At 62.5% G+C, this 55880-nt stretch carries 59 protein-coding genes, 4 tRNA genes and 1 rRNA gene (1 of these 64 running past the window's edge); 60 read left to right on the top strand and 4 right to left on the bottom strand.

Annotated features, from left to right (window positions below):
- Positions 1–13: 13 nt before the first annotated feature.
- The 50 genes from rrf to dsbD all read left to right on the top strand — a co-directional run bounded on the left by rrf (position 14) and on the right by dsbD (position 40244).
- Positions 14–126, top strand: a 5S ribosomal RNA gene (rrf, locus tag C5O79_RS28455).
- A 2121-nt stretch (positions 127–2247) separates the two neighbouring features.
- Positions 2248–2333, top strand: a tRNA-Tyr gene (locus C5O79_RS28460).
- A gap of 44 nt (positions 2334–2377) precedes the next feature.
- A tRNA-Gly gene (locus C5O79_RS28465) sits at positions 2378–2451 on the top strand.
- Between the two features lie 24 nt (positions 2452–2475).
- Positions 2476–2550, top strand: a tRNA-Thr gene (locus C5O79_RS28470).
- Between the two features lie 66 nt (positions 2551–2616).
- Positions 2617–3807, top strand: coding sequence for an elongation factor Tu (gene tuf, locus C5O79_RS28475; RefSeq protein ID WP_011350666.1), 1191 nt, complete (start codon positions 2617–2619; stop codon positions 3805–3807).
- A 59-nt stretch (positions 3808–3866) separates the two neighbouring features.
- Positions 3867–3942: transfer RNA gene (locus C5O79_RS28480), tRNA-Trp, on the top strand.
- A 42-nt stretch (positions 3943–3984) separates the two neighbouring features.
- Positions 3985–4365 (top strand): preprotein translocase subunit SecE, encoded by a 381-nt coding sequence (secE, locus tag C5O79_RS28485; RefSeq protein WP_006477202.1) that lies wholly within the window; start codon positions 3985–3987, stop codon positions 4363–4365.
- Between the two features lies 1 nt (position 4366).
- The gene (gene nusG, locus C5O79_RS28490) at positions 4367–4924 is read left to right on the top strand and encodes a transcription termination/antitermination protein NusG (RefSeq protein ID WP_006400672.1); all 558 of its coding nucleotides are present in this window, start codon (positions 4367–4369) and stop codon (positions 4922–4924) included.
- A gap of 142 nt (positions 4925–5066) precedes the next feature.
- Complete coding sequence (gene rplK, locus C5O79_RS28495) at positions 5067–5498, top strand: 50S ribosomal protein L11 (protein ID WP_006477201.1); 432 nt, start codon at positions 5067–5069, stop codon at positions 5496–5498.
- Positions 5499–6197: a 50S ribosomal protein L1 gene (rplA, locus tag C5O79_RS28500; protein WP_006482906.1), complete on the top strand. Its 699-nt coding sequence runs from the start codon at positions 5499–5501 to the stop codon at positions 6195–6197.
- 308 nt (positions 6198–6505) lie between these two features.
- Entirely contained in the window at positions 6506–7003 is a 498-nt protein-coding gene (rplJ, locus tag C5O79_RS28505) for a 50S ribosomal protein L10 (protein ID WP_021161756.1), read from the top strand.
- A gap of 63 nt (positions 7004–7066) precedes the next feature.
- Positions 7067–7441 (top strand): 50S ribosomal protein L7/L12, encoded by a 375-nt coding sequence (gene rplL / locus C5O79_RS28510; RefSeq protein ID WP_021161757.1) that lies wholly within the window; start codon positions 7067–7069, stop codon positions 7439–7441.
- A 377-nt stretch (positions 7442–7818) separates the two neighbouring features.
- On the top strand, positions 7819–11925 hold the full coding sequence (gene rpoB, locus C5O79_RS28515) for a DNA-directed RNA polymerase subunit beta (protein ID WP_039339224.1): 4107 nt from the start codon (positions 7819–7821) through the stop codon (positions 11923–11925).
- Positions 11926–11946: 21 nt separating this feature from the next.
- A complete protein-coding gene (gene rpoC, locus C5O79_RS28520; protein WP_046544763.1) occupies positions 11947–16191 on the top strand; it encodes a DNA-directed RNA polymerase subunit beta' in 4245 nt (1414 codons plus the stop codon).
- 198 nt (positions 16192–16389) lie between these two features.
- A complete protein-coding gene (gene recQ / locus C5O79_RS28525) occupies positions 16390–18237 on the top strand; it encodes a DNA helicase RecQ (protein ID WP_039339229.1) in 1848 nt (615 codons plus the stop codon).
- A gap of 227 nt (positions 18238–18464) precedes the next feature.
- Positions 18465–18845: a 30S ribosomal protein S12 gene (gene rpsL, locus C5O79_RS28535; RefSeq protein ID WP_006400662.1), complete on the top strand. Its 381-nt coding sequence runs from the start codon at positions 18465–18467 to the stop codon at positions 18843–18845.
- 172 nt (positions 18846–19017) lie between these two features.
- Positions 19018–19488 (top strand): 30S ribosomal protein S7, encoded by a 471-nt coding sequence (gene rpsG, locus C5O79_RS28540; RefSeq protein ID WP_006477195.1) that lies wholly within the window; start codon positions 19018–19020, stop codon positions 19486–19488.
- 123 nt (positions 19489–19611) lie between these two features.
- Positions 19612–21714, top strand: a complete 2103-nt coding sequence (fusA, locus tag C5O79_RS28545; RefSeq protein ID WP_039339232.1) for an elongation factor G — start codon at positions 19612–19614, stop codon at positions 21712–21714.
- 39 nt (positions 21715–21753) lie between these two features.
- The gene (gene tuf / locus C5O79_RS28550) at positions 21754–22944 is read left to right on the top strand and encodes an elongation factor Tu (RefSeq protein WP_011350666.1); all 1191 of its coding nucleotides are present in this window, start codon (positions 21754–21756) and stop codon (positions 22942–22944) included.
- A gap of 287 nt (positions 22945–23231) precedes the next feature.
- A complete protein-coding gene (gene rpsJ / locus C5O79_RS28555; protein WP_004199280.1) occupies positions 23232–23543 on the top strand; it encodes a 30S ribosomal protein S10 in 312 nt (103 codons plus the stop codon).
- Positions 23544–23720: 177 nt separating this feature from the next.
- The gene (gene rplC / locus C5O79_RS28560; RefSeq protein ID WP_006482922.1) at positions 23721–24371 is read left to right on the top strand and encodes a 50S ribosomal protein L3; all 651 of its coding nucleotides are present in this window, start codon (positions 23721–23723) and stop codon (positions 24369–24371) included.
- Positions 24371–24991: a 50S ribosomal protein L4 gene (gene rplD, locus C5O79_RS28565; RefSeq protein ID WP_011350675.1), complete on the top strand. Its 621-nt coding sequence runs from the start codon at positions 24371–24373 to the stop codon at positions 24989–24991. Before rplC ends, rplD begins: the two co-directional genes overlap by 1 nt.
- Positions 24988–25302, top strand: a complete 315-nt coding sequence (gene rplW / locus C5O79_RS28570; RefSeq protein ID WP_004199275.1) for a 50S ribosomal protein L23 — start codon at positions 24988–24990, stop codon at positions 25300–25302. Before rplD ends, rplW begins: the two co-directional genes overlap by 4 nt.
- Positions 25303–25304: 2 nt before the next feature.
- Entirely contained in the window at positions 25305–26132 is an 828-nt protein-coding gene (gene rplB, locus C5O79_RS28575; RefSeq protein WP_006482900.1) for a 50S ribosomal protein L2, read from the top strand.
- A 10-nt stretch (positions 26133–26142) separates the two neighbouring features.
- Positions 26143–26418: a 30S ribosomal protein S19 gene (gene rpsS, locus C5O79_RS28580; RefSeq protein WP_004199273.1), complete on the top strand. Its 276-nt coding sequence runs from the start codon at positions 26143–26145 to the stop codon at positions 26416–26418.
- 12 nt (positions 26419–26430) lie between these two features.
- On the top strand, positions 26431–26760 hold the full coding sequence (rplV, locus tag C5O79_RS28585) for a 50S ribosomal protein L22 (protein ID WP_004199272.1): 330 nt from the start codon (positions 26431–26433) through the stop codon (positions 26758–26760).
- Between the two features lie 11 nt (positions 26761–26771).
- Positions 26772–27572: a 30S ribosomal protein S3 gene (rpsC, locus tag C5O79_RS28590; protein ID WP_006482899.1), complete on the top strand. Its 801-nt coding sequence runs from the start codon at positions 26772–26774 to the stop codon at positions 27570–27572.
- Between the two features lie 2 nt (positions 27573–27574).
- Positions 27575–27991: a 50S ribosomal protein L16 gene (rplP, locus tag C5O79_RS28595; RefSeq protein ID WP_006482873.1), complete on the top strand. Its 417-nt coding sequence runs from the start codon at positions 27575–27577 to the stop codon at positions 27989–27991.
- Between the two features lie 9 nt (positions 27992–28000).
- The gene (gene rpmC, locus C5O79_RS28600; RefSeq protein ID WP_006400652.1) at positions 28001–28195 is read left to right on the top strand and encodes a 50S ribosomal protein L29; all 195 of its coding nucleotides are present in this window, start codon (positions 28001–28003) and stop codon (positions 28193–28195) included.
- Positions 28192–28464 carry a 30S ribosomal protein S17 gene (rpsQ, locus tag C5O79_RS28605; RefSeq protein WP_006477189.1) on the top strand — a complete coding sequence of 91 codons (273 nt, stop codon included), beginning with the start codon at positions 28192–28194 and terminating at the stop codon, positions 28462–28464. Before rpmC ends, rpsQ begins: the two co-directional genes overlap by 4 nt.
- Before the next feature lie 309 nt (positions 28465–28773).
- Entirely contained in the window at positions 28774–29142 is a 369-nt protein-coding gene (gene rplN / locus C5O79_RS28610; RefSeq protein WP_006482918.1) for a 50S ribosomal protein L14, read from the top strand.
- Between the two features lie 9 nt (positions 29143–29151).
- Entirely contained in the window at positions 29152–29460 is a 309-nt protein-coding gene (gene rplX / locus C5O79_RS28615; protein ID WP_006477187.1) for a 50S ribosomal protein L24, read from the top strand.
- A 16-nt stretch (positions 29461–29476) separates the two neighbouring features.
- Positions 29477–30016, top strand: a complete 540-nt coding sequence (gene rplE, locus C5O79_RS28620; RefSeq protein WP_006477186.1) for a 50S ribosomal protein L5 — start codon at positions 29477–29479, stop codon at positions 30014–30016.
- A 7-nt stretch (positions 30017–30023) separates the two neighbouring features.
- Positions 30024–30329 (top strand): 30S ribosomal protein S14, encoded by a 306-nt coding sequence (gene rpsN, locus C5O79_RS28625; RefSeq protein WP_011350676.1) that lies wholly within the window; start codon positions 30024–30026, stop codon positions 30327–30329.
- A 14-nt stretch (positions 30330–30343) separates the two neighbouring features.
- A complete protein-coding gene (gene rpsH, locus C5O79_RS28630) occupies positions 30344–30739 on the top strand; it encodes a 30S ribosomal protein S8 (RefSeq protein ID WP_011350677.1) in 396 nt (131 codons plus the stop codon).
- 18 nt (positions 30740–30757) lie between these two features.
- The gene (rplF, locus tag C5O79_RS28635) at positions 30758–31288 is read left to right on the top strand and encodes a 50S ribosomal protein L6 (RefSeq protein ID WP_006758786.1); all 531 of its coding nucleotides are present in this window, start codon (positions 30758–30760) and stop codon (positions 31286–31288) included.
- Positions 31289–31300: 12 nt separating this feature from the next.
- A complete protein-coding gene (gene rplR, locus C5O79_RS28640) occupies positions 31301–31666 on the top strand; it encodes a 50S ribosomal protein L18 (RefSeq protein WP_006477183.1) in 366 nt (121 codons plus the stop codon).
- A gap of 14 nt (positions 31667–31680) precedes the next feature.
- Entirely contained in the window at positions 31681–32199 is a 519-nt protein-coding gene (gene rpsE, locus C5O79_RS28645; RefSeq protein WP_006482895.1) for a 30S ribosomal protein S5, read from the top strand.
- Positions 32200–32214: 15 nt separating this feature from the next.
- Positions 32215–32397, top strand: coding sequence for a 50S ribosomal protein L30 (gene rpmD / locus C5O79_RS28650; RefSeq protein ID WP_006400644.1), 183 nt, complete (start codon positions 32215–32217; stop codon positions 32395–32397).
- 26 nt (positions 32398–32423) lie between these two features.
- On the top strand, positions 32424–32858 hold the full coding sequence (gene rplO, locus C5O79_RS28655; protein WP_006477180.1) for a 50S ribosomal protein L15: 435 nt from the start codon (positions 32424–32426) through the stop codon (positions 32856–32858).
- A 42-nt stretch (positions 32859–32900) separates the two neighbouring features.
- Positions 32901–34250: a preprotein translocase subunit SecY gene (gene secY / locus C5O79_RS28660; protein WP_006482915.1), complete on the top strand. Its 1350-nt coding sequence runs from the start codon at positions 32901–32903 to the stop codon at positions 34248–34250.
- A 7-nt stretch (positions 34251–34257) separates the two neighbouring features.
- Positions 34258–34476 (top strand): translation initiation factor IF-1, encoded by a 219-nt coding sequence (gene infA, locus C5O79_RS28665; RefSeq protein ID WP_004521905.1) that lies wholly within the window; start codon positions 34258–34260, stop codon positions 34474–34476.
- A gap of 20 nt (positions 34477–34496) precedes the next feature.
- The gene (gene rpmJ, locus C5O79_RS28670) at positions 34497–34613 is read left to right on the top strand and encodes a 50S ribosomal protein L36 (protein WP_004199844.1); all 117 of its coding nucleotides are present in this window, start codon (positions 34497–34499) and stop codon (positions 34611–34613) included.
- Positions 34614–34651: 38 nt separating this feature from the next.
- Positions 34652–35017: a 30S ribosomal protein S13 gene (rpsM, locus tag C5O79_RS28675; protein WP_006477178.1), complete on the top strand. Its 366-nt coding sequence runs from the start codon at positions 34652–34654 to the stop codon at positions 35015–35017.
- Between the two features lie 28 nt (positions 35018–35045).
- Entirely contained in the window at positions 35046–35447 is a 402-nt protein-coding gene (gene rpsK, locus C5O79_RS28680; protein WP_004197937.1) for a 30S ribosomal protein S11, read from the top strand.
- A 154-nt stretch (positions 35448–35601) separates the two neighbouring features.
- Positions 35602–36225 (top strand): 30S ribosomal protein S4, encoded by a 624-nt coding sequence (gene rpsD, locus C5O79_RS28685; protein WP_021161733.1) that lies wholly within the window; start codon positions 35602–35604, stop codon positions 36223–36225.
- Between the two features lie 124 nt (positions 36226–36349).
- Positions 36350–37327 carry a DNA-directed RNA polymerase subunit alpha gene (gene rpoA, locus C5O79_RS28690; RefSeq protein ID WP_006477176.1) on the top strand — a complete coding sequence of 326 codons (978 nt, stop codon included), beginning with the start codon at positions 36350–36352 and terminating at the stop codon, positions 37325–37327.
- 137 nt (positions 37328–37464) lie between these two features.
- A complete protein-coding gene (rplQ, locus tag C5O79_RS28695; protein ID WP_006477175.1) occupies positions 37465–37860 on the top strand; it encodes a 50S ribosomal protein L17 in 396 nt (131 codons plus the stop codon).
- A gap of 202 nt (positions 37861–38062) precedes the next feature.
- A complete protein-coding gene (gene cutA / locus C5O79_RS28700) occupies positions 38063–38389 on the top strand; it encodes a divalent-cation tolerance protein CutA (RefSeq protein ID WP_046544764.1) in 327 nt (108 codons plus the stop codon).
- The gene (gene dsbD / locus C5O79_RS28705) at positions 38382–40244 is read left to right on the top strand and encodes a protein-disulfide reductase DsbD (RefSeq protein ID WP_122473498.1); all 1863 of its coding nucleotides are present in this window, start codon (positions 38382–38384) and stop codon (positions 40242–40244) included. The genes cutA and dsbD overlap by 8 nt, the downstream gene beginning before the upstream one ends.
- A 154-nt stretch (positions 40245–40398) precedes the next feature.
- Here dsbD and hemB read toward each other — a convergent pair whose 3' ends face one another.
- Positions 40399–41397, bottom strand: a complete 999-nt coding sequence (gene hemB / locus C5O79_RS28710) for a porphobilinogen synthase (protein ID WP_122473499.1) — start codon at positions 41395–41397, stop codon at positions 40399–40401.
- 252 nt (positions 41398–41649) lie between these two features.
- On the bottom strand, positions 41650–42309 hold the full coding sequence (gene yihA / locus C5O79_RS28715) for a ribosome biogenesis GTP-binding protein YihA/YsxC (protein WP_039366777.1): 660 nt from the start codon (positions 42307–42309) through the stop codon (positions 41650–41652).
- 214 nt (positions 42310–42523) lie between these two features.
- Here yihA and C5O79_RS28720 point away from each other — a divergent pair, with 214 nt between their 5' ends.
- The 5 genes from C5O79_RS28720 (at position 42524) to msrQ (ending at position 48654) form a co-directional block, all read left to right on the top strand.
- Positions 42524–43177, top strand: a complete 654-nt coding sequence (locus C5O79_RS28720) for a c-type cytochrome (protein WP_011350684.1) — start codon at positions 42524–42526, stop codon at positions 43175–43177.
- Positions 43178–43381: 204 nt separating this feature from the next.
- Positions 43382–45598 carry a cytochrome c biogenesis protein ResB gene (locus C5O79_RS28725; RefSeq protein WP_122473500.1) on the top strand — a complete coding sequence of 739 codons (2217 nt, stop codon included), beginning with the start codon at positions 43382–43384 and terminating at the stop codon, positions 45596–45598.
- Between the two features lie 4 nt (positions 45599–45602).
- Positions 45603–46793, top strand: coding sequence for a c-type cytochrome biogenesis protein CcsB (gene ccsB, locus C5O79_RS28730; RefSeq protein WP_122473501.1), 1191 nt, complete (start codon positions 45603–45605; stop codon positions 46791–46793).
- 158 nt (positions 46794–46951) lie between these two features.
- Entirely contained in the window at positions 46952–47947 is a 996-nt protein-coding gene (gene msrP, locus C5O79_RS28735; protein ID WP_039366768.1) for a protein-methionine-sulfoxide reductase catalytic subunit MsrP, read from the top strand.
- A gap of 20 nt (positions 47948–47967) precedes the next feature.
- On the top strand, positions 47968–48654 hold the full coding sequence (gene msrQ, locus C5O79_RS28740) for a protein-methionine-sulfoxide reductase heme-binding subunit MsrQ (protein WP_046544768.1): 687 nt from the start codon (positions 47968–47970) through the stop codon (positions 48652–48654).
- Positions 48655–48733: 79 nt separating this feature from the next.
- Here msrQ and C5O79_RS28745 read toward each other — a convergent pair whose 3' ends face one another.
- A complete protein-coding gene (locus C5O79_RS28745) occupies positions 48734–49012 on the bottom strand; it encodes a lipoprotein (RefSeq protein ID WP_081421163.1) in 279 nt (92 codons plus the stop codon).
- 36 nt (positions 49013–49048) lie between these two features.
- Here C5O79_RS28745 and cyaY point away from each other — a divergent pair, with 36 nt between their 5' ends.
- A complete protein-coding gene (gene cyaY / locus C5O79_RS28750) occupies positions 49049–49378 on the top strand; it encodes an iron donor protein CyaY (RefSeq protein WP_039366759.1) in 330 nt (109 codons plus the stop codon).
- A gap of 89 nt (positions 49379–49467) precedes the next feature.
- Here cyaY and C5O79_RS28755 read toward each other — a convergent pair whose 3' ends face one another.
- Positions 49468–51858: a penicillin-binding protein 1A gene (locus tag C5O79_RS28755; RefSeq protein ID WP_047851539.1), complete on the bottom strand. Its 2391-nt coding sequence runs from the start codon at positions 51856–51858 to the stop codon at positions 49468–49470.
- A 220-nt stretch (positions 51859–52078) separates the two neighbouring features.
- On the opposite strand from C5O79_RS28755, the gene C5O79_RS28760 reads away from it, so the two are divergent.
- The 4 genes in view from C5O79_RS28760 to pilQ are tightly spaced (each overlapping or abutting the next) and all read left to right on the top strand, a layout consistent with a single transcriptional unit that may run on beyond the window.
- A complete protein-coding gene (locus tag C5O79_RS28760; protein ID WP_122473503.1) occupies positions 52079–53005 on the top strand; it encodes a competence protein ComA in 927 nt (308 codons plus the stop codon).
- Positions 53002–53610 carry a fimbrial protein gene (locus tag C5O79_RS28765; RefSeq protein WP_122473504.1) on the top strand — a complete coding sequence of 203 codons (609 nt, stop codon included), beginning with the start codon at positions 53002–53004 and terminating at the stop codon, positions 53608–53610. Before C5O79_RS28760 ends, C5O79_RS28765 begins: the two co-directional genes overlap by 4 nt.
- A complete protein-coding gene (locus C5O79_RS28770) occupies positions 53607–54470 on the top strand; it encodes a pilus assembly protein (RefSeq protein WP_122473505.1) in 864 nt (287 codons plus the stop codon). Before C5O79_RS28765 ends, C5O79_RS28770 begins: the two co-directional genes overlap by 4 nt.
- Positions 54467–55880: the 5' portion of a type IV pilus secretin PilQ gene (gene pilQ, locus C5O79_RS28775; protein ID WP_122473506.1), read on the top strand. It continues 218 nt past the right edge of the window; only the first 1414 of its 1632 coding nucleotides appear in the window; the start codon lies at positions 54467–54469; its stop codon lies beyond the right edge, outside the window. The genes C5O79_RS28770 and pilQ overlap by 4 nt, the downstream gene beginning before the upstream one ends.

Raw genomic sequence — 55880 nt, forward strand, 5'->3', positions numbered from 1 at the left:
ACAACCCTCTTTGCCTGATGACCATAGCGAGTCGGTCCCACCCCTTCCCATCCCGAACAGGACCGTGAAACGACTCTACGCCGATGATAGTGCGGATTCCCGTGTGAAAGTAGGTAATCGTCAGGCTCCCTAAGCCAGAAACCCCCGCCCGAAAGGCGGGGGTTTTTGCATTGGCGCGGCGGAAATGCGCGGGGGATCGGGATGGACGGCCTGGCTGGAACTGGGGCGCCGAATGCGCCGATATAGGCGTCTGCCGTTCTCGAGCAATTCACGGCTCTGCGCCGCTGATCAAACCGACCAAGCCGGCCCGCGTTCGCGGCTGGCGCTGGCCGAACCCGCATTCAAACATCCGCCCTCCCGCTGTACCACTCGGCGTAGATTTGAGCGTCGCGGACTGTGGCGTGGTGTTGCATCGCCAACCTCTCGACTACCGGTTATCGGACGTGGTTCATCGGTGTATTGAGCTCATCCACGGCCTAAAATCACCATTGCAATTCCGTGCCGATCGAGCATGTTCCGCGGCCTCCGTCACCGCGTGAACCATCAGCATGACCCGGGCAACGGGGCGCCTCAATCGGACGTTTTGGCGTGTTCTTGCCACGAGCGCTGAACGACTGTTACCCTCGAGCGACCGAAGACGGATTGCGCGCAGGATGACATCGTGAAGTCATTCAGAGTTGTTTGCGTCTCAATTCGTCGCATCTTCGCTCAAGTTGACGCATTCGAAGAAACGGGCACGCGTAACCAGTCGGAGCCAAAAAATCGATGTGTAGCGCGAGCTGCGCGTCCGCGAGTTCATCGACCGGATAGCATCCGAAAACCGAGCTGTTCCTTTTTGACGAGCCCCGGCTGCCCATCGCGCAACACATATTTCTTCGATGAGTGAATTGGCCGTGCGGCCAAAGCAATCTAGCCCTTCGCCCATTGACGCGACATGTGTGTCGCCGGTGCCGACGCCGGCCGATCGCACTGTGCATGCGGTAATCGGATCGCGGAGTGCTGAGCCATCGACGGGCGAAAACCGCCGCGTGGTGTTCCGGCGGTGCTCCCGGGCAGCACGATCAACGCCGGGCGGCGAGCAGTAGATGCTGAAGACTGGATGTCGCATGCCGGCTCTCCGTCGTCGTCGTCGGACGCATGCGGAGCGGAAAACGCGCCGGCCTCTAACCCTACGCAGGTATTGATGTTCAGCTGCACGAGACGAGCATCGTACGTACACGCGGGATGTCGCTTGTATGCCGAGGATTCGCTGCGATGGACCGACCAGATACTGACGTTCGTCGGCTTGCACGACGGCGAGATGCAGTGGGCGGCACATTGCAGAATGTTCGCCGAGACCGCTTGGACAAGCCTGCGGGGCAAGCCTGGGCGGAAGCGCATATCGTCGGCGAGTAATGGCTGCAATGGGCCCGATGCAGATCGGGCCGCCTGATTGACGTTCGGGCGCGTTATCGCCGGCGCCGACGACATACATGGACGTATCGATGAGTAGCCACGCATATGCGATCGCATCTTGGCTTAACGGAGATGCCCCAGCGGAACCGATGTGCGCCGCACCGAGGCACCCGAGATCTAGTGGGGGTTTCAGTCGGTCATCTGCGGCGAGCACTGCGGTTGCTGCCGGGCGTTCTGGAGCGCGGCTGTCGGCCAGCGTCTGCTGGCGGATCCTGGTGATTGCACTTGAGCGACACCAGGCGTCCGACGGAACGGCCGAATGCGCGGTCAGAGCCATGAGGATTCGAACCGGAGATGGGCAGTTCACCGCCGATGGTATCGCGCCTGTCGCTGATGTCGATGTAGGCCGGTGTCGCTCCCATGACTTCCGGTCCGCAGCTGGCCGGACGGCTCGAAGCTGTTGCCGGAAAACGCCCGAAAGCCTTGTCATGTATATCGCCTGCAGGTCCGCCCAGAGAACACGTGAGATCGGAGGTGGCATCCTGAAAAATAATGAGGACGGAGCTTCGAATCCGCTCGGCACGAAATTTGCGGAAAATTTTCGTTTACCTGCTTGGCAGAGTGCGAAAGAGGTCGTATGATGGCGGTCTTTCGTTTTCAGCGTAGATGCAGATCGACGTTGAGGGCGAAGTCTGACGAAGATGTGGCACTGGTCAGTAGTACCCATGCTTGCCTTAGCCGGGCAAGGGCGGGAGATCGGTGGTCAAGCAGGTGTCGGGAAGAAAGTGAAAATAATCTTCCGGGTCCGCTTGACAGAAGTGCGATGCACCCCCATAATCGTCAGTTCTCTACGGAGGGGTGCCCGAGTGGCTAAAGGGGGCAGACTGTAAATCTGTTGGCTTACGCCTACGTTGGTTCGAATCCAACCTCCTCCACCAAGATTATCAGCGCAGTGAGCGGTAAGGAATCGTTTGTGGCCCGTGCGGGTGTAGCTCAATGGTAGAGCAGAAGCCTTCCAAGCTTACGACGAGGGTTCGATTCCCTTCACCCGCTCCAGACCGCGAAGTTGAAGCGTAAAGCGCCCATGTGGCTCAGTGGTAGAGCACTCCCTTGGTAAGGGAGAGGTCGGCAGTTCGATCCTGCCCATGGGCACCAGCAGTAAAAAGTCAGTGTCTTGTTTGCGCGCGGCGCAACCTGTGAAATTCCTTCTGGGAGTCGAAAATGGCCAAGGGTAAATTTGAGCGGACCAAGCCGCACGTGAACGTTGGTACGATTGGTCACGTTGACCATGGCAAGACGACGCTGACGGCAGCGATCACGACGGTTCTGACGAAGAAGTTCGGCGGCGAAGCGAAGGCATACGACCAGATCGACGCGGCACCGGAAGAAAAGGCGCGCGGCATCACGATCAACACGGCACACGTCGAGTACGAAACGGCTAACCGCCACTACGCACACGTCGACTGCCCGGGCCACGCTGACTATGTGAAGAACATGATCACGGGCGCAGCGCAGATGGACGGCGCGATCCTGGTTTGCTCGGCAGCAGACGGCCCGATGCCGCAAACGCGTGAGCACATCCTGCTGGCGCGTCAGGTTGGCGTTCCGTACATCATCGTGTTCCTGAACAAGTGCGACATGGTGGACGACGCTGAACTGCTCGAGCTGGTCGAGATGGAAGTTCGCGAACTCCTGTCGAAGTACGACTTCCCGGGCGACGACACGCCGATCGTGAAGGGTTCGGCGAAGCTGGCGCTGGAAGGCGACACGGGCGAGCTGGGCGAAGTGGCGATCATGAGCCTGGCCGACGCGCTGGACACGTACATCCCGACGCCGGAGCGTGCAGTTGACGGCGCGTTCCTGATGCCGGTTGAAGACGTGTTCTCGATCTCGGGCCGTGGTACGGTTGTGACGGGTCGCGTTGAGCGCGGCATCGTGAAGGTCGGCGAAGAAATCGAAATCGTCGGTATCAAGCCGACGGTGAAGACGACCTGCACGGGCGTTGAAATGTTCCGCAAGCTGCTGGACCAAGGTCAAGCGGGCGACAACGTTGGTATCCTGCTGCGCGGCACGAAGCGTGAAGACGTGGAGCGTGGCCAGGTTCTGGCGAAGCCGGGTTCGATCACGCCGCACACGCACTTCACGGCTGAAGTGTACGTGCTGAGCAAGGACGAAGGCGGCCGTCACACGCCGTTCTTCAACAACTACCGTCCGCAGTTCTACTTCCGTACGACGGACGTGACGGGCTCGATCGAGCTGCCGAAGGACAAGGAAATGGTGATGCCGGGCGACAACGTGTCGATCACGGTGAAGCTGATCGCTCCGATCGCGATGGAAGAAGGTCTGCGCTTCGCAATCCGCGAAGGCGGCCGTACGGTCGGCGCCGGCGTCGTCGCCAAGATCATCGAGTAAGCCAGTTATTCGTTGATCGACAGTTTTGGGGCTGGCAACAGCCAGCCCCAGCATGGTTTAGGGGTATAGCTCAACTGGCAGAGCGTCGGTCTCCAAAACCGAAGGTTGGGGGTTCGATTCCCTCTGCCCCTGCCAAAAATCGCCACGTGTCCTACGTGGCATTTGTTTTAAGGTGTTATGGCGAATCCATCCGTCGAAACTGTAAATACCTCCGGCGATAAGCTGATGCTGGCCCTGGGCGTATTGTTGGTCTTGGCCGGATTCGTGGGCTTCTTCTGGCTGACCAATCAGCAGTGGTATGTCCGCGGTGCCGCGTTGGCGGTAGGTATCATCGCCGGCGTGGCCGTCGGGCTGATGTCCGCACCTGGCAAGAGCCTCATCGCTTTTGCCAAGGATTCGTACAAGGAAGTCCGCAAGGTCGTTTGGCCCACCCGCAAGGAAGCAACGCAAACCACACTCGTCGTGTTCGGTTTCGTGCTCGTGATGGCGATTTTCCTCTGGTTGAGTGACAAATCGATCGAATGGGTGATTTTCTCGGCGATTCTGGGTTGGAAATGATATGAGCGATACTCCGGCATCCCCGAGCGGAAAGCGTTGGTACGTCGTGCACGCCTACTCCGGTATGGAGAAGAGCGTGCAACGTGCGCTTCAGGAGCGCATTGAACGTGCTGGCATGCAGGACAAATTCGGTCAGATCCTGGTTCCGACCGAAGAAGTGGTCGAAGTCAAGGGCGGCCACAAGGCAGTGACTGAGCGTCGTTTCTTCCCCGGCTACGTGCTGGTCGAGATGGAAATGACGGACGAAACGTGGCACCTCGTGAAGAACACTGCGAAGGTCACCGGTTTCGTCGGCGGTGCGCGTAACCGCCCGACCCCGATTTCCCCGAAGGAAGTCGAGAAGATCATGTCGCAGATGCAGGAAGGCGTTGAGAAGCCGCGCCCGAAGACCCTGTTCGAAGTCGGCGAGATGGTGCGTGTCAAGGAAGGCCCGTTCACGGACTTCAATGGCACCGTCGAAGAAGTCAACTACGAAAAATCGCGCGTGCGTGTGTCGGTCACCATCTTTGGCCGATCCACCCCGGTCGAGCTTGAGTTCGGCCAGGTCGAAAAAGTTTGATCCCGATTCGGTGGGCAGCTTCGGCTGCCCACCTTCGCGCTTACGGCCCGCGTCATGGCCGTTGAGGAGCGTCAGTAGCCCGTGGCGAAAGCGCGTTATTACTCACCGAACGCCTTCTCCGGCGTTCCAATGAGGTTCACAAATGGCAAAGAAGATTATCGGCTTTATCAAGCTGCAGATCCCTGCAGGTAAAGCCAACCCGTCGCCGCCGGTCGGTCCGGCACTGGGCCAGCGCGGCCTGAACATCATGGAGTTCTGCAAGGCGTTCAACGCGCAGACTCAAGGCATGGAGCCGGGTCTGCCGGTGCCGGTGGTCATCACGGCATTCGCTGACAAGAGCTTCACGTTCGTGATGAAGACGCCGCCGGCGACCGTCCTGATCAAGAAGGCGGCGAAGGTGGACAAGGGCTCGAGCAAGCCGCACACCGACAAGGTCGGTTCGATCACGCGCGCTCAAGCTGAAGAAATCGCGAAGACCAAGATGCCGGACCTTACGGCAGCTGATCTGGACGCAGCCGTTCGCACCATCGCTGGTAGCGCACGCTCGATGGGCATCACTGTGGAGGGCGTGTAAATGGCTAAGATCTCCAAGCGCCGTCAGGCATTTGCTGCCAAGGTTGATCGTCAGAAGCTGTACGCGATCGAAGACGCACTGAGCCTCGTGAAGGAATGCGCGAGCGCGAAGTTCGACGAGTCGATCGACGTCGCAGTCCAGCTCGGCATTGATGCGAAGAAGTCGGATCAAGTCGTTCGTGGTTCGGTCGTTCTGCCGGCAGGTACGGGCAAGTCGGTTCGCGTTGCTGTGTTCGCGCAAGGCGAGAAGGCTGAGCAAGCACGTGCAGCAGGCGCGGAAATCGTCGGTATGGAAGACCTGGCAGAGCAGATCAAGGCTGGCCAGATGGACTTCGACATCGTGATCGCTTCGCCGGACACGATGCGTATCGTCGGTACGCTCGGTCAGATCCTCGGCCCGCGCGGCCTGATGCCGAACCCGAAGGTCGGTACGGTCACGCCGGACGTCGCAACTGCCGTCAAGAACGCGAAGGCTGGTCAGGTGCAATTCCGTGTCGACAAGGCCGGTATCATCCACGCGACCATCGGCCGCGCATCGTTCGAGCCGACCGCACTGCGTTCGAACCTGTCGGCGCTGATCGAAGCGCTGCAGAAGGCAAAGCCGGCAACGAGCAAGGGCGTCTACCTGCGCAAGATCGCACTGTCGAGCACGATGGGCGTCGGCGTGCGTGTCGACCAGGCTACGCTGGCAGCACAGTAAGCAAGTATTCGGGCCGCTTCGTTCGCGAAGCGGCCTACATGGGCTTTGGGCGGTTGTTCGCGCGGTAGGGCGGGCAACCGGTTATCAAAGACCGTTGGTGGGGCGCAGCAGTCAGGCGGTCCCTTAATTCAAGCCAACGCAGATGGCGAACCCGAAAAAGTTTTGCAGTGGTGAAGCCGCAGGCCGCGAAGCGATTCCCGGCGTGAGGTGGAAATACTCCTAACGAGGTCGGACGCCGTTGTTGAACGAGGTACGTGAGGTTTCGGCCATGCCGGCCACGCCGAACGTATCGTTTCTGGAGGCTAACCGTGCCGCTTAATAGAGAAGACAAGCAAGCCGTCGTCGCTGAGGTTTCCGCGCAAGTCGCGAAGGCTCAGACCGTTGTGCTGGCTGAGTATCGTGGAATTGCGGTTGGCGATCTGACCAAGCTGCGCGCGAAAGCGCGTGAGCAACAGGTTTACCTGCGCGTGTTGAAGAACACGCTGGCGCGTCGCGCTGTTGAAGGTACGCCGTTTGCTCCGCTGGCAGAGCAGATGACTGGCCCGTTGATCTACGGCATCTCGGAAGATGCAATTGCTGCTGCTAAGGTCGTCAACGACTTCAGCAAGAGCAATGACAAGTTGGTCATCAAGGCTGGTTCGTTCGATGGCAAGGTGATGGACAAGGCTGGCGTGCAAGCGCTGGCAAGCATCCCGAGCCGCGAAGAACTGCTCTCGAAGCTGCTGTTCGTTATGCAATCGCCTGTTTCGGGCTTCGCGCGCGCTCTGGCCGCGCTGGCCGAGAAGAAGCAAGCGGAAGCTGCGTAATCGAACGTGCATCAGCGTCATTGATCGCTGGCTGTATCCGAATTCAATTTAGGAGTATTTCAAATGGCAATCGCAAAAGAAGACATCCTGGCAGCAGTCGAAGGGATGACCGTTCTGGAACTGAACGAACTGGTCAAGGCATTCGAAGAGAAGTTTGGCGTGTCGGCAGCTGCAGTGGCAGTCGCTGGCCCGGCAGGCGGCGGCGCAGCTGCTGCGGCAGAAGAGAAGACCGAATTCACGGTCGTTCTGGCTGAAGCAGGCAGCAACAAGGTTGCAGTCATCAAGGCAGTTCGCGAACTGACGGGCCTGGGCCTGAAGGAAGCGAAGGACGTCGTTGACGGCGCACCGAAGGCTGTCAAGGAAGGCGTCGACAAGGCTGCTGCTGAAGAAGCCAAGAAGAAGCTGGAAGAAGCAGGCGCGAAGGTCGAAGTCAAGTAAGTTTCGGCGCGCTGTGCGAAGGCTGGCGGTATTTTCACCGCCGGCCTTTTTGTGCTTTGTGGGGACGTTATTCTGGCACTCATTCGGGAGCCCGAATAATCGGCCCCAGAAGCCAAAGAAAACCGCCTGATCGTTGTCATTGGTCACGAATGGCGGTTCTCTTTGTCTTCTGAAGCGACTGCAGAAGGCAAGTTTGGTCGGGTAGCGGGCAACACAGGCATCCGCTGCCGTCAGCCAGCGGTTGGTAGCGGCCAACCACCAAGCTTCTCGGCTCGTTCAAGCCGTCGGACGGCCATCGGGTCTCAGTCGGTGAACACTCGGGTTTGAAACGTCCAGGTATTCCGCCTCGATAGCACCCGCCGTGATTCGGAGATCGTATGCAATATTCCTTCACCGAGAAGAAGCGCATTCGCAAGAGTTTCGCGAAGCGCCCCATCGTTCACCAAGTTCCTTTCTTGCTGGCTACCCAGCTTGAATCATTCAGCACGTTTCTGCAAGCCGATGTGCCGGCCACGCAACGCAAGCCTGAAGGTTTGCAGGCTGCGTTCACATCGGTATTTCCCATTGTTTCGCACAACGGTTTCGCACGTCTCGAGTTCGTGAGCTATGCGTTGTCCGCGCCGGCATTCAACATCAAGGAATGCCAGCAGCGCGGCCTGACGTACTGCTCCGCGCTGCGCGCGAAGGTCCGCCTCGTCATCCTCGACAAGGAATCGCCGAACAAGCCGGTCGTCAAGGAAGTGAAAGAGCAGGAAGTGTACATGGGCGAAATTCCGCTCATGACGCCGACGGGCTCGTTCGTCATCAACGGCACCGAGCGTGTCATCGTCTCGCAGCTGCACCGTTCGCCGGGCGTGTTCTTCGAACACGACAAGGGCAAGACGCACAGCTCGGGCAAGCTGCTGTTCTCGGCGCGGATCATTCCGTACCGCGGCTCGTGGCTCGACTTCGAATTCGATCCGAAGGACATCCTGTATTTCCGCGTCGACCGTCGCCGCAAGATGCCGGTCACGATCCTGCTGAAGGCCATCGGCCTCACGCCGGAACAGATCCTCGCGAACTTCTTCGTGTTCGACAACTTCACGCTGATGGACGAAGGCGCGCAACTCGAGTTCGTGCCCGAGCGCCTGCGTGGTGAAGTCGCGCGCTTCGACATCACGGATCGTGATGGCAAGGTCATCGTCCAGAAGGACAAGCGGATCAACGCGAAGCACATTCGCGACCTCGAAGCCGCGAAGACCAAGTTCATCTCGGTGCCGGAAGACTATCTGCTCGGCCGCGTGCTGGCGAAGAACGTCGTCGACGGCGACACCGGCGAAGTGATCGCGAGCGCGAACGACGAAGTCACGGAAAGCGTGCTCGAGAAGCTGCGCGAAGCGGGCATCAAGGACATCCAGACGCTCTACACGAACGACCTGGACCAGGGCCCGTACATCTCGTCGACGCTGCGTGTCGACGAAACGACCGACAAGACGGCCGCGCGCATCGCGATCTACCGCATGATGCGTCCGGGCGAGCCGCCGACCGAAGAAGCGGTCGAGGCGCTGTTCAACCGTCTGTTCTACAGCGAAGAAGCGTACGACCTGTCGAAGGTCGGCCGTATGAAGTTCAACCGCCGCGTCAGCCGTGACGAGATCACCGGCCCGATGACGCTGCAGGACGACGACATCCTCGCGACGATCAAGATCCTCGTCGAGCTGCGCAACGGCAAGGGCGAAGTGGACGACATCGACCACCTCGGCAACCGTCGCGTGCGTTGCGTCGGCGAACTGGCGGAAAACCAGTTCCGCGCCGGTCTCGTGCGTGTCGAGCGCGCGGTCAAGGAACGCCTCGGCCAAGCCGAAAGCGAAAACCTGATGCCGCACGACCTGATCAACTCGAAGCCGATTTCGTCGGCGATTCGCGAGTTCTTCGGTTCGTCGCAGCTGTCGCAGTTCATGGACCAGACCAACCCGCTGTCGGAAATCACGCACAAGCGTCGTGTTTCCGCACTGGGCCCGGGCGGTCTGACGCGCGAGCGCGCTGGCTTTGAAGTCCGCGACGTGCACCCGACCCACTATGGCCGCGTGTGCCCGATCGAAACGCCGGAAGGTCCGAACATCGGCCTGATCAACTCGCTCGCACTGTATGCGCACCTGAACGAGTACGGCTTCCTCGAGACGCCGTACCGCAAGGTCGTGGACAGCAAGGTGACCGACCAGATCGACTACCTGTCGGCGATCGAGGAAGGCCGCTACATGATCGCTCAGGCAAACGCCGCGATCGACGAGAACGGTCAGCTGATCGACGAACTCGTGTCGTCGCGTGAAGCCGGCGAAACGATGATGGTCACGCCTGACCGTATCCAGTACATGGACGTTGCGCCGTCGCAGATCGTGTCGGTGGCAGCTTCGCTGATTCCGTTCCTCGAGCACGATGACGCGAACCGTGCACTGATGGGTTCGAACATGCAGCGTCAGGCCGTGCCGTGTCTGCGTCCGGAAAAACCGGTCGTCGGTACGGGCATCGAGCGCACCTGTGCGGTCGACTCGGGTACGACGGTCCAGGCGTTCCGCGGCGGCGTCGTCGACTATGTCGACGCAGGCCGTATCGTGATTCGCGTGAACGACGACGAAGCAGTCGCAGGTGAAGTCGGTGTCGACATCTACAACCTGATCAAGTACACGCGTTCGAACCAGAACACGAACATCAACCAGCGTCCGATCGTGAAGATGGGCGACAAGGTCTCGCGCGGCGACGTGCTGGCCGACGGCGCCTCGACGGACCTGGGCGAGCTCGCGCTCGGCCAGAACATGCTGATCGCGTTCATGCCGTGGAACGGCTACAACTTCGAGGATTCGATCCTGATCTCGGAGAAGGTCGTTGCCGACGATCGCTACACGTCGATCCACATCGAAGAGCTGAACGTCGTTGCACGCGACACGAAGCTCGGGCCGGAAGAAATCACGCGCGACATCTCGAACCTGGCGGAAGTCCAGCTCGGCCGTCTCGACGAATCGGGCATCGTGTACATCGGTGCTGAAGTCGAAGCAGGCGACGTGCTGGTCGGCAAGGTCACGCCGAAGGGCGAGACCCAGCTGACGCCGGAAGAGAAGCTGCTGCGCGCGATCTTCGGCGAGAAGGCTTCGGACGTGAAGGACACGTCGCTGCGCGTGCCGTCGGGCATGAGCGGCACCGTGATCGACGTCCAGGTGTTCACGCGTGAAGGCATCCAGCGCGACAAGCGTGCGCAACAGATCATCGACGATGAACTGAAGCGTTACCGTCTCGACCTGAACGACCAGCTGCGCATCGTGGAAGGCGACGCGTTCCAGCGTCTCGCACGCATGCTCGTGGGCAAGGTCGCGAACGGCGGTCCGAAGAAGCTCGCGAAGGGCACGAAGATCGACCAGGCTTACCTGGAAGACCTCGACCACTACCACTGGTTCGACATTCGCCTCGCGGACGACGAAGCAGCGGCGCAGCTCGAAGCGATCAAGAACTCGATCGAAGAAAAGCGTCACCAGTTCGACCTCGCGTTCGAAGAGAAGCGCAAGAAGCTCACGCAAGGCGACGAACTGCCGCCGGGCGTGCTGAAGATGGTCAAGGTGTACCTTGCGGTCAAGCGCCGCCTGCAGCCTGGCGACAAGATGGCAGGCCGTCACGGTAACAAGGGTGTCGTGTCGAAGATCGTTCCGATCGAAGACATGCCGTACATGGCCGATGGCCGTCCGGCAGACGTCGTGCTGAACCCGCTGGGCGTTCCGTCGCGGATGAACGTGGGGCAGGTTCTGGAAGTGCACCTCGGCTGGGCCGCGAAGGGCCTCGGCTGGCGTATCGGCGAAATGCTGCAGCGTCAGGCGAAGATCGAGGAACTGCGCGTGTTCCTGACGAAGATCTACAACGACTCGGGCCGCCAGGAAGACCTGGAAAGCTTCACCGACGAAGAGATCCTCGAACTCGCGAAGAACCTGCGCGAAGGCGTGCCGTTCGCAACGCCGGTGTTCGACGGTGCGACCGAGGAAGAAATGGGCAAGATGCTCGACCTCGCGTTCCCGGACGACATCGCTGAACAGCTCGGCATGAACCCGTCGAAGAACCAGGTCCGTCTGTACGACGGCCGCACGGGTGAAATGTTCGAACGTCGCGTGACGCTCGGCTACATGCACTACCTGAAGCTGCACCACTTGGTCGACGACAAGATGCACGCGCGTTCGACCGGCCCGTACTCGCTCGTCACGCAGCAGCCGCTGGGTGGTAAGGCGCAGTTCGGTGGCCAGCGTTTCGGTGAAATGGAAGTGTGGGCACTCGAAGCGTACGGCGCGTCCTACGTGCTGCAGGAAATGCTGACGGTGAAGTCGGACGACGTGACCGGCCGGACGAAGGTGTACGAAAACCTCGTCAAGGGCGACCACGTGATCGATGCAGGCATGCCGGAATCCTTCAACGTGCTCGTGAAGGAAATCCGCTCGCTCGGTATCGATATCGATCTCGACCGCAATTAATCGGACTACGGAGAGAAAGCAATGAAAGCTCTGCTCGATCTATTCAAGCAAGTCCAACAGGAAGAAGTTTTCGACGCGATCAAGATCGGTCTGGCCTCGCCCGACAAGATCCGTTCGTGGTCGTTCGGCGAAGTGAAGAAGCCGGAGACCATCAACTACCGTACGTTCAAGCCGGAACGCGATGGTCTCTTCTGCGCGAAGATCTTCGGGCCGATCAAGGACTACGAGTGCCTGTGCGGCAAGTACAAGCGTCTGAAGCACCGTGGCGTGATCTGCGAGAAGTGCGGCGTCGAAGTGACGCTGGCGAAGGTGCGTCGCGAACGGATGGGCCACATCGAGCTGGCCTCGCCGGTCGCTCACATCTGGTTCCTGAAGTCGCTGCCGTCGCGTCTGGGCATGGTGCTCGACATGACGCTGCGCGACATCGAACGCGTGCTGTACTTCGAAGCATACGTGGTGATCGAACCGGGCATGACGCCGCTGAAGGCGCGGCAGATCATGACCGAAGAGGATTACTACAACAAGGTCGAGGAATACGGCGACGAATTCCGTGCCGAAATGGGCGCGGAAGGCGTGCGTGAGTTGCTGCGCGCGATCAACATCGACGAGCAGGTCGAGACGCTGCGCACCGAGCTGAAGAACACCGGCTCGGAAGCGAAGATCAAGAAGTACGCGAAGCGCCTGAAGGTCCTCGAGGCATTCCAGCGCTCGGGCATCAAGCCCGAGTGGATGATTCTCGAAGTGCTGCCGGTGCTGCCGCCGGAACTGCGTCCGCTCGTGCCGCTGGACGGCGGCCGTTTCGCGACGTCGGACCTGAACGACCTGTATCGCCGCGTGATCAACCGTAACAACCGGTTGAAGCGTCTGCTCGAGCTGAAGGCACCTGAAATCATCGTCCGCAACGAAAAGCGGATGCTGCAGGAAGCCGTCGACTCGCTGCTCGACAACGGTCGTCGCGGCAAGGCGATGACGGGCGCCAACAAGCGTCCGCTGAAGTCGCTCGCCGACATGATCAAGGGTAAGGGCGGTCGTTTCCGTCAGAACCTGCTGGGTAAGCGCGTCGACTACTCGGGCCGTTCGGTCATCGTGGTCGGCCCGACGCTGAAGCTGCACCAGTGCGGTCTGCCGAAGCTGATGGCGCTCGAGCTGTTCAAGCCGTTCATCTTCAACAAGCTGGAAGTGATGGGCGTCGCGACGACCATCAAGGCTGCGAAGAAGGAAGTCGAGAACCAGACGCCGGTGGTGTGGGACATTCTCGAAGAGGTGATCCGCGAGCACCCGGTGATGCTGAACCGTGCGCCGACGCTGCACCGTCTCGGTATCCAGGCGTTCGAGCCGGTGCTGATCGAAGGCAAGGCAATCCAGCTGCACCCGCTCGTCTGCGCGGCGTTCAACGCCGACTTCGACGGTGACCAGATGGCCGTTCACGTGCCGCTGTCGCTCGAAGCGCAGATGGAAGCGCGTACGCTGATGCTGGCGTCGAACAACGTGCTGTTCCCGGCCAACGGCGATCCGTCGATCGTGCCGTCGCAGGATATCGTGCTGGGTCTGTACTACGCGACCCGCGAAGCGGTCAACGCCAAGGGCGAAGGCCTGTCGTTCACGGGCGTGTCGGAAGTGATCCGCGCGTACGAGAACAAGGAAGTCGAGCTGGCATCGCGCGTCAACGTGCGGATCACCGAAATGGTCCACAACGAAGACACGTCGGAAGGCGCACCGCCGTTCGTGCCGAAGATCTCGCTGTACGCGACGACCGTCGGCCGCGCGATCCTGTCGGAGATCCTGCCGCACGGCCTGCCGTTCTCGGTGCTGAACAAGCCGCTGAAGAAGAAGGAAATCTCGCGCCTGATCAACACGGCGTTCCGCAAGTGCGGTCTGCGTGCGACGGTGGTGTTTGCCGACCAGCTGATGCAGTCGGGTTTCCGTCTCGCGACGCGTGCCGGCATCTCGATCTGCGTCGACGACATGCTCGTGCCGCCGCAGAAGGAAACGATCGTCGGCGACGCCGCGAAGAAGGTGAAGGAGTACGACCGTCAGTACATGTCGGGTCTCGTCACCGCGCAGGAGCGCTACAACAACGTGGTCGACATCTGGTCGGCAACGTCGGAAGCGGTCGGCAAGGCGATGATGGAGCAGCTGTCGACGGAGCCGGTGACGGATCGCGACGGCAAGGAAACGCGCCAGGAATCGTTCAACTCGATCTACATGATGGCCGACTCGGGCGCCCGGGGTTCGGCGGTTCAGATTCGTCAGCTGGCCGGTATGCGTGGCCTGATGGCGAAGCCGGACGGCTCGATTATCGAGACGCCGATTACCGCGAACTTCCGCGAAGGTCTGAACGTGTTGCAGTACTTCATCTCGACCCACGGTGCACGTAAGGGTCTGGCTGATACGGCACTGAAGACCGCGAACTCGGGTTACCTGACGCGTCGTCTCGTCGACGTCACGCAGGATCTGGTCGTGGTGGAGGACGATTGCGGCACGTCGAACGGCGTGGCGATGAAGGCACTCGTCGAAGGCGGTGAAGTCGTCGAAGCGCTGCGCGACCGTATCCTCGGCCGCGTTGCGGTTGCGGACGTCGTGAACCCGGAAACGCAGGAAACGGTGTACGAATCAGGCACGCTGCTCGACGAAACGGCGGTCGAGGAAATCGAACGCCTCGGCATCGACGAAGTGCGCGTGCGCACGCCGCTGACCTGCGAAACGCGCTACGGCCTGTGCGCAGCCTGCTACGGCCGTGACCTCGGCCGCGGCTCGCTCGTGAACGTCGGCGAAGCAGTCGGCGTGATCGCGGCACAGTCGATCGGTGAACCGGGCACGCAGCTGACGATGCGTACGTTCCACATCGGTGGTGCGGCATCGCGTGCGGCAGTGGCTTCGTCGGTCGAAGCGAAGAGCAACGGTATCGTCCGCTTCACGGCGACGATGCGCTACGTCACGAACGCGAAGGGCGAGCAGATCGTCATTTCCCGTTCGGGCGAAGCGATGATCACCGACGATTTCGGTCGCGAGCGCGAGCGTCACAAAGTGCCGTACGGCGCGACGCTGCTGCAGCTCGACGGCGCGACGATCAAGGCAGGCACGCAGCTCGCCACGTGGGATCCGCTGACGCGTCCGATCATCACCGAGTACGGTGGTACGGTGAAGTTCGAGAACGTCGAGGAAGGCGTGACCGTCGCGAAGCAGATTGACGACGTGACCGGCCTGTCGACGCTGGTCGTGATCGACGTGAAGCGTCGTGGCTCGCAAGCTTCGAAGAGCGTGCGTCCGCAGGTCAAGCTGCTCGACGCGAACGGCGACGAAGTGAAGATTCCGGGCACGGAGCACGCGGTGCAGATCGGCTTCCAGGTCGGCGCACTGATCACCGTGAAGGATGGTCAGCAGGTGCAGGTCGGTGAAGTGCTCGCACGTATCCCGACGGAAGCGCAGAAGACGCGTGACATTACCGGCGGTCTGCCGCGGGTGGCGGAACTGTTCGAAGCGCGTTCGCCGAAGGATGCCGGCATTCTCGCGGAAGTCACCGGTACGACGTCGTTCGGTAAGGACACGAAGGGCAAGCAGCGTCTCGTCATCACGGACCTCGAGGGCAATCAGCACGAGTTCCTGATCGCGAAGGAAAAGCAGGTTCTGGTTCACGATGCCCAGGTCGTCAACAAGGGCGAAATGATCGTGGACGGTCCGGCCGATCCGCACGACATCCTGCGTCTGCAGGGTATCGAGGCGCTGTCGCGCTACATCGTCGACGAAGTGCAGGACGTGTATCGTCTGCAGGGCGTGAAGATCAACGACAAGCACATCGAGGTGATCGTTCGCCAGATGCTGCGTCGTGTGCAGATCACCGACAACGGTGATACGCGCTTCATCCCGGGCGAACAGGTCGAGCGTTCCGACATGCTGGACGAGAACGATCGCATGATCGCCGAGGACAAGCGTCCGGCTTCGTACGACAACGTGCTGCTCGGTATCACGAAGGCATCGCTGTCGACCGACTCGTTCATCTCCGCGGCATCGTTCCAGGAAACGACCCGCGTGCTGACCGAAGCGGCGATCATGGGCAAGCGCGACGATTTGCGTGGCCTGAAGGAAAACGTGATCGTCGGCCGTCTGATTCCGGCCGGTACGGGTCTCGCGTTCCACAAGGCACGCAAGGCGAAGGAATCGTCGGATCGCGAGCGTTTCGACCAGATCGCAGCGGAAGAGGCATTCGACTTCGGCACGCCGAGCGCGCCGGCAGAAGAGCCGCAGCAACACCCGGCAGCCGAGTAAGTGCGGGCGGCGCGAGCCGCCTTGCATTACCTCGCTGTCACCGAAACCGCCCGGTTCTGCCGGGCGGTTTTTTTTCGTCCGTCGTTCATGCGAGTGAACGAATCCTGGCCAATCGGCCAAATCCGCATGATTCGCCACGCGTCGCGCGAGCGGGTTGTTAAAATTGCGGTCATCGCTTAGCCGTCCCTCTCCTCATTCATGTCCCGCGCCCTCGAAATCCTCGACGAAGTATTTGGTTATCCCGCATTTCGCGGCCAGCAGGGCGAGATCGTCGAACACGTCGCCGGCGGCGGCGATTGCCTCGTGCTGATGCCAACCGGCGGCGGCAAGTCGCTGTGCTACCAGATTCCCGCGCTGCTGCGCCGCGAGGCCGGGCAGGGCGCCGGCATCGTCGTGTCGCCGTTGATCGCGCTGATGCAGGACCAGGTCGCCGCACTGAGCGAAGTGGGTGTGCGCGCCGCGTACCTGAATTCGACGCAGTCGGGCGCCGAGGCTGCGGCGACCGAGCGCGCGTTGCGCGAAGGCGAGATCGATCTGCTCTACGTCGCGCCGGAGCGGCTGATGACGGGGCGCTTCCTCGACCTGCTCGAGCGCGCGAAGATCGGCCTGTTCGCGATCGACGAAGCGCACTGCGTGTCGCAATGGGGGCACGATTTCCGCCCGGAGTACATTCAGCTGTCGGTGCTGCACGAGCGGTTCCCGTCGGTGCCGCGCATTGCGCTGACCGCCACGGCCGATGCGATTACGCGCGACGAGATCATCCACCGTCTCGCGCTCGACGATGCACGCGTGTTCATATCGAGCTTCGACCGCCCGAACATCCGCTACCGGATCGTCGAAAAGGACAACGCGCGTTCGCAACTGCTCGATTTCATCCGCGCCGAACACACGAATGCCGACGGTACGACGGATGCAGGCGTCGTCTATTGCCTGTCACGCCGCAAGGTCGAGGAAACGGCCGAATGGCTGAAGGCGCAGGGCGTGCGTGCGTTGCCGTATCACGCGGGGATGGAGTTCGAGGTGCGACAGAAGCACCAGGAAATGTTCCAGCGCGAGGAAGGCATCGTGATGTGCGCGACGATCGCGTTCGGCATGGGCATCGACAAGCCGGACGTGCGCTTCGTTGCGCACCTGGATCTGCCGAAAAGCGTCGAAGGCTACTACCAGGAAACCGGCCGCGCCGGCCGCGACGGGATGCCCGCGAATGCATGGATGGCGTATGGTCTCGGCGACGTCGTTCAGCAGCGCAAGATGATCGACGAGTCCGATGCGGACGACGCACACAAGCGCGTCCAGACGTCGAAGCTCGACGCACTGCTCGGGCTGTGCGAGACGATCTCGTGCCGCCGCGTGCGGCTGCTGAACTACTTCGGCGAGGAGAGCAAGCCGTGCGGCAACTGCGACACGTGCCTTGAGCCGCCCGATTCATGGGACGCGACGCGCGAGGCGCAGATGGCGCTGTCGTGCGTGTTCCGCGCGCAGCGCGCGAGCGGCTTCAATTTCGGCTCGAGCCACCTGATCGAGATCCTGCGCGGCGGGCGCACCGAGAAGGTGTTGCAGCGCGGCCACGACCAACTCAGCACATTCGGAATCGGCGCGGCGCTGTCCGAGCCGGAGTGGCGTGCGATTTTCCGGCAGCTCGTCGCGTACGGCTACCTGGCCGTCGACCATGGCGGCTTCGGCGCACTGATGCTGACCGAGGCCGCGAAGCCCGTGCTGAAGAACGAGGAGAAGGTCACGCTGCGCCGCTACGTGAAGCCGCAGCGCACGCGCCAGTCGTCGAGCCGCAGCGGTACGCGCGTCGATCCGACGGCCGGCATGGGCACGCGTGAGCGCGCACGGTGGGATGCGCTGCGTGCGTGGCGTGCGGAAACCGCGAAAACGGACGGCGTGCCCGCCTATGTGATCTTCCACGACGCGACGCTTGCCGAGATCGCACGCAACGCGCCGGAGACGATCGACGACCTGCGCCATATCCCCGGCATGGGCGTGCGCAAGCTCGAGCGCTTCGGCGACGAGATCATCGACGTCGTCGAGTCGGCCTGACACAGTCGTTCCGACCCTTCCGGTAAACCACGTGTCCGGCTGGCAAATCACGCAAGCCGTTGACTTAGTTGGTATTTCCGGAATATGATGCTGGGTTCCGGTATTCGGTGGGCCGAGTCGCGTTCCAAGGTTCGCACCCGTTTCGCCGGTTCGGAAGTCAACTGTGCGCCGATTCTCGCTTTGCCCGAAATCGATGCGCAGATTTTGTTCAATTTCAGGAATAAACAATGCCAACCATCAACCAACTGGTTCGCAAAGGCCGTCAGTCGGAAACGACGAAGAGCAAGAGCCCGGCCCTGCAGGACTGCCCCCAGCGTCGCGGCGTGTGCACCCGTGTGTACACGACGACGCCGAAGAAGCCGAACTCGGCACTCCGTAAGGTCGCCAAGGTTCGTCTGACGAACGGCTTCGAAGTGATTTCGTACATCGGCGGTGAAGGCCACAACCTGCAGGAACACTCGGTTGTGCTGATCCGCGGCGGCCGTGTGAAGGACTTGCCGGGTGTGCGTTACCACATGGTTCGCGGCTCGCTGGATACCCAGGGCGTCAAGGACCGTAAGCAAGCGCGCTCGAAGTACGGCGCGAAGCGTGCAAAGGCTGCAAAGTAAGCAGTTTTTGATCAGGGATCGCCACAGGGCGGTCAAGGCGGGAGTGCCGGATTGCCGGTGCTGTCGAGTAAGTGGTCACCCGGCCAAGCTGGTTAGTCGTGAAGATGTGATCGGGTTTGTTGGTGGCCGCGGAGCTGGAACCAGCTCCAACTGAACAAGTAAAGGAAGAATCATGCCGCGTCGTCGCGAAGTCCCCAAGCGGGAAGTGTTGCCGGATCCGAAGTTCGGTAACGTTGATGTAGCCAAGTTCATGAACATGCTGATGCTGTCCGGCAAGAAGTCGGTCGCAGAGCGCATCGTTTATGGCGCATTCGAACAAATCCAGACGAAGGGTGGCAAGGACCCGCTGGAAGTGTTCACGGTTGCGCTCAACAACGTCAAGCCGGTGGTCGAAGTGAAGAGCCGTCGCGTTGGTGGTGCCAACTATCAAGTTCCGGTCGAAGTGCGCCCGTCGCGTCGTATGGCATTGGCGATGCGCTGGCTGCGTGAGGCTGCGAAGAAGCGTAGCGAGAAGTCGATGGCCCTGCGCCTGGCAGGTGAACTCTCCGAAGCGGCCGAAGGCCGTGGCGGCGCGATGAAGAAGCGCGACGAAGTTCACCGCATGGCAGAAGCCAACCGCGCGTTCTCGCATTTCCGTTTCTAAGCGCCTGGCTGGGCTTTTAGCGGAAATAAATTCCGGGCGGGTGCGCTTTTCAGGCGCCTCGCCCGTTTGTGTTGAAGCATGATGCAGCAGGGCTGCATCGTGTCATCCCAGTAGAGGATCAAAGTGGCTCGCAAGACTCCTATCGAGCGCTACCGCAATATCGGTATTAGCGCTCACATCGACGCCGGCAAAACGACGACGACCGAGCGCATTCTGTTTTACACCGGTGTGAACCACAAGATCGGTGAAGTCCACGACGGCGCAGCCACGATGGACTGGATGGAGCAGGAACAGGAGCGTGGCATCACGATCACGTCCGCTGCTACCACCGCCTTCTGGAAGGGCATGGGCGGCAACTATCCGGAACACCGCATCAACATCATCGACACCCCGGGCCACGTCGACTTCACGATTGAAGTCGAGCGCTCGATGCGCGTGCTCGACGGCGCGTGCATGGTGTACTGCGCAGTGGGCGGCGTGCAGCCGCAGTCGGAAACGGTGTGGCGCCAGGCGAACAAGTACAAGGTGCCGCGTCTCGCGTTCGTCAACAAGATGGACCGTACCGGCGCGAACTTCTTCAAGGTCTACGACCAGCTCCGTCTGCGCCTGAAGGCGAACCCGGTTCCGGTCGTGGTGCCGATCGGCGCGGAAGAAAACTTCAAGGGCGTCGTCGACCTGATCAAGATGAAGGCGATCATTTGGGACGAAGCGTCGCAAGGCACGAAGTTCGACTACGTCGACATCCCGGCCGAGCTCGCAGAGACCTGCAAGGAATGGCGCGAAAAGATGGTCGAAGTGGCTGCTGAAGCCAGCGAAGACCTGATGAACAAGTACCTGGAAGAAGGCGATCTGCCGGAAGCCGACATCGTCAAGGCGCTGCGCGACCGTACGATCGCGTGCGAAATCCAGCCGATGCTGTGCGGTACCGCGTTCAAGAACAAGGGCGTGCAGCGTATGCTCGACGCCGTGATCGACTTCCTGCCGTCGCCGGTCGACATCCCGCCGGTCAAGGGCGAGCTCGAGAACGGTGAAGAAGCAGAGCGCAAGGCGTCGGACGAAGAGAAGTTCTCGTCGCTCGCGTTCAAGATCATGACCGACCCGTTCGTCGGCCAGCTGATCTTCTTCCGTGTGTACTCGGGCGTCGTCAACTCGGGCGACACGCTGCTGAACTCGACCAAGGGCAAGAAGGAGCGCCTGGGCCGTATTCTGCAGATGCACGCGAACCAGCGTGAAGAAATCAAGGAAGTCCGCGCAGGCGACATCGCCGCAGCGGTCGGCCTGAAGGAAGCGACCACCGGCGACACGCTGTGCGATCCGGCAAATCCGATCGTGCTCGAGCGCATGGTGTTCCCGGAGCCGGTGATTTCGCAGGCTGTCGAGCCGAAGACCAAGGCTGACCAGGAAAAGATGGGCCTCGCACTGAACCGCCTGGCTCAGGAAGATCCGTCGTTCCGCGTGCAGACCGACGAAGAGTCGGGCCAGACCATCATTTCGGGCATGGGCGAGCTCCACCTCGAAATTCTGGTCGACCGGATGAAGCGTGAATTCGGCGTGGAAGCAACCGTCGGCAAGCCGCAGGTTGCATACCGCGAAACGATCCGTTCGACGGCGAAGGACGTCGACGGCAAGTTCGTCAAGCAGTCGGGTGGTCGCGGCCAGTACGGTCACGCAGTCATCACGCTCGAGCCGAACGAACAAGGCAAGGGCTACGAGTTCTTCGACGAGATCAAGGGTGGTGTGATTCCGCGTGAATACATCCCGGCGGTCGACAAGGGTATCCAGGACACGCTGAAGTCGGGCGTGCTGGCTGGCTTCCCGGTCGTCGACGTGAAGGTTCACCTGACGTTCGGTTCGTACCACGACGTTGACTCGAACGAAAACGCGTTCCGCATGGCCGGTTCGATGGCGTTCAAGGAAGCAATGCGCAAGGCGAACCCGGTCGTCCTCGAGCCGATGATGGCTGTCGAAGTCGAGACGCCGGAAGACTACATGGGCAACGTGATGGGCGACCTGTCGGGCCGTCGCGGTATCGTCCAGGGCATGGAAGACATGGTTGGCGGCGGCAAGATCGTGCGCGCCGAAGTACCGCTGTCGGAAATGTTCGGTTACTCGACGTCGCTGCGCTCGCTGACGCAAGGTCGTGCAACGTACACGATGGAGTTCAAGCACTACGCTGAAGCTCCGCGCAACGTTGCTGACGCGATCATCAGCGCGAAGTCGAAGTAATTCGTTATCTCAATCGATAATTTTTGAAAGAAGAGAATCATGGCAAAAGGTAAATTCGAGCGGACCAAGCCGCACGTGAACGTTGGTACGATTGGTCACGTTGACCATGGCAAGACGACGCTGACGGCAGCGATCACGACGGTTCTGACGAAGAAGTTCGGCGGCGAAGCGAAGGCATACGACCAGATCGACGCGGCACCGGAAGAAAAGGCGCGCGGCATCACGATCAACACGGCACACGTCGAGTACGAAACGGCTAACCGCCACTACGCACACGTCGACTGCCCGGGCCACGCTGACTATGTGAAGAACATGATCACGGGCGCAGCGCAGATGGACGGCGCGATCCTGGTTTGCTCGGCAGCAGACGGCCCGATGCCGCAAACGCGTGAGCACATCCTGCTGGCGCGTCAGGTTGGCGTTCCGTACATCATCGTGTTCCTGAACAAGTGCGACATGGTGGACGACGCTGAACTGCTCGAGCTGGTCGAGATGGAAGTTCGCGAACTCCTGTCGAAGTACGACTTCCCGGGCGACGACACGCCGATCGTGAAGGGTTCGGCGAAGCTGGCGCTGGAAGGCGACACGGGCGAGCTGGGCGAAGTGGCGATCATGAGCCTGGCCGACGCGCTGGACACGTACATCCCGACGCCGGAGCGTGCAGTTGACGGCGCGTTCCTGATGCCGGTTGAAGACGTGTTCTCGATCTCGGGCCGTGGTACGGTTGTGACGGGTCGCGTTGAGCGCGGCATCGTGAAGGTCGGCGAAGAAATCGAAATCGTCGGTATCAAGCCGACGGTGAAGACGACCTGCACGGGCGTTGAAATGTTCCGCAAGCTGCTGGACCAAGGTCAAGCGGGCGACAACGTTGGTATCCTGCTGCGCGGCACGAAGCGTGAAGACGTGGAGCGTGGCCAGGTTCTGGCGAAGCCGGGTTCGATCACGCCGCACACGCACTTCACGGCTGAAGTGTACGTGCTGAGCAAGGACGAAGGCGGCCGTCACACGCCGTTCTTCAACAACTACCGTCCGCAGTTCTACTTCCGTACGACGGACGTGACGGGCTCGATCGAGCTGCCGAAGGACAAGGAAATGGTGATGCCGGGCGACAACGTGTCGATCACGGTGAAGCTGATCGCTCCGATCGCGATGGAAGAAGGTCTGCGCTTCGCAATCCGCGAAGGCGGCCGTACGGTCGGCGCCGGCGTCGTCGCCAAGATCATCGAGTAATATCGACGATCCGCGGATCCCGACGGGGTCCGCGATTCCGCGGTATGCAGTCCGTACCGTCGAAACCGGGTGTCCAGCTTGCGCTGGCACCCGGTTTTGTTTTTCCGTCACGCGAAAGCGCGGGGCGAGAAACTCGCACCATCGTTCCAGAATTTCGTGTAGAATCGCGGGCTTAGCAGTGGAAGTACCGTCCGGAACCTGATGTCTCGCTCCCCGCAGGCGTCAAGTTTCACGTTCTTTTAGTGTCCGGCGATGCAACATCGCCTCGCTCTTTCCAAGGAATCGTCATGCAGCAACAGAAAATCCGCATTCGCCTGAAGGCATTCGACTATCGTCTGATCGATCAATCGGCTGCCGAGATCGTCGATACCGCGAAGCGGACTGGCGCAATCGTCCGTGGCCCGGTGCCGCTGCCGACGCGCATTCAGCGTTTTGACATCCTGCGTTCGCCGCACGTCAACAAGACGTCGCGCGATCAGCTCGAAATCCGTACCCACCAGCGCCTGATGGACATCGTCGATCCGACCGACAAGACGGTTGACGCGCTGATGAAGCTCGACCTGCCGGCTGGCGTCGACGTGGAAATCAAGCTGCAGTAAGGCTTCCAGCGCCGGTCGGCTTGTCGGGCGGCGCTAAGTCTTTGATTGCTTGCGAAAAACGCGAGGGCGGGCTATAATGCTTGGCTTTTCGCGTATTCGCGTAAAAAAGTTGGGCCTTGCGTGCCCGGCATTTTGTAAATCAGCCCCGACCAATCGCAGTCGGGAATGGAGAAAATGATGAGCCTTGGACTCGTAGGTCGCAAGGTTGGCATGACCCGTATCTTCACGGCTGAAGGGGATTCGATTCCCGTCACCGTGCTGGACGTGTCGGACAACCGCGTGACGCAGATCAAGACTGTTGAAACCGACGGCTATACGGCCGTGCAGGTTGCATTCGGCTCCCGTCGTGCCTCGCGCGTGACGAAGCCGCTGGCAGGTCATCTCGCCAAAGCCGGTGTCGAAGCCGGTGAAATCCTCAAGGAATTCCGCATTGACGCGGCCAAGGCAGCCGAGCTGTCGAATGGCGCCGTGGTCGGTGCAGATCTTTTCGAAGTGGGCCAGAAGGTCGACGTGCAAGGCGTGTCGATCGGTAAGGGCTACGCCGGTACGATCAAGCGTTACAACTTCTCCTCCGGCCGTGCCACGCACGGTAACTCGCGCTCGCACAACGTGCCGGGCTCGATCGGTATGGCGCAGGATCCGGGTCGTGTTTTCCCGGGTAAACGCATGACGGGTCACATGGGTGACGTGACGGTGACGGTGCAGAACCTCGAAATCGCTCGTATCGACGCAGAGCGCAAGCTGCTGCTCGTGAAGGGTGCGATTCCGGGCGCGAAGGGCGGCAAGGTCTTCGTGACGCCGGCCGTCAAGACCAAGGGGGCGAAATAATGGAACTCAAGCTCCTGAACGAAAATGGTCAGGAAGGTGCAGTGGTCAACGCATCGGACGTCGTGTTCGGTCGTGACTACAACGAAGCGCTGATCCACCAGGTCGTCGTCGCTTACCAGGCGAATGCTCGCCAAGGTAACCGCGCACAGAAGGACCGTGAGCAAGTCAAGCACACGACGAAGAAGCCGTGGCGCCAGAAGGGTACGGGCCGCGCTCGTGCCGGTATGTCGTCGAGCCCGTTGTGGCGTGGCGGTGGTCGTATCTTCCCGAATTCGCCGGAAGAAAACTTCTCGCACAAGGTCAACAAGAAGATGCATCGCGCAGGTCTCTGCTCGATCTTCTCGCAGCTGGCCCGTGAAGGCCGTCTGTCGGTCGTCGAGGACATCATCCTCGAAGCGCCGAAGACCAAGCTGCTGGCCGAAAAATTCAAGACCATGGGTCTCGACTCCGTGCTGATCATCACCGACACGGTCGACGAGAACCTGTACCTGGCATCGCGCAACCTGCCGCACGTGGCAATTGTCGAGCCGCGCTACGCTGACCCGCTCTCGCTGATCTACTTCAAGAAAGTGCTGGTCACGAAGGCTGCGGTCGCCCAGATCGAGGAGTTGCTGTCATGAGCGAGATTCGCAAGAACGATCATCGTTTGATGCAGGTCCTGCTCGCACCGGTGATCTCGGAAAAGGCGACGCTGGTTGCCGACAAGAACGAGCAAGTCGTGTTCGAAGTCGCACCGGATGCCACGAAGCAGGAAGTGAAGGCGGCTGTCGAGCTGCTGTTCAAGGTTGAAGTTGATTCGGTCAACGTGCTGGTTCAGAAGGGCAAGCAAAAGCGCTTCGGCCGTTCGATGGGCCGCCGCAAGGACGTGAAGAAGGCGTACGTTTGCCTGAAGCCCGGCCAGGAAATCAACTTTGAAGCGGAGGCCAAGTAATCATGGCAATCGTTAAAGTTAAGCCGACATCGCCGGGTCGCCGCGCGATGGTCAAGGTGGTCAACAAGAACCTGCACCAGGGCAAGCCGTTCGCGGCACTGCTCGACTCGCAGAGCTCGACCGCCGGCCGTAACAACAACGGTCGTATCACCACGCGTCACAAGGGTGGTGGTCACAAGCAGCACTACCGTATCGTCGATTTCCGTCGCACGAAGGATGGCATCCCGGCAAAGGTCGAGCGTCTCGAGTACGACCCGAACCGTAGCGCGAACATCGCGCTGGTGCTCTACGCAGACGGCGAGCGTCGCTACATCATCGCCCCGAAGGGCCTGACCGTCGGCCAACAGCTGATGTCGGGTTCGGAAGCGCCGATCCGCGCAGGCAACACGCTGCCGATCCGCAACATTCCGGTCGGTACGACGATCCACTGCATCGAGATGCTGCCGGGCAAGGGCGCGCAAATGGCGCGTTCGGCTGGTACGTCGGCCATGCTGCTGGCGCGTGAAGGCGTCTACGCGCAGGTTCGTCTGCGTTCGGGCGAAATCCGCCGCGTGCACATCGAGTGCCGTGCAACGATCGGTGAAGTCGGCAACGAAGAGCATAGCCTGCGCCAGATCGGCAAGGCTGGCGCGAACCGCTGGCGCGGTATCCGCCCGACGGTGCGTGGCGTTGCGATGAACCCGGTTGATCACCCGCACGGTGGTGGTGAGGGCAAGACGGCTGCAGGTCGCGATCCGGTTAGCCCGTGGGGTACGCCGGCTAAGGGTTATCGCACCCGTAGCAACAAGCGCACGACGACGATGATCGTCCAGCGCCGTCACAAGCGTTAAGGAGTAGGCAATGGCACGTTCTGTTAAAAAAGGTCCGTTCTGCGACGCCCATTTGCTGAAGAAAGTTGAGGCGGCTGCAGCTTCGCGCGACAAAAAGCCGATCAAGACCTGGTCGCGTCGCTCGACGATTCTGCCGGATTTCATCGGCCTGACGATCGCTGTTCACAACGGCCGTCAACACGTTCCGGTGTACATCTCGGAAAACATGGTCGGCCACAAGCTTGGCGAGTTCGCACTGACCCGTACGTTCAAGGGTCACGCAGCCGACAAGAAGGCCAAGAAATAAGGGGCAATCAAGATGGAAGTGAAAGCAATTCATCGCGGTGCCCGCATCTCGGCGCAGAAAACGCGCCTTGTGGCTGACCAGATCCGCGGTTTGCCGGTCGACAAGGCGCTGAACGTTCTGACGTTCTCGCCGAAGAAGGCGGCTGGCATCGTGAAGAAGGTTGTGCTGTCGGCAATCGCGAATGCGGAGCACAACGAAGGCGCTGATATCGACGAGCTCAAGATCAAGAGCATCTACGTCGACAAGGCTGCATCGCTCAAGCGTTTCACCGCGCGCGCCAAGGGCCGCGGTAACCGCATCGAGAAGCAATCCTGTCACATCACTGTGACGGTCGGGAATTAAGGAGCCATACGATGGGACAGAAAATTCATCCGACTGGCTTCCGCCTGGCTGTCAGCCGCAATTGGGCTTCGCGTTGGTACGCGAACAACAACAATTTCGCGGCGATGCTGCAGGAAGACATCGGTGTTCGTGAATACCTGAAGAAGAAGCTGAAGAACGCTTCGGTCGGTCGGGTGGTCATCGAGCGTCCGGCGAAGAACGCGCGCATCACGATTTACAGCTCGCGTCCGGGCGTGGTCATCGGCAAGAAGGGCGAGGATATCGAACAGCTGAAGACGGAACTGCAACGCCGCATGGGCGTGCCGGTTCACGTCAACATCGAAGAAATCCGCAAGCCGGAAACCGATGCTCAGCTGATCGCTGACTCGATCACGCAACAGCTCGAGCGCCGGATCATGTTCCGTCGCGCGATGAAGCGTGCGATGCAGAACGCGATGCGTCTGGGTGCCCAAGGCATCAAGATCATGAGCGCAGGCCGTCTGAACGGTATCGAAATCGCTCGTACGGAGTGGTATCGCGAAGGTCGCGTGCCGCTTCACACGCTGCGTGCTGATATCGACTACGCGACCTCGGAAGCGAAGACGACTTACGGGATCATCGGCGTCAAGGTGTGGGTCTACAAGGGCGATACGCTCGGCCGCAACGACGCACCGGTGGTGGAAGAAGTAGCCGAAGACAAGCGTCCGCGTCGCAATGCGCGTCCGGGCGACCGTCGTCCGCGCCGTGACGGCGAAGGCGGCGCTCCGGGTGCTCGTCGTGGCGCACCGCGCCGTGGCGCCGGCAAGCCCGAAGACGGCAAGACTGGAGAATAACGATGCTGCAACCGAAACGCAGAAAGTATCGTAAAGAGCAGAAGGGTCGTAACACCGGCAAGGCGACGCGCGGCAACGCAGTGTCGTTCGGTGAATTCGGCCTGAAGGCTATCGGTCGCGGTCGTTTGACCGCACGCCAGATTGAAGCGGCGCGTCGTGCAATGACGCGTCACATCAAGCGTGGCGGCCGCATCTGGATCCGGATCTTCCCGGACAAGCCGATTTCGCAGAAGCCGGCCGAAGTGCGTATGGGTAACGGTAAGGGTAACCCGGAGTACTACGTCGCCGAGATTCAGCCGGGCAAGATGCTCTATGAAATGGACGGCGTAACCGAAGAACTGGCACGCGAAGCGTTCCGTCTGGCTGCAGCCAAGCTGCCGCTGAAGACGGCGTTCATCGTGCGCCAGCTCGGCGCCTAAGGAGAAAATATGAAGGCTTCCGAACTTCTCCAGAAAGACCAGGCCGCGCTCAACAAGGAGCTGGCGGACCTGCTGAAGGCGCAATTCGGCCTGCGCATGCAACTCGCGACCCAGCAGCTCACCAACACGAGCCAGCTGAAGAAGGTTCGTCGCGACATCGCACGTGTGCGGACCGTCATGACTCAGAAGGCGAACCAGAAATGAACGATAGCGTGAAAACCTCGCTGAAGCGGACGCTGGTCGGTCGGGTCGTCAGCAACAAGATGGACAAGACCGTCACCGTGCTGATCGAGCACCGCGTCAAGCACCCGATCTACGGCAAGTATGTCGTGCGTTCGAAGAAGTACCACGCGCACGATGAAGCGAACACCTACAACGAAGGCGATCTCGTCGAAATCCAGGAAACGCGTCCTGTTTCGAAGACGAAGGCCTGGACGGTGTCGCGCCTCGTCGAAGCAGCTCGCGTCATCTAAGCGGGCAGCGCAGTAGGCAGTAACAGGCACTTCTCCGCGAAGTGCTTGAAATCGCAAAGTATTTGCTTGCGTGACCAGGATTATTTGTTATAATCCTGGTCTTCCCTCTTTATGGGAGCCCCGTCGCGGGCGAAGTTGGTGGGGGAAGCGGACTGGCGCCTGCCTGTCCGAAAGATTCACCGAATTGCGATGGCGGGTTTCGTTTGCCGTCGCTGCTGTTCCAACCCAAGCAGCCGATTGGCTGACGGGACCAAGACTGACCGAATGCATCATGGTGGTGCATCCGGATTAAGTTGGGAAAGACAAACCATGATCCAGACCGAATCTCGGCTCGAAGTAGCCGACAACACGGGTGCACGTGAAGTCCTGTGCATCAAGGTGCTCGGCGGCTCGAAGCGTCGTTATGCCGGCATTGGCGACATCATCAAGGTGAGCGTCAAAGAGGCAACGCCGCGCGGGCGCGTGAAGAAAGGCGAAATCTACAACGCCGTGGTGGTTCGCACCGCCAAGGGCGTGCGCCGTCAAGACGGCTCGCTGATCAAGTTCGACGGCAACGCCGCTGTGCTTTTGAATAACAAGCTCGAGCCGATCGGCACCCGTATCTTCGGGCCGGTCACGCGTGAGCTGCGTAGCGAACGATTCATGAAGATCGTTTCGCTGGCGCCGGAAGTGCTGTAAGGAGTCGCGATGAACAAGATTCGCAAAGGTGACGAAGTCATCGTCGTCACTGGCAAGGACAAGGGCAAGCGCGGCGTCGTGCTGGCAGTCGGTGCAGAGCATGTGACGGTTGAAGGTATCAACCTCGTCAAGAAGCATGTGAAGCCGAACCCGATGAAGGGTACGACTGGCGGCGTGGAAGCGAAGACGATGCCCCTGCATATTTCGAACGTCGCACTGGTCGACGCGAATGGCAAGGCGTCGCGTGTTGGCATCAAGGTCGAGGAAGGCAAGAAGGTTCGCTTCCTGAAGACGACCGGTGCTGTACTGAGCGCCTGACGCAGCGGAGTAAAAAATGGCTCGTTTTCAAGAGTTTTACAAAGAAAAGGTTGTGCCCGGCCTGATCGAGAAGTTCGGTTACAAGTCGGTCATGGAAGTGCCGCGCATCACCAAGATCACGCTGAACATGGGTCTTGGCGAAGCGATCGCTGACAAGAAGATCATCGAGAACGCCGTTGGCGACCTCACGAAGATCGCTGGTCAGAAGCCGGTCGTGACGAAGGCGCGCAAGGCAATCGCAGGCTTCAAGATCCGCCAGGGTTACCCGATCGGCGCGATGGTGACGCTGCGTGGCCAAGCAATGTACGAATTCCTCGACCGTTTCGTGACGGTCGCCCTGCCCCGCGTGCGTGACTTCCGCGGTGTGTCGGGTCGTGCTTTCGATGGCCGTGGCAACTACAACATCGGTGTGAAAGAGCAGATCATTTTCCCCGAAATCGACTACGACAAGATCGACGCACTGCGTGGGCTGAACATCAGCATCACGACGACTGCGAAGACCGACGACGAAGCAAAGGCTCTGCTCGCCAGCTTCAAGTTCCCGTTCAGAAACTGAGGTTACCGTGGCTAAACTGGCACTGATCGAACGTGAAAAGAAGCGCGCCCGCCTGGTCGCGAAGTTCGCAGCAAAGCGCGATGCGCTGAAGGCGATCGTCGAAGACCAAAGCAAGTCGGAAGAAGAGCGCTACGAAGCACGCCTTGAGCTGCAGCAACTGCCCCGCAACGCAAACCCGACCCGCCAGCGTAACCGCTGCGCGATCACGGGCCGTCCGCGTGGCACGTTCCGTAAATTCGGCCTCGCGCGTAACAAGATTCGTGAAATCGCATTCCGTGGCGAGATTCCTGGCCTGACCAAGGCGAGCTGGTAATAGGAGAAACGTAAATGAGCATGAGTGATCCTATCGCCGATATGCTGACTCGCATCCGCAACGGGCAGATGGTCGAGAAGGTATCGGTGTCGATGCCCTCGTCGAAAGTCAAGGTTGCAATCGCGCAAGTCCTGAAAGACGAAGGCTATATCGACGATTTCGCCGTGAAGGCGGAAGGTGCGAAGTCCGAACTGAATATCGCGCTGAAGTACTACGCTGGTCGTCCGGTTATCGAACGCATCGAACGCGTGTCGAAGCCTGGCCTGCGCGTGTACCGCGGCCGTAACGACATCCCGCAGGTCATGAATGGCCTCGGTGTGGCCATCGTGTCGACGCCGAAGGGCGTGATGACCGACCGCAAGGCGCGCGCTACCGGCGTCGGCGGCGAAGTCATCTGCTACGTCGCTTAAAGCCGAGGAGAGAGAAACATGTCTCGAGTAGGTAAGAGCCCGATCGCGCTGCAAGGCGCGGAAGTCAAGCTGGCCGACGGTGCGATCACCGTCAAGGGCCCGCTGGGCACCATCACGCAAGCGATCAATCCGCTCGTGAACGTGGCGAACAACGACGGCACGCTGAACCTGTCGCCGGTGGACGAAAGCCGCGAAGCAAATGCACTGTCGGGCACGATGCGCGCGATTATCGCGAATGCCGTGCACGGCGTGACGAAGGGTTTCGAGCGCAAGCTGACGCTGGTTGGCGTCGGTTATCGTGCGCAAGCGCAAGGCGACAAGCTGAACCTGTCGCTGGGTTTCTCGCACCCGGTGGTGCACCAGATGCCGGAAGGCGTCAAGGCAGAAACCCCGACGCAAACCGAAATCGTGATCAAGGGGATCAACAAGCAACAAGTCGGTCAAGTGGCTGCGGAAGTCCGCGGTTACCGTCCGCCGGAGCCCTACAAGGGCAAGGGCGTGCGCTATTCCGACGAGGTTGTGATCCTCAAAGAAACGAAGAAGAAGTAAGGGTGCGCAATCATGGATAAGACTCAATCTCGCCTGCGCCGCGCTCGCCAGACGCGTATCAAGATCGCTGAGCTGCAGGTCGCGCGTCTCGCCGTGCATCGCACGAACACGCACATCTACGCTCAAGTGTTCTCGCCCTGCGGCACCAAGGTGCTCGCCAGCGCGTCGACGCTCGAAGCTGAAGTGCGCGCAGAACTGGCCGACAAGTCGGGCAAGGGCGGCAACGTCAATGCTGCGACGCTGATCGGCAAGCGTATTGCCGAAAAGGCAAAGGCTGCCGGCATCGAATCCGTCGCCTTCGACCGCTCGGGCTTCCGCTACCACGGCCGCGTCAAGGCGCTGGCTGAGGCAGCTCGCGAAGCTGGGCTCAAGTTCTAAGGAAGGAATTCGTCATGGCAAAGATGCAAGCGAAAGTTCAGGCTGACGAGCGCGACGACGGCCTTCGCGAAAAGATGATTTCGGTCAATCGCGTGACCAAGGTCGTGAAGGGTGGCCGTATTCTCGGCTTCGCCGCACTGACCGTGGTTGGCGACGGTGATGGCCGCATCGGTATGGGCAAGGGCAAGGCGAAGGAAGTGCCGGTCGCTGTCCAGAAGGCAATGGAACAAGCTCGCCGCAACATGTTCAAGGTGCCGCTCAAGAACGGCACGCTGCAACACGAAGTGCACGGCAAGCATGGCGCATCCGCTGTCCTCCTCGCTCCGGCGAAGGCAGGTACGGGCGTGATCGCCGGCGGCCCGATGCGCGCAGTGTTCGACGTGATGGGCGTTCAGAACGTCGTGGCGAAGAGCCACGGTTCGACGAACCCGTACAACCTCGTTCGCGCCACGCTGGACGGTCTGCGCAAGCAGTCCACCCCGGCAGACATCGCGGCGAAGCGCGGCAAGTCCGTCGAAGAAATTTTGGGCTAAGCCCGGGTGGTCACCATGTCTGAAAAAACTGTCAAGGTTCAGCTCGTTAAGAGCCTGATCGGGACCCGCGAATCGCACCGCGCGACCGTGCGTGGCCTGGGCCTGCGCCGACTCAACTCGGTCAGCGAGCTTCAGGACACGCCGGCGGTCCGCGGCATGATCAACAAGGTCTCGTACCTCGTTAAGGTCATCGCGTAAGCGGCCCTACGGATCAAGGAGTTGATATGGAATTGAATAACCTGAAGCCGGCAGCTGGCGCCAAGCACGCCAAGCGTCGCGTCGGCCGCGGCATCGGTTCGGGCCTCGGCAAGACGGCTGGCCGTGGTCACAAGGGTCAGAAATCGCGTTCGGGCGGCTTCCACAAAGTCGGTTTCGAAGGCGGTCAGATGCCTCTGCAACGTCGTCTGCCGAAGCGCGGTTTCACGTCGCTGACGAAGGAATTCGTCGGTGAAGTGCGCCTGAGCGACCTCGAGAAGCTGCCGGTCGACGAGATCGATCTGCTCGCACTGAAGCAAGCCGGCCTGGTCGGTGAGCTGACGAAGAGCGCAAAGATCATCGCGACGGGCGAACTGAAGCGCAAGATCGTCGTGAAGGGTCTCGGTGCCACCAAGGGTGCGCGCGCTGCGATCGAAGCGGCTGGCGGTTCGTTCGCCGAGTGACACGCGTAGCGCGTCGTCACTTGCATTCATCGGAGAAGGTACTTGGCTAACAGCCCGAGTCTTGCAAAACCCGGTCGAAGCACGGCGAAATTCGGCGATCTGCGCCGGCGAGCAATGTTCTTGCTCCTGGCGCTGATCGTCTATCGCATCGGCGCGCACATTCCCGTGCCGGGCATCGATCCGGATCAACTGGCTAAGCTGTTCCAGAGCCAGGCGGGCGGCATCCTGGGCATGTTCAACATGTTCTCGGGTGGCGCGCTTTCCCGCTTCACGATCTTTGCGCTGGGGATCATGCCGTACATCTCGGCGTCGATCATCATGCAGTTGCTGGCGATCGTCTCGCCGCAGCTCGAGGCGCTGAAGAAGGAAGGGCAGGCAGGGCAACGGAAGATCACGCAGTACACGCGGTATTTCACCGTGGTGCTCGCGACCTTCCAGGCGTTCGGTATCGCGGCTGCGCTGGAAAACCAGCCGGGCCTCGTCACCGATCCCGGCATGCTGTTCCGTCTGACGACGGTCGTGACGCTGGTTACGGGCACGATGTTCCTGATGTGGCTCGGCGAGCAGATTACCGAGCGTGGTCTGGGCAACGGTATCTCGATCATCATCTTCGGCGGGATCGCAGCAGGGTTCCCGAATGCCGTGGGTGGGTTGTTCGAGCTGGTGCGTACGGGTTCGATGAGCATCATTTCGGCGATCATCATCGTCGTCCTGATTGCCGCGGTGACTTACCTGGTCGTGTTCATCGAACGCGGTCAGCGCAAGATCCTCGTGAACTACGCGAAGCGCCAGGTCGGCAACAAGATCTACGGTGGGCAGTCGTCGCATCTGCCGCTGAAGCTGAACATGTCGGGTGTGATTCCGCCGATCTTCGCATCGTCGATCATTCTGTTCCCGGCAACGATTCTCGGCTGGTTCAGTACCGGTCAGCCGACGGGAAGCTGGATTTCCAATACGTTGCATAACGTTGCGGAAGCGCTGAAGCCGGGCCAGCCGGTCTATGTGCTGCTGTACACGCTGGCGATCGTGTTTTTCTGCTTCTTCTACACCGCACTGGTGTTCAACAGCAGGGAAACCGCAGACAACCTGAAGAAGAGCGGCGCGTTTGTTCCGGGCATTCGTCCGGGCGACCAGACCGCACGATATATCGACCGCATCCTCACGCGTCTGACGCTGGCCGGTGCGATCTACATCGTCTTCGTGTGTCTGCTGCCGGAGTTTCTGGTGCTGCGCTGGAACGTGCCGTTTTATTTTGGTGGAACGTCGCTGCTGATCATTGTCGTCGTCACGATGGACTTTATGGCGCAGGTGCAGTCGTACGTTATGTCGCAACAGTATGAGTCACTGCTCAAGAAGGCAAACTTCAAGGGCGGCAACATCCCGATGCGTTGAAAGGACTATGGCCAAAGACGATGTAATCCAGATGCAGGGTGAGGTGATTGAAAACCTCCCGAATGCGACCTTCCGCGTGAAGCTGGAAAACGGCCATGTCGTGTTGGGGCATATTTCCGGAAAGATGCGGATGCACTACATCCGCATCCTGCCGGGCGACAAGGTGACGGTTGAATTGACGCCTTACGATCTGTCTCGTGCGCGGATCGTGTTCCGGGCGAAGTGATTTGAAAAAAGGGTATTATCATGAAAGTGATGGCATCGGTTAAGCGCATTTGCCGCAATTGCAAGATCATCAAGCGCAAAGGCGTCGTTCGCGTGATCTGCAGCTCGGATCCGCGCCACAAGCAGCGCCAAGGCTGACCGCGCGTTTGTTTGCGCTTTTTGTTTGAGGAAAAACAATGGCTCGTATCGCAGGGGTTAACATCCCGAATCACCAGCACACCGAGATCGGCCTGACGGCAATCTTTGGTGTCGGCCGCACCCGTTCGCGCAGCATCTGCGTGGCAGCTGGCGTCGATTTTTCGAAGAAGGTCAAGGATTTGACCGACGCAGACTTGGAAAAGCTGCGTGAAGAAGTGGGCAAGTTTGTCGTCGAAGGCGATCTGCGCCGTGAAGTGACGATGAACATCAAGCGCCTGATGGACCTCGGTTGCTACCGTGGTGTTCGTCATCGCAAGGGCCTGCCGATGCGCGGTCAGCGTACGCGTACGAACGCACGTACTCGCAAGGGTCCGCGTCGTGCAGCGCAAGCGCTGAAGAAGTAAGCGGAACTGACAGTTACAGGAAAACGTAATGGCTAAGGCTTCGAACACCGCGGCGCAACGCGTTCGCAAGAAGGTTAAGAAGAACGTCGCTGAAGGCGTGGTTCACGTTCACGCGTCGTTCAACAACACGATCATCACGATCACCGATCGCCAAGGCAACGCACTGGCATGGGCGACGTCGGGCGGTCAGGGCTTCAAGGGCTCGCGCAAATCGACGCCGTTCGCTGCCCAGGTCGCAGCCGAGTCGGCTGGCCGCGTCGCGATGGAATACGGCGTGAAGAATCTGGAAGTGCGGATCAAGGGCCCGGGCCCGGGTCGTGAGTCGGCAGTGCGCGCACTGCACGGCCTCGGCATCAAGATCACCGCGATTTCGGACGTCACCCCGATTCCGCACAACGGCTGCCGTCCGCCGAAGCGTCGTCGTATCTAAAGGTGTGCTGGCACGTTCGTGCTAGCACATTGCCTGTCGCCGCTCAGCGTCGACGGGCGTTGCTTTTTTGATTGACTAAGCCCACCGTTCGCCCCAAAGGGCGCGAACTAGCGCGGATTCCGATCTGCGTGACTGATTGATAGAGGAATGCAAAGTGGCACGTTATATCGGCCCGAAGGCCAAGCTGTCCCGCCGTGAAGGCACCGACCTGTTCCTGAAGAGCGCGCGCCGCTCGCTCGCCGACAAGTGCAAGCTCGACAGCAAGCCGGGTCAGCACGGCCGTACCTCGGGCGCACGTACGTCCGACTACGGTACGCAGCTGCGCGAAAAGCAGAAGGTCAAGCGTATCTACGGCGTTCTGGAGCGTCAGTTCCGCCGCTACTTCGCTGAAGCCGACCGTCGCAAGGGCAACACGGGTGAAAACCTGCTGCAACTGCTCGAGTCGCGTCTCGACAACGTCGTGTATCGCATGGGCTTCGGCTCGACCCGCGCTGAAGCGCGTCAGCTGGTGAGCCACAAGTCGATCACCGTGAACGGCGTCGTCGCGAACGTCCCGTCGCAGCAAGTGAAGGCAGGTGACATCGTCGCGATCCGCGAAAAGGCGAAGAAGCAGGCGCGTATCGTCGAAGCGCTGTCGCTGGCCGAGCAAGGCGGCATGCCGAGCTGGGTTGCAGTCGATGCGAAGAAGTTCGAAGGCACGTTCAAGCAAATGCCGGAGCGCGCTGAAATCGCAGGCGACATCAACGAAAGCCTGATCGTCGAATTGTATTCGCGTTAATCCGATTGACGGCCGAGGCACCCCGATTGCGTTGCGCAAGGAGGGGCCTCGGCTGTTTATTTTCTGGTTGTTACCGGTCAGCCTTATCGGTGTAACGAGCCGAGGGTATTGAAAAGGAAAGCCCATGCAAACCAGTTTGCTGAAACCCAAGATCATCGCCGTGGAATCGCTGGGCGAGAACCACGCGAGGGTGGTCATGGAACCGTTCGAACGCGGTTACGGCCACACCTTGGGCAATGCGCTTCGCCGCGTGCTGCTGTCGTCGATGGTTGGCTACGCGCCGACCGAAGTGACGATCGCGGGCGTGGTGCACGAGTACTCGACGCTGGATGGCGTGCAGGAAGACGTCGTCAACCTGCTGCTGAACCTGAAGGGCGTGGTGTTCAAGCTGCATAACCGTGACGAAGTGACGGTTACGCTGCGCAAGGAAGGTGAAGGCGTTGTCACGGCCGGCGATATCGAGCTGGCTCACGACTGCGAAGTCATCAACCCGAATCACGTGATTGCGCACCTGTCGAAGGGTGGCAAGCTCGACGTTCAGATCAAGATCGAAAAGGGTCGCGGCTATGTGCCCGGCAACGTTCGTCGCTACGGCGAAGACACGGCCAAGATCATCGGCCGCATCGTCCTCGACGCATCGTTCTCGCCGGTTCGCCGCGTGAGCTACGCCGTCGAAAGCGCACGTGTCGAGCAGCGTACCGACCTCGACAAGCTCGTGATGAACATCGAGACGAGCGGTGTGATCACGCCGGAAGAAGCGATCCGTCAATCGGCCCGCATCCTGGTCGACCAGCTGTCCGTGTTCGCGGCGCTGGAAGGCACGGAAACGGCAGCCGAAGCGCCGTCGCGTGCACCGCAGATCGATCCGATCCTGCTGCGTCCGGTGGACGATCTCGAGCTGACGGTTCGTTCGGCGAACTGCCTGAAGGCCGAGAACATCTACTACATCGGCGACCTGATCCAGCGCACGGAAAACGAGCTGCTGAAGACGCCGAACCTCGGTCGCAAGTCGCTCAACGAGATCAAGGAAGTGCTCGCTTCGCGCGGTCTCACGCTGGGCATGAAGCTCGAAAACTGGCCGCCGGCTGGTCTCGACAAGTAAGCCTGGCTGTTACTGTAGTTGGCAAAGATGCGGATTTTCCTTTAAAATCCGCATCTTGCTTTTTTCGTTACCGGCCCGTGCACCCATCGGGGTGCGATAGAAGAGCTGGATCAAAACTTTGAATCAAGGAAACTGAAATGCGCCATCGTCATGGTCTGCGGAAACTGAACCGCACGAGCAGCCACCGTCTGGCTATGCTCCGTAACATGTCCAACTCGCTGATCGAGCACGAAGTCATCAAGACGACGCTGCCGAAGGCGAAGGAACTCCGTAAAGTCGTCGAGCCGCTGATCACGCTCGGCAAGAAGCCGTCGCTGGCAAACCGTCGCCTGGCGTTCAACCGCCTGCGCGATCGTGATTCGGTGGCGAAGCTGTTCGACGTGCTCGGTCCGCGTTTCGCGAACCGTCCGGGCGGCTACCTGCGCGTGCTGAAGTTCGGCTTCCGCGTGGGCGACAACGCACCGATGGCACTGGTCGAGCTGCTCGATCGTCCGGAAGTCGACGAAACGGAAAACGTGCAAGAAGCTGAGTAAGCTTCCGGTACGCAGCAGTATCTGAAAGGGGCCGAGCAATTGCTTGGCCCTTTTTGTTTTTCCGGCGCCGGCTGCGATCGATTGTCGCAGGGCGGTGTCGGCAGCGTTGCGCGCGCTGCGCTACGATACGGGGCAGCCGGCGCGCGCTCCAGAAGGGCAATCCGCGTCGGCAGGAGCCGATAGACCAGCCAGGAGGGCGCGGATGATAGTGGTGCTGATGTTGACGACGGTGCCCGATGCCGAGATCGCCAAGACACTTTCAGACGGTGCGCTCGATGCGCGGCTCGCCGCGTGCGTGTCGGAGCTCGGTGCGATCAAGTCGCGCTATCACTGGCAGGGCAAGGTCGAAACGGCCGACGAGATCCAGTTGCTGTTCAAGACGAGCCCCGTGCGGGCGCTCGAACTGGAGCGATTTATTCTCGCGCATCATCCTTACGAGACGCCCGAAATCGTCTCGTGGCAGACGACGGCATCGGCCGCGTACGGCCAGTGGGTGACCAGCGAAACTCAACGTCTATTTCATGTTTAACGGTATGGCGCTTCCCGTGCGCGTGCGCGCGCTGCGATTCCTCGCAGTCCTGTTGTCGTTCATGCTCGTGCTGGGCGGCCTGTCGGTCGCGCGTGCGGCCGACGATTTCCTCGATCCGTCGGTGGCGTTCAAGTTCAGTGCGAGCGAATCGCCGGGACAGGTGGATGTCCGCTTCAAGGTCGCCAATGGCTATTACCTGTACCGCGAGCGGTTCGCGTTCGCGGTGAAGAGCGGGCAGGCGACGCTGGGCGATCCGCAATTCCCGCCCGGCCACGTGAAGTTCGACCAGACGTTCCAGAAGAACGTCGAGACCTACCGTGACGAAGTCGTCGTGCACGTGCCCGTCAAGCAGGCGGCCGGCCCGTTCGAGCTCGCGGTGACGTCGCAGGGGTGCGCGGACGAGGGCATCTGCTATCCGCCGGCCGAGCACGTCGTGAAGGTCGACGGCGCCGCGCTGGGCGCCGCTTCGTCGTCACCGTCGCCGTCGTCCGGCGATGCGGCGGCCGCGGGAAGCTGGTTCGACAAGGTCACGAGCGCCGATTTCGCGCAGTCGCTGCTCGAAGGACGTGGCTTCTTCACGATCGTCGCGCTGTATTTCGTCGCGGGCGTCGTGCTGAGCCTCCTGCCGTGTTCGTATCCGATGATTCCGATCGTGTCGGCGATCATCATCGGCCAGGGCACACGCGCGACGCATGCGCGCGGCTTCGCGCTGTCGCTGACCTATGTGGTCGGCATGGCGCTCGTGTACACGGTGCTCGGCATCGCCGCGGCACTGGTCGGCCAGAGCCTCGGCGCGTGGCTGCAGAACCCGTGGGTGCTCGGCGCTTTCGGCGTGCTGCTGACCGCGTTTGCCGTCTCGCTGATCTCGGGCAAGGACATCGCGCTGCCAGCGCGCTGGCAGAACGGTGCGGCCGGGGCATCGAGCGCGCGCCAGGGCGGCCATTTCGCCGCGGTCGCGGCGATGGGCGCGCTGTCCGCACTGGTCGTCGGCGCATGCATGACGGCGCCGCTGTTTGCGGTGCTCGCCTTCATCGCGCACACGGGCAATGCGCTGCTCGGCGGTGCCGCGCTGTTCGCGATGGGGCTGGGGCTGGGCGTGCCGCTGCTGATCGTCGGCGTCGGTGCCGGGACGGTACTGCCGCGCGCCGGCGCATGGATGGACGGCGTGAAGGTGTTCTTCGGCATCGTGCTGCTCGCAGCAGCGCTGTGGATCGTGTGGCCGGTGCTTGCCGGTGGCCTGAAGATGGTGCTCGCCGCGTTGTGGTTGCTGATCGCGGCCGCGGCGCTCGGGCTGTTCACGCCGAATGCCGGCGCCACGTCGATCTGGCGTCGCCTCGGCCGTGGCGTGGGCGCTGCGCTCGCGATCTGGGCGGCCACGCTGCTCGTCGGCCTGGCCGCGGGATCGACCGATCCGGTCAAGCCGTTGGCGGTGCTGGCGGCACGCACGGTTGCGTCGGGCGGCACGGCGGCGGCAGGCGCCGCCGCCGCGCAGGATGGGCCCACATTCGCATCGGTGCGCTCGAGTGGCGAACTCGACACGCTGCTGAAGACGTCGGGCCAGCCCGTGATGCTCGATTTCTACGCCGACTGGTGCGTGAGCTGCAAGGAGATGGAGCATCTGACGTTTACCGACGCGCGCGTGCAGGCGCGGCTCGCGCGGCTTCACCTCGTGCGCGCGGATGTCACTGCGAACAACCCGGACGACCAGGCGCTGCTGAAACGCTTCAACCTGTTCGGGCCGCCGGGCATCATCTTCTTCGATAGAAGCGGCAACGAGATCGGGCGCGTGGTCGGCTATCAGGCGGCCGAGACGTTCCTGCGCAGCCTCGACCGGGCTGCGGTCCCGACGGTATGACCATGCGGGTTGCGAGCGCGCTGGTGGCGAACCGGCGCGCTTGCGTGGGATGAGCTGACGATCGACAAGGCATGCGGCCGCGATCGACGGCAAACAAAAAACGGCGGGACGCCGAAGTGTCCCGCCGTTTTTCTTTCCGCCAGCCGGCAGGCGCTTAGCGTTGCGCTTTCAGCAGACGTGCGGCGTCGAGTGCGAAGTACGTGAGCACGCCGTCGGCGCCCGCACGCTTGAACGCGAGCAGCGATTCGAGCACGACCTTGTCGTGGTCGAGCCAGCCGTTCATCGCGGCGGCCTTCAGCATCGCGTATTCACCGCTCACCTGGTACACGTAGGTCGGGAAGCGGAACTCATCCTTCACGCGGCGCACGATGTCGAGGTACGGCATGCCCGGCTTGACCATCACCATGTCGGCGCCTTCGTCGATGTCCAGGCGCACTTCGCGCAGCGCTTCGTCGCTGTTCGCGGGATCCATCTGGTAGGTCATCTTGTTGCCTTTGCCCAGATTCGATGCCGAGCCGACTGCGTCGCGGAACGGGCCGTAGAACGCCGATGCGAACTTGGCCGAATAGGCCATGATCCGCGTGTGGATATGGCCGTCGCTTTCCAGCATTTCGCGGATCGCACCGATGCGGCCGTCCATCATGTCCGACGGGGCGACGATGTCGACGCCGGCTTCCGCCTGGGCGCGCGCCTGGTCGATCAGGATCTCGATCGTGTCGTCGTTGATCACGTAGCCGTTATCGTCGAGCACGCCGTCCTGGCCGTGGCTCGTGTACGGATCGAGTGCGACGTCGGTCAGCACGCCGAGTTCGGGGAAGCGCTTCTTCAGCTCGCGCACCGCGCGCGGGATCAGGCCTTCCGGATTGGCCGCCTCGCGGCCGTCAGGTGTTTTCACCGACGGCTCGATGGCCGGGAACAGCGACAGCACGGGCACGCCCAGTTCGACGCACTGCTCGGCGACGTGCATCAACAGATCGACCGACACCCGTTCGACGCCGGGCATCGACGGCACCGGCTGCCGTTCGTTGGTGCCTTCGACGACGAATACCGGATAGATCAGGTCGTCGGTGGTCAGGCGGTTTTCGCGCATCAGGCGCCGGGAGAAGTCGTCGCGGCGCATCCGGCGCGGACGATGAAGCGGGTGGAAGCTCATGGCGATTGGGTAGAAATGAGGGCAGTAAGACCTTACGGAACCCTTAGGTCATTTTCGGGAGCGTTGGTATATGATAGCGATCGAGCGGCACGCGCTGCGTGCAACTCCCCGCTTCTCCTCCCTGAGCGGGTGCCTGTCGTTTTTCGATTAGGCTGTTTGACCCGCCGTTCAACGGCGGGTTTTTTTATGAGCCGGCCGAAACCGCAGGCGCCGTCAGGTGCGCGCCGCCGATCCCGGCCGCGCGTTGCCCGATCATTGTGCTACAGGCTCGCTTTTTTCGTCGGCGGCGGACGGCCGCACCCAGCTTTCGATCAATTCGTGCGCCTCGTCGAGGCCAATACGCTTCATCGCCGAGAACAGCTGAACCGTCAGCTTGCCCTGAACACCCTGGTCACGATACGCATCGAGCCCCTTTTGCGTGGTCCGCAGCGCATTGATGCTTTCCTGCCGCGTCAATTTGTCGCACTTCGTCAGCAGCGTGTGGATCGGCTTGCCGGTCGGTACGAACCACTCGATCATGCGGCGGTCGAGATCGGTCAGCGGACGGCGCGAATCCATCATCAGGATCAGGCCGCAGAGCTGCGAGCGGGTCGCGAGGTAGGACGACAGCAGCATTTCCCAATGGGCCTTGGCGGCGCCGGGCACTTCCGCGTAGCCGTAGCCGGGCAGGTCGACCAGATTCGCGACGGGCTCGGCGGCCGGGCCGACCGAGAAGTAGTTGATGTGCTGCGTGCGGCCGGGCGTCTTCGACGCGAAGGCGAGCCGCTTCTGGTTGCACAGCACGTTGATCGCCGTCGACTTGCCGGCATTCGAGCGGCCCGCGAACGCGATTTCCGGCTGGACCGTCGGCGGCAGGTCGCGCAGATGATTGACGGTCGTGTAGAAGCGGGCTTGATGGAGCAGAAAGGCCATGGGAACCGGAAGGACGGGCGGCGCGAGCCGCTTGGTGGAGGCGGGGTAGCCCCGATAGGCGCCGGAGCTTTCAACACGATATTGTACAATACGGCGGTTTTACCGAAGGCTACCGGGCGCCTGCCTCGCGCTTTTATGTAGCTTCTGCGGTAGACTGAACGCCGTCGTTTTTTGCAGAACCTCAAATTCCCACAAGACGAAACAGGGTGTGCGAATGAATCGACTGTGCAAGTCTCTGATGGTGCTTCAGGTTGCAGCAGGGTTCGTAGGTTTCGTAGCGGAGGCAAACGCGGCGGATGCGGCAAAGCCGGATCTCGACCGTGGCAAGGCAATTGCCGGGCAGGTCTGCGCGTCGTGTCACGGTGCCGACGGCAATAGCGCGTCGGGCAGTTTCCCGAAGCTTGCCGGCCAGCATCCCGAATATCTGGTCAAGCAGTTGAACGACTTCAAGACGCAGCCGGGCGCGAAGGGGCCGGTGCGTACCAACGCGGTGATGGTCGGATTCGCGAGCGCGCTGAGCGCGGACGACATGCGCAACGTCGCCGCGTACTACGGGTCGCAGACGACGAAGCTCGGCACCGCACGCGATGCGGCAACCGTGCCGATCGGCCAGAAGATCTATCGCGGCGGCATCGCGGAGAAGGGCGTACCCGCCTGCGCGAGCTGCCACGGGCCGACAGGACAAGGGATTCCGGTCCAGTACCCGCGTCTGTCGGGGCAGTGGGCCGATTACACGGTCGCGCAGTTGACCGCGTTCCAGCAGGGTGCCGGCGCGCGCAACAACAACGAGGCGATGCATCAGATCGCAACGCGGCTGTCGGACAACGAGATCAAGGCCGTCGCGGATTACATCGCGGGCCTGCGTTGAGCGGTCAGCCGCGAATGGAATGACCGGGCGCCCGAAGGGCGGCCGGAGTCAGAACAAGAAAAGGGTGGGGCGCCGCATCGTTGCGGTTGCCTCGCCCTTCTTTTTTGTCAGCGCGCGCCGGCTGTCACGAGCGTGTTGGCCGCCCCTTCGGGGGCAATAATCAAAGTGAGCGTTGGGGGCTGTTTCCCCTGAGTCGGAGTTTGAATGAGCGTTACCACGTCGGGGTTGCAGTCGAAGTCGGGTCAGGGTGCGTCCAAGCGTGCGGTCGAGTTGCTGAGCTCGATGCGCTTCGCGATTGCGCTGCTGGTGGTGCTGTCGATTGCCAGCATCATCGGCACGGTCCTGACCCAGGACGATCCGTATCCGAACTATGTGAACCAGTTCGGGCCGTTCTGGGCGGACATCTTCCGCTCGCTCGGCCTGTACAGCGTGTACAGCGCGTGGTGGTTCATGCTGATCTTGATCTTCCTCGTCGTATCGATCTCGCTGTGCGTGATCCGCAACGCGCCGAAGATGCTCGCCGATGCGAAGAGCTGGAAGGACAAGGTTCGCGAAGGCAGCCTGCGGGCGTTCCACCACAAGGCCGAATACACGACGTCCGGCACGCGCGCGACCGTCACGGCGACGCTCGCCACGTTCGTCACCAAGGCCGGCTACAAGCACATCGTGCGTGAGAACGAAGGCGCGACGCTGATCTCCGCGAAGCGTGGTGCCATGACCAAGTGGGGCTACATCTCCGCGCACCTCGCGATCGTCGTGATCTGTATCGGTGGCCTGCTCGACAGCAACCTGCCGATCAAATTCCAGATGTGGATGTTCGGCAAGAGCCCGGTCAACACGAGCGCGACGATCAGCGAGATCTCGCCCGACCATCGCCTGTCCGCGTCGAACCCGACGTTCCGCGGCTACGCGTGGGTGCCCGAGGGGCAGTTCGTGTCGACCGCGATCCTGAATCAGCCGAGCGGCTCGCTGATCCAGGACCTGCCGTTCTCGATCCAGCTCAACAAGTTCATCGTCGACTACTACACGACGGGCATGCCGAAGCTGTTCGCGAGCGACATCGTCGTGATCGATCGCGAGACCGGCCAGAAGATCCCGGCGCGTGTCGAGGTCAACAAGCCGTTCACGTACAAGGGCGTGTCGATCTACCAGTCGAGCTTCCAGGACGGCGGCTCGCAGATGCAGATGACGGCCTATCCGATGACGGGCGGCAACGCGAAGACCTTCCCCGTGAAGGGGACGATCGGCAGTTCGGCGCCGCTGCAGATGCCGGGCAATGACGGCGACACGATCGAGTTCTCCGATTTCCGTGCGATCAACGTCGAGAACATGGCCGACGCGAACGGCAAGCCGGACGTGCGCGGGGTCGCGACGACGAGCTCGCTGAAGGAAGCGTTCGACGAACGCCTCGGCTCCGGCGCGAAGACGTCGAAGCCGACGCAGCTCCACAACATCGGCCCGTCCGTGCAGTACAAGATCCGCGGCAAGGACGGCCAGGCGCGCGAATTCAACAATTACATGCTGCCCGTCGACATGAACGGCGAGCGCGTGTTCCTCGCCGGCGTGCGTGCGAGCCCGAACGACCCGTTCCGCTACATGCGGATTCCGGCCGACAGCCAGGATTCGATCGGCGAATGGATGCACCTGCGTGCCGCGCTCGAGGATCCGTCCGCGCGCGCCGAGGCCGCTGCGCGCTTCGCGCAGCGTTCGCTGCCGGGCATGGACGCATCGCTGCGCAGCCGCCTGCAGGACAGCGCGCTGAAGGTGCTGACCCTTTTTGCGGCGGGCGACGACAGCGTCGGCCGTGGCGCCGACGGCCAGCCGATCGGCGGCTTCCAGGCCGTGGCGACGTTCATCGACCGCTCGGTGCCGAAGGCTGAGCAGGAGAAGGCCGCGAGCCTGCTGCTGCGGATGCTCGAGGGCTCGATGTGGGAGGTGTGGCAGATCGCGCGCGAGCGAGCGGGCGAGCCGGCGGCGCAGCAGGGCACCGACACGATCCGCTTCGTGCAGAACGCGATCAATGCGCTATCCGACAGCTTTCTGTATGGATCGCCGGTCTATTTGCAGCTTGACTCATTCAAGCAGGTGCAAGCTTCGGTATTTCAGTTGACGCGCGCACCCGGCAAGAATCTGGTGTATCTTGGCAGCCTGCTGCTGGTCGCCGGCATCTTCTCGATGTTCTACGTGCGCGAGCGGCGCCTCTGGTTCTGGTTGAAGGACGCCGGTTCGGGCGTCGATGTGGTGATGGCGATGTCCACGGCCCGCAAGACCTTCGATTTCGAGAAAGAATTCGTGCAGACGCGCGACGCGGCCGGTGCCGCCTTGCACGCCGCACCTCGCGACGCCGCGCCGGCCGGTGCGGCATCGACGGCCCGTGCGCCTGCCGGCGCCGGTTCCGATTCCGAGAATTCCACACGGTAACATCATGGATCTCACGCAAGTTTCCTCTTCCCATCGGGCGTCGGCCCAGGCTCCGGTTTCGGGGCCGCTGTTCGACGACCGTCCGTTCCTCGCGCGCCTGTCGCTGTTCGACTGGCTGTTCGCACTGGCGCTCGTGGTGGGCGCGGGCTATGCGCTCGTGCACTACAACGCGCACATGGATTACTACGACAAGGCCGTGATGATCGGCACCGTGCCGGCGCTCATCGCGCTCGGCTGGCGCTGGAAGCCAGCGCGGCTGATGATGGCATCGATCGCCGTGCTGGCGCTGCTGTCGATCCAGATCTACCAGGGCGATCTCGCGCGCGCCGATTCGGCGTTCTTCCTCAAGTACTTCCTGTCGAGCCAATCCGCGATCCTGTGGATGAGCGCGCTGTTCGTGCTCGCGACGATCTTCTACTGGATCGGTTTGCTTGCGCGCTCGGCGTCGGGTTCCGCGATCGGACAGAAGCTCACGTGGGTCGCCGTGCTGATGGGCTTCACCGGCTTGATGGTGCGCTGGTACGAGTCCTACCTGATCGGTGCGGACGTCGGGCATATCCCCGTGTCGAACCTCTATGAAGTGTTCGTCCTGTTCAGCCTGATCACCGCGCTGCTCTATCTGTATTACGAAGGCCACTACGGCACGCGCGCGCTCGGCGCGTTCGTGCTGCTGGTGATCAGCGCGGCCGTCGGCTTCCTGATGTGGTACTCGGTCGCGCGCGACGCGCAGCAGATCCAGCCGCTCGTACCGGCGCTGCAAAGCTGGTGGATGAAGATCCACGTGCCGGCGAACTTCATCGGCTACGGCAGCTTCGCGCTGTCGGCGATGGTGTCGGTTGCGTACCTGATGAAGGAGCGCGGCGTGCTCGCGGATCGCCTGCCGACGCTCGAAGTGCTCGACGACGTGATGTACAAGTCGATCGCGGTCGGTTTCGCGTTCTTCACGATCGCGACGATCCTCGGCGCGCTGTGGGCCGCCGAAGCATGGGGCGGCTACTGGAGCTGGGACCCGAAGGAAACCTGGGCGCTGATCGTGTGGTTGAACTACGCGGCGTGGCTGCACATGCGTCTCATGAAGGGCCTACGCGGCACGGTGGCTGCATGGTGGGCGCTCACGGGCCTGCTCGTGACGACCTTCGCGTTCCTCGGCGTCAACATGTTCCTGTCCGGGCTGCACAGCTACGGCAAGCTGTAAGATTTCCGCTGTTCGTCCGACTATGAAACCGCCGGTGCATTGCGTGCCCGGCGGTTTTCTTTTGTAACGGGCGGGCGGCCCGGGCGTCGAACGGCGCGGGACGGGTCGGGTCGAACGCTCATGAAACTGCGCGCGGCGCAGGCAGGAGGAGCAGCACGATGTGGATCAAACGCCCTTTGCGGAACGTACTGACCGGCGGCGATATTGCACCCGGCGAAATCACGCCGCGTGCGGTGTTCGAGAACCGGCGGCGCGTATTGCAGGCGGCCGGCCTCGCGGCGGCGGGCGGGCTGCTCGGTGGCAGCGGCGCAGCATGGGCCGCCTATGCGTCGCCCGATGCGCGGGCCGCGAAGCTTGCGGCGAAGACGAATCCGAAGTTCGTCGCAGCCGACAAGGTGACGCCGTTCAAGGACATCACCACCTACAACAACTTCTACGAATTCGGCACCGACAAGAGCGACCCCGCGCAGAACGCCGGCACGCTGCGGCCGCGCCCGTGGCGTGTGAGCGTCGAGGGCGAGGTGCTGCATCCGAAGGTGTTCGATCTCGACGAGCTGCTGAAGCTCGCGCCGCTCGAGGAGCGCGTGTACCGGCTGCGCTGCGTCGAGGGATGGTCGATGGTGATCCCGTGGATCGGCGTGCCGCTGTCCGAGCTGATCAAGCGCGTGCAGCCGACCGGCAACGCGAAATACGTGCAGTTCGTCACGCTGGCCGATCCGTCGCAGATGCCCGGCCTCTCGACGCCCGTGCTCGACTGGCCGTACTCGGAAGGGCTGCGGATGGACGAGGCGATGAATCCGCTGACGCTGCTGACGATGGGCGTCTACGGGCAGGTGCTGCCGAACCAGAACGGCGCGCCGGTGCGGATCGTCGTGCCGTGGAAGTACGGCTTCAAGAGCGCGAAGTCGCTCGTGAAGATCCGCTTCGTCGACAAGCAGCCGAAGACGAGCTGGAATACGTACGCCGCGAACGAGTACGGCTTTTATTCGAACGTGAACCCGAACGTCGATCATCCGCGCTGGAGCCAGGCGACCGAGCGGCGCATCGGCGAGGACGGCTTTTTCACGCCGAAGCGCAAGACGCTGATGTTCAACGGCTACGGCGACCTGGTCGCGTCGATGTACCAAGGCATGGACCTGAAGAAGAATTTCTGAGGGCGACGGTGAGAAACGACATGCCCCCTTCGACGTTGACGGCCGCGCCTACTGCCCGCGCTGGCCAGGCTGCCCGTGCCGCACGGAGCGGCGCGGTCCGTCCCGCCGCACCGCGCTGGCTTGCGCCGGCCAAGGTGCTGGTTTTCGCGGCCGGCCTTTATCCGCTCGCGCGTCTCGTGCTGTTCGGGCTGACCGACCGACTCGGCGCGAATCCGATCGAGTTCATCACGCGCTCGACGGGCCTCTGGACGCTCGTGATCCTGTGCATCACGCTCGCCGTCACGCCGCTTCGGCGCATGACGGGGTTCGCCACGCTGCTGCGCTTTCGCCGGATGATCGGGCTGTTCGCGTTCTTCTACGCGACGCTGCACTTCACGACCTACCTGTGGTTCGACAAGTGGTTCGACGTCGTCGAGATCCTGAAGGACGTCGGCAAGCGCCCGTTCATCACGGTCGGTTTTGCCGCGTTCGTGCTGCTGATTCCGCTCGCGGCAACGTCGCCGCGCGCGATGGTGCGCCGCCTGGGCCGCCACTGGGCGACGCTGCACAGCGCGATCTACGCGATCGCGCTATTCGGTGTGCTGCACTTCTGGTGGATGAGGGCCGGCAAGCACAATCTCGCGCAGCCGAAGCTTTATGCGGCAATCGTGGCCGCGTTGCTCGGCTGGCGGCTCATCGCATGGGGATGGCGGCGCGTGCGCGCGTGACGGCGCAGCCTGAAAAAAACAAAAGGCGATGACCGGGAAGTCATCGCCTTGTTTCGTGAGCCTTGCAGGCGGCGCGCCGTTACTTCGCGACGGCCGGGCTCGACGCCGGCGCAGGCATGGACGATGCGCTGCTCGACAATTCGGGTGACAGCGTGAGCGGCGTGCCGGACGAATCGGGCACGCTGTCGGACGATGCGTTTTCATCGGTCGGCTTCACGTCCGACGGCGGTGTGTCCTGCTGCTGGAGTGGCTTGGGCATCGGAGGCACGGTGGGCAGATAGAGCGCGCCGCTTTGACCGCAGCCGGCAAGAATCGCCAAAGCCGCTACAATCGCGCTCATCCGGAAAACGACTCGCATGATCGTCCCTGAACAATTGAACCGATAGAGTTTAGCATGTCCGATACCGAATACCTGACCCGTGCCGAGGCCGTGCTGGCGGCCGTCGAGCGTACCGTCGACGACGCCAACGATGGCGATCACGACATCGATCTGGAGCGCAACGGCAGCGTCCTGACGCTGACGTTCGAGAACGGCTCGAAGATCATCGTCAACCTGCAGCCGCCGATGAAGGAAGTGTGGATCGCCGCGAAGGCGGGCGGTTTCCACTACCGTTTCATCGATGGCGAATGGCGCGATACGCGCACGGGCACCGAGTTTTTCTCGGCGCTCACCGAATACGCGACGCAGCAGGCCGGCCTGCCGATCACGTTCAGCGCGCCGTAACCGCTCCGGCCGAAGCCGGGGCTGTGCCTCGACTCGCCGCCAAAGAAAAAGCGCCCCGCGGGGCGCTTTTTTCATGTCCGGGCCGGTGGTCAGTGCGCGAACAGGTTCATGATGTCCTGCTTTTCCTGCTCGTCGACATGCGGCACGGTGGCGTCCACGTTCTGCGCGGCCGGCGCCTGCGGTACGCCGACCGTCGACACGAAGCCGTGGCCTGGCGCGAACTCGGTGAAGTACAGCTCGCCGCCGAGCGACTCGACGCCGTCGGGCACCGTCGGCTTGAACTCGGGCACGCCCTTCAGCGCGGCGCCCATGTAGTCGATCCAGACCGGCAGCGACAGGCCGCCCCCCGTTTCGCGATCGCCGAGGCTGCGCGGATTGTCGTAGCCGATCCACGCGATCGCGGCGAGCGTGTGCTGGTAGCCGGCGAACCACGCGTCGTGCGAGTCGTTCGTCGTGCCGGTCTTGCCCGCGAGGTCGGTGCGCTTCAGCACGTTGGTCCGTGCGCCCGTGCCGCGCTGCGCGACGCTCTGCAGCAGGCTGTTCATCACGTACGCGTTGCGCGGGTCGATCGCGCGCGGCGCATTCTGCTCGGCGACGAGCGGCTGCGCGCGCACGACGATCGCGCCGTTCGGGTCGGTGACTTCGGCGATCAGGTACGGATTGACGCGATAGCCGCCGTTCGCGAAGACCGAGTACGCGCCCGCCATCTGCAGCGGCGTGACCTGGCCCGCGCCGAGTGCCATCGGCAGGTAGGCCGGATGGCGTTCGGCGTCGAAGCCGAAGCGGGTGATGTACTGCTGCGCGTACTTCGTGCCGATGTGGTTCAGGATCCGGATCGACACGAGGTTGCGCGAGCGCTGCAGCGCGGTGCGCATCGACATCGGGCCCTCGAAGCCACCGCCGTAGTTCTTCGGCTCCCACGGCTGGCCGCCCGTTTCGGCGGCGCTGAAATACAGCGGGCCGTCGTTGATCACGGTTGCCGGCCCGAGGCCCTTGTCGAGCGACGCCGAATAGATGAACGGCTTGAACGACGAACCCGGCTGCCGCCACGCCTGCGTGACGTGGTTGAACTTGTTCTTGTTGTAGTCGAAGCCGCCGACGAGTGAGCGGATCGCGCCGTCCTGCGGAACGATCGACAGGAATGCCCCTTCGACCTGCGGCAACTGCGTGATCGACCATTTGCCGGTGTCGTTCTTCACGACGCGGACGATCGCGCCCGGGCGGATGCGGCGATTCGGCTGCGCATTGGCCGACAGCGCGCCCGACGCGAAGCGCAGGTTGTCGCCCTCGATCGTCGCATTGCTGCCATCGATGAACGCGACCGTGATCTGGCGCGGGCTGGCGGCCGTGACGACCGCGGCGATCAGTTCGCCGTTGTCGGGGTGTTCGAGCAGCGCATCGTCGATCGCCTGTTCGCGGTCGTCGGCACCGGCCGGCAGTTCGATGAAACCTTCCGGCCCCCGGTAGCCGTGCCGGCGTTCGTAATCCATGATGCCTTTGCGCAGTGCGGTGTACGCGACCTGCTGGTCCGCGGAGTCGATCGTCGTGACGACGTTGAAGCCGCGCGTGTAGGTTTCCTCACGGTACTGCGCGTACATCATTTGTCTGACCATTTCCGCGACGTACTCGGCGTGCACACTGAAATCGCGGCCCGGACCCTTGACGACGAGCGGCTGTGCGACGGCCTCGTCGTACTGTTCGCGCGAGATGAAGTTCAGCTCGAGCATCCGTTGCAGGATGTATTCCTGGCGCACCTTCGCCCGCTTCGGGTTCACGACCGGGTTGTACGCGGACGGCGCCTTCGGCAGCCCCGCGAGCATTGCGGCTTCGGCCAGCGTGATGTCCTTCAGGTCCTTGCCGAAGTAGACCCGCGCGGCGCTCGCGAAGCCGTAAGCGCGCTGGCCGAGATAGATCTGATTCATGTAGACCTCGAGAATCTGATCCTTCGTCAGCGCACGCTCGATCCGGTACGCGAGCAGCATCTCGTAGATCTTGCGCGTGTAGGTCTTCTCGCTCGACAGGAAGAAGTTGCGCGCGACCTGCATCGTGATCGTGCTCGCACCCTGCGACGCATGGCCGTTCGTCAGCGCGACGAAGCCGGCGCGGACGATGCCGGTGAGGTCGACGCCGCCGTGATCGTAGAAGCGCGCGTCCTCGATCGCGAGGATCGCTTTCTTCAGCGAGTCGGGCACGTCCTTGAAATGGACGACGTCGCGGCGCTCTTCGCCGAATTCGCCGATCAGCACGTGATCGGACGTATAGATGCGCAGCGGCACCTTCGGCCGATAGTCGGTCAGCGCGTCGAGCGACGGCATGTTCGGCCACGCGACGACGAGCGCGTAGCCGAGCACGAGGCCGCCGGCCAAGACGAGCGCTATGCACATCGTGGCGAATCCGAGCAGGACTTTTTGCCACCAGGGCCGCTTCTTCGGCTCCGGGGCGGGAGGCGGGGACGTAGGAGTCGTGGATTGCATAGGCATACCGGAAAACAGTCCCGCGATTATAGCTGCCCGGTAAGACCGGTCCTGACGCGGGGGGCTCCCGCCGCAAACACGCGGCCTGGCGTGCTTCCAGCATAGCCCGCGCATGGCCGTCGCGAGCGGATGCTGGCCGTTAGGCCGACTGTCGGCCGCACGCGCCGATTTGCAGAATCTGGTCTTGGAAGCGCGGCATGGGCCGCGACGATTTCGGGAGACTGGGATGGCGGGACGATGGCGAGCACGGTTTGCGCAGGGTGGGCACCGGTCGACGGGAATCGACGTTGGCGCGGATGAGGTGAGAGTGGTCGTGCTGAGCCGGCGCGGCCGGGGCGGGGACGTGTGCGTCGAGGGGCTCGAGCGGGAGCCGGTCGGGTTGGCGGGCGGGCCGGAGGATGCGCGCTGGGCGGCGGTCGCGCGGGCGCTTGCCGCCGCCGTGTCGAGGTTGTCGGCGGCCGGCGTGCGGTGCGACGCGCGCGGCGTGATGGCGTTGCACGATGACGAGATGCGCACCGCGACGCTCGACCTGGCCGGGCGCGGCGACATCGAGGACGCCGCGCGGCAGGCGGCCGAACGCATCTCGGGGCTGGCGCCGGATAGCCTCGCGTTCGACTGGCGGCAGGAGGGCGGCGCGGGAGCAGGCGAGATCGAGGTTGCCGTGGCCCCGCTGGCGCTGCTCGAACGGCGGATCGACGTGGCCGCCCAGGCCGGTGTCGACCTGACGGTGGTCGACGGCGAGTCGGCAGCGGCGCTGCGCGCGTTGCGCTATGCCGCGCAATTCGAACCCGACGCGCAGGCGGGCCCCTACGCGGCGCTCTGGTTCCATGATTCGGGCGTGCACGGCTGGCGAATCGACGGTCCGTTGGCCGTACCGGTGCTGACGTTGTCCGGCGCCGTGCCGGGGGCGTTTTCCGATGCATTGCGCCAGCGCGCGCTCGGGGCGGTGTGCTGCGTACTCGTGTCCGGGGACGAACGGTGTATCGCCCGCTTCGATACGTCTGTCGCCGAGATTGGCGACGTGCTCGGCGCGGTTGCGGTGTCGTTCGACTGCACGGGCTGGAGCGGGCACCCGTGCTTGCCCGCCGGCATCCCGGGCAGCACGGCATGGGCTGTCGCATTCGGGTTGGCATTGCGCGGGGTGTGGGAATGACGGCCTGTCGGGCGGAGCCGGGCTGTTTCAACCTGCTGCCATATCGCGAGCGGCTGGCGCAGGCGTTGCGACGTCGCCGGGCCGCGCAGTGCGGTGCGGCGATTCTGTTCGGTGTGCTCGGCGCCGGCCTGTGGACGGGCGTTGTCACCGGGGCGCGGTGGCGCGTGGATGCCGAGCGCGCGAGTGTGGAGGCGCGGCTGCGGCAGTTGCAGCCGCAGGTGGGGGCCGCGACGCGCGCCGCCAAGGCAGCGGCCGTTGCCGCGCAACGCGACGCGCAGGCGGCCGCGCTTGCCGCGCCTTATCAGCACGTCGCAGGGCTACTGGCCACGCTGGCGCAGGTGCGCGACGGCACCGTCCGGCTCGACGCGCTGCGCACGACGTCCGCCGGTGCCGTGATCGATGCACGCGCCTCGAGCTACCGGGCGGCCGCGCGATGGCTCGCGGGGATGGCACGCGAGCAACGTGGCTGGCGGATCGACATCGATGTGTTGAAGCCTGCTTCCGATGCTCCGGTCGTTACGGGCGGGATGCCGTTCCGGTTCTCGGTCCGGCTGCGCTGGCACGACGCGATGGCATCCCGGGAAGCGTCGGGAGGTGGCGCATGACCGCGCTCGCGCATCGGTCCGCACTGCGCGGCGACGGATGGCGGGGCGGCATGCGGCGCGTGTCGCCGGCGGCTGCGCACGTCGCAGGCTGCGGGCTCGCATTCGCGGCCGTGCTGGTGGGCGGCATTCATCTGGTGAATGCCGCCGACTGGAGCGGGCTCGCGCATAGCCGCGCGTTGCTCGCAGCGGCGCAGATGCGAGAGGCCGACGCGCGGCGTGTCCTGGCAGCCGCGGCACGGCAACGCGGCGTGCCGGCGGCGGCACACGGCGATCGCGCGCCGCGTACGCCGGAATGGGCTGCGTTGATGCTGGAACTGGCGGATCGCGCCGCGTCGAGTGGGCTGCGCGACATATCGATCGAACCGCTGCGCGCCGATGGCGCGGTGCCGGACGGCAGGCGCACGGTGCGTATCGTCGCGGACGGCGGCTTTCACGCGTTGCGGCAGATGGTCGGCGGGCTGGCCCGCTTCCCGGTGCTGGCAGTGCCGTACGCGCTGCGTGTCGAACGGGGAAGGGAGGCCGCGCGCGTGGAAATGTCCGTCGACGTGTTTCCGGAGTTGCCGGCGCCAACGTCCACGGGCGGGGAGGCGCCGGTTCTGGCCGACGTGCCCGGCGCCGATCCGTTCGGCGAGGCCGGTTCGTCCGAAGCGGAGGGGGCGGCTGCCCGCCTGGCCGGCACGATTCGCGACAGGCGTACCGGTCTTGCGCTGTTCGACGACGGTGACGGCACGTTCACGGCCGTGGTCCCCGGCGATACCCTTGGGGCCGCGCGGGTGGTGCGAGTCGATCCCGTCACCGTGACGCTCGCGACAGCGGACGGCGCGTACCGGGTCACTCTTGACGATGGGAGGCGGCCATGATCAAGCACGGAAGCCGGGTGCTTGCCGTCTGGGCCGGATTGACCGCGGCCAGTGCAAGCGCGTCATTGCCGCCGCTGCCGGCCGTCTGGCCTGCCGCATCGTTGGATACGCAGGTGCCGGGCCTGCCGTTGCCACAAGGCGCGGTGGACGGTGCGGATCACACCGTAGCGACGGAGGCCGGCCCGCCGCCGTTCGACCAGGCGGCTCGCGCGGCGCTTCAGGCGCAGGCCGCCACCCCGGCGCCAGGGCTGGAGGGGCCGCCGATCCCGTTGGCGCTGCCGGCCCGGATGGGGGACGCTTCGGCCCGGCAACCGGGCGATGCGGACGACACGAGGCGGATCTCGCTGAATTTGCAGGGAGCAGGGCTCACGGCCGCGTTCGACGCGTTCGCGCGGTTCACCGGCCTCAATATCGTCGTCGGCGAGCAGGTGCGCGGCACCATCACGTTACGTCTGAACAATGTGCCTTGGCGCGATGCCTTCGACACGCTGCTCGATACGCACGGGCTCGCGATGTCCCGGCGGGGCAACGTGATATGGGTCACGCCAGCGGCCGAGCTGGCCGCGCGCGAACGCGAGCGCTTCGAAATGCACGCGCGGGCCGCCGATCTGGAGCCGCTTGCGAGCCGGACGTTCGCGCTGCACTACCCGCGTGCGCAAGACGTGCAACGACTGCTGGCCGGAGCGACCGGCCAGCGCCTGCTGTCGAAGCGTGGCGCCGCGGCGGCCGATCCGCGCACGAACCTGTTGTTCGTCACCGATCTCGCGCCGCGTCTCGACCAGATCGCGAGCCTGATCGAGGCGATCGACCGGCCGTCGCGGCAGGTCCGGATCGAGGCCCGCATCGTCGAGGGCGAGCAGGGGTTTTCGCGCAATCTCGGCGCGCGTGTCGCGCTGAGGGCGCAGGGGCGACCGCCGTCGGGCGAGAGCGCCACGTTTGCGACCGGTGCCCGCAATGCGCTCGACCTGGCTGCGCGGCCGCTCGGCGGCTTCGAAGCGGCAACCGCCGGCTTTACGCTGTTCGCCGCGCCGCTCAGCCGTGTGCTCGACGTCGAACTGAGCGCGCTCGAGGCGCAAGGTCGGGGCCAGATCGTTTCGAGTCCGCGCGTGGTGACCGCAGATCGCGTCAAGGCCATCGTCGAACAGGGCTCGGAGCTGCCGTACCAGGCTAAGGTCGGCAACGGCGTGAGCGGCGTGCAGTTCCGCCGGGCGACGCTCAAGCTCGAGGTCGAGCCGCAGATCACGCCGGACGGGCGCGTGGTGCTCGACCTGGACGTGACGAAGGACAGTATCGGCGAGCCGACGGCAGCCGGTCCGGCGATCCATACGAAACACGTTCAGACGCGCGTCGAGGTCGAGAACGGCGGGACGGTCGCGATCGGCGGGATCTATGAACAACTGAACCGGAACG

It is taken from the genome of Burkholderia sp. SRS-25, from assembly GCF_004343765.1.
Lineage (GTDB): Bacteria > Pseudomonadota > Gammaproteobacteria > Burkholderiales > Burkholderiaceae > Burkholderia > Burkholderia contaminans.

Bases quoted from the DNA above. Each gene is read 5' to 3' on its own strand.
- hemB (WP_122473499.1), bottom strand. From the start codon at position 41,397: ATGAGCTTCCACCCGCTTCATCGTCCGCGCCGGATGCGCCGCGACGAC.
- rpsJ (WP_004199280.1), top strand. From the start codon at position 23,232: ATGCAGCAACAGAAAATCCGCATTCGCCTGAAGGCATTCGACTATCGT.
- rpsK (WP_004197937.1), top strand. From the start codon at position 35,046: ATGGCTAAGGCTTCGAACACCGCGGCGCAACGCGTTCGCAAGAAGGTT.
- cyaY (WP_039366759.1), top strand. From the start codon at position 49,049: ATGTCCGATACCGAATACCTGACCCGTGCCGAGGCCGTGCTGGCGGCC.
- rplD (WP_011350675.1), top strand. From the start codon at position 24,371: ATGGAACTCAAGCTCCTGAACGAAAATGGTCAGGAAGGTGCAGTGGTC.
- yihA (WP_039366777.1), bottom strand. From the start codon at position 42,309: ATGGCCTTTCTGCTCCATCAAGCCCGCTTCTACACGACCGTCAATCAT.
- C5O79_RS28770 (WP_122473505.1), top strand. From the start codon at position 53,607: ATGACCGCGCTCGCGCATCGGTCCGCACTGCGCGGCGACGGATGGCGG.
- rplC (WP_006482922.1), top strand. From the start codon at position 23,721: ATGAGCCTTGGACTCGTAGGTCGCAAGGTTGGCATGACCCGTATCTTC.
- rplW (WP_004199275.1), top strand. From the start codon at position 24,988: ATGAGCGAGATTCGCAAGAACGATCATCGTTTGATGCAGGTCCTGCTC.
- cutA (WP_046544764.1), top strand. From the start codon at position 38,063: ATGATAGTGGTGCTGATGTTGACGACGGTGCCCGATGCCGAGATCGCC.
- rplN (WP_006482918.1), top strand. From the start codon at position 28,774: ATGATCCAGACCGAATCTCGGCTCGAAGTAGCCGACAACACGGGTGCA.
- rpsS (WP_004199273.1), top strand. From the start codon at position 26,143: ATGGCACGTTCTGTTAAAAAAGGTCCGTTCTGCGACGCCCATTTGCTG.
- msrP (WP_039366768.1), top strand. From the start codon at position 46,952: ATGTGGATCAAACGCCCTTTGCGGAACGTACTGACCGGCGGCGATATT.
- rplV (WP_004199272.1), top strand. From the start codon at position 26,431: ATGGAAGTGAAAGCAATTCATCGCGGTGCCCGCATCTCGGCGCAGAAA.
- C5O79_RS28755 (WP_047851539.1), bottom strand. From the start codon at position 51,858: ATGCCTATGCAATCCACGACTCCTACGTCCCCGCCTCCCGCCCCGGAG.
- rpmC (WP_006400652.1), top strand. From the start codon at position 28,001: ATGAAGGCTTCCGAACTTCTCCAGAAAGACCAGGCCGCGCTCAACAAG.
- rplL (WP_021161757.1), top strand. From the start codon at position 7,067: ATGGCAATCGCAAAAGAAGACATCCTGGCAGCAGTCGAAGGGATGACC.
- C5O79_RS28745 (WP_081421163.1), bottom strand. From the start codon at position 49,012: ATGCGAGTCGTTTTCCGGATGAGCGCGATTGTAGCGGCTTTGGCGATT.
- rpmD (WP_006400644.1), top strand. From the start codon at position 32,215: ATGTCTGAAAAAACTGTCAAGGTTCAGCTCGTTAAGAGCCTGATCGGG.
- dsbD (WP_122473498.1), top strand. From the start codon at position 38,382: ATGTTTAACGGTATGGCGCTTCCCGTGCGCGTGCGCGCGCTGCGATTC.
- rpoA (WP_006477176.1), top strand. From the start codon at position 36,350: ATGCAAACCAGTTTGCTGAAACCCAAGATCATCGCCGTGGAATCGCTG.
- rplA (WP_006482906.1), top strand. From the start codon at position 5,499: ATGGCTAAGATCTCCAAGCGCCGTCAGGCATTTGCTGCCAAGGTTGAT.
- rpsQ (WP_006477189.1), top strand. From the start codon at position 28,192: ATGAACGATAGCGTGAAAACCTCGCTGAAGCGGACGCTGGTCGGTCGG.
- recQ (WP_039339229.1), top strand. From the start codon at position 16,390: ATGTCCCGCGCCCTCGAAATCCTCGACGAAGTATTTGGTTATCCCGCA.
- rplB (WP_006482900.1), top strand. From the start codon at position 25,305: ATGGCAATCGTTAAAGTTAAGCCGACATCGCCGGGTCGCCGCGCGATG.
- rplX (WP_006477187.1), top strand. From the start codon at position 29,152: ATGAACAAGATTCGCAAAGGTGACGAAGTCATCGTCGTCACTGGCAAG.
- ccsB (WP_122473501.1), top strand. From the start codon at position 45,603: ATGGATCTCACGCAAGTTTCCTCTTCCCATCGGGCGTCGGCCCAGGCT.
- C5O79_RS28720 (WP_011350684.1), top strand. From the start codon at position 42,524: ATGAATCGACTGTGCAAGTCTCTGATGGTGCTTCAGGTTGCAGCAGGG.
- rpsG (WP_006477195.1), top strand. From the start codon at position 19,018: ATGCCGCGTCGTCGCGAAGTCCCCAAGCGGGAAGTGTTGCCGGATCCG.
- C5O79_RS28760 (WP_122473503.1), top strand. From the start codon at position 52,079: ATGGCGGGACGATGGCGAGCACGGTTTGCGCAGGGTGGGCACCGGTCG.
- rpsH (WP_011350677.1), top strand. From the start codon at position 30,344: ATGAGCATGAGTGATCCTATCGCCGATATGCTGACTCGCATCCGCAAC.
- rpsE (WP_006482895.1), top strand. From the start codon at position 31,681: ATGGCAAAGATGCAAGCGAAAGTTCAGGCTGACGAGCGCGACGACGGC.
- rplE (WP_006477186.1), top strand. From the start codon at position 29,477: ATGGCTCGTTTTCAAGAGTTTTACAAAGAAAAGGTTGTGCCCGGCCTG.
- rplQ (WP_006477175.1), top strand. From the start codon at position 37,465: ATGCGCCATCGTCATGGTCTGCGGAAACTGAACCGCACGAGCAGCCAC.
- C5O79_RS28765 (WP_122473504.1), top strand. From the start codon at position 53,002: ATGACGGCCTGTCGGGCGGAGCCGGGCTGTTTCAACCTGCTGCCATAT.
- tuf (WP_011350666.1), top strand. From the start codon at position 2,617: ATGGCCAAGGGTAAATTTGAGCGGACCAAGCCGCACGTGAACGTTGGT.
- msrQ (WP_046544768.1), top strand. From the start codon at position 47,968: ATGCCCCCTTCGACGTTGACGGCCGCGCCTACTGCCCGCGCTGGCCAG.
- infA (WP_004521905.1), top strand. From the start codon at position 34,258: ATGGCCAAAGACGATGTAATCCAGATGCAGGGTGAGGTGATTGAAAAC.
- rpmJ (WP_004199844.1), top strand. From the start codon at position 34,497: ATGAAAGTGATGGCATCGGTTAAGCGCATTTGCCGCAATTGCAAGATC.
- secE (WP_006477202.1), top strand. From the start codon at position 3,985: ATGGCGAATCCATCCGTCGAAACTGTAAATACCTCCGGCGATAAGCTG.
- nusG (WP_006400672.1), top strand. From the start codon at position 4,367: ATGAGCGATACTCCGGCATCCCCGAGCGGAAAGCGTTGGTACGTCGTG.
- rplF (WP_006758786.1), top strand. From the start codon at position 30,758: ATGTCTCGAGTAGGTAAGAGCCCGATCGCGCTGCAAGGCGCGGAAGTC.
- rpsC (WP_006482899.1), top strand. From the start codon at position 26,772: ATGGGACAGAAAATTCATCCGACTGGCTTCCGCCTGGCTGTCAGCCGC.
- rpoC (WP_046544763.1), top strand. From the start codon at position 11,947: ATGAAAGCTCTGCTCGATCTATTCAAGCAAGTCCAACAGGAAGAAGTT.
- rpsM (WP_006477178.1), top strand. From the start codon at position 34,652: ATGGCTCGTATCGCAGGGGTTAACATCCCGAATCACCAGCACACCGAG.
- rpoB (WP_039339224.1), top strand. From the start codon at position 7,819: ATGCAATATTCCTTCACCGAGAAGAAGCGCATTCGCAAGAGTTTCGCG.
- rplO (WP_006477180.1), top strand. From the start codon at position 32,424: ATGGAATTGAATAACCTGAAGCCGGCAGCTGGCGCCAAGCACGCCAAG.
- C5O79_RS28725 (WP_122473500.1), top strand. From the start codon at position 43,382: ATGAGCGTTACCACGTCGGGGTTGCAGTCGAAGTCGGGTCAGGGTGCG.
- rplK (WP_006477201.1), top strand. From the start codon at position 5,067: ATGGCAAAGAAGATTATCGGCTTTATCAAGCTGCAGATCCCTGCAGGT.
- rpsL (WP_006400662.1), top strand. From the start codon at position 18,465: ATGCCAACCATCAACCAACTGGTTCGCAAAGGCCGTCAGTCGGAAACG.
- tuf (WP_011350666.1), top strand. From the start codon at position 21,754: ATGGCAAAAGGTAAATTCGAGCGGACCAAGCCGCACGTGAACGTTGGT.
- rplP (WP_006482873.1), top strand. From the start codon at position 27,575: ATGCTGCAACCGAAACGCAGAAAGTATCGTAAAGAGCAGAAGGGTCGT.
- rplR (WP_006477183.1), top strand. From the start codon at position 31,301: ATGGATAAGACTCAATCTCGCCTGCGCCGCGCTCGCCAGACGCGTATC.